The organism is Agrobacterium cavarae (assembly GCF_004310285.1).
GTDB lineage: Bacteria > Pseudomonadota > Alphaproteobacteria > Rhizobiales > Rhizobiaceae > Agrobacterium > Agrobacterium cavarae.
The window spans coordinates 1-57,144 of record NZ_SISF01000033.1 but is presented as its reverse complement, the minus strand read 5'-3'; the positions used below and the strand labels follow the sequence as shown (position 1 = coordinate 57,144).

General features: G+C 59.2%; 53 protein-coding genes, 1 other RNA gene and 1 pseudogene (1 of these 55 only partly in view). 31 read left to right on the top strand and 24 right to left on the bottom strand.

The features are described 5' to 3' along the window. A protein-coding gene (locus EYC79_RS18685; RefSeq protein WP_062426468.1) for a DMT family transporter crosses the window boundary here: on the bottom strand, positions 1-45 show its 5' portion. 894 nt of this gene lie to the left of the window's left edge; the window shows 45 of its 939 coding nt (coding positions 1-45); its start codon is at positions 43-45; its stop codon lies beyond the left edge, outside the window. A gap of 203 nt (positions 46-248) precedes the next feature. Between EYC79_RS18685 and glmU the strand changes: the two genes are divergently transcribed. The 5 genes from glmU to EYC79_RS18660 all read left to right on the top strand — a co-directional run bounded on the left by glmU (position 249) and on the right by EYC79_RS18660 (position 5,268). Further along, complete coding sequence (gene glmU, locus EYC79_RS18680; RefSeq protein WP_130979035.1) at positions 249-1,610, top strand: bifunctional UDP-N-acetylglucosamine diphosphorylase/glucosamine-1-phosphate N-acetyltransferase GlmU; 1,362 nt, start codon at positions 249-251, stop codon at positions 1,608-1,610. 163 nt (positions 1,611-1,773) lie between these two features. Continuing rightward, positions 1,774-3,600 (top strand): glutamine--fructose-6-phosphate transaminase (isomerizing), encoded by a 1,827-nt coding sequence (gene glmS, locus EYC79_RS18675; protein WP_130979034.1) that lies wholly within the window; start codon positions 1,774-1,776, stop codon positions 3,598-3,600. Then, positions 3,597-4,100, top strand: a complete 504-nt coding sequence (locus EYC79_RS18670; protein WP_130979032.1) for a GNAT family N-acetyltransferase — start codon at positions 3,597-3,599, stop codon at positions 4,098-4,100. The genes glmS and EYC79_RS18670 overlap by 4 nt, the downstream gene beginning before the upstream one ends. Before the next feature lie 115 nt (positions 4,101-4,215). Further along, positions 4,216-4,884, top strand: a complete 669-nt coding sequence (locus EYC79_RS18665; protein WP_062426471.1) for a DUF502 domain-containing protein — start codon at positions 4,216-4,218, stop codon at positions 4,882-4,884. Between the two features lie 72 nt (positions 4,885-4,956). Further along, the gene (locus EYC79_RS18660) at positions 4,957-5,268 is read left to right on the top strand and encodes a hypothetical protein (RefSeq protein ID WP_130979030.1); all 312 of its coding nucleotides are present in this window, start codon (positions 4,957-4,959) and stop codon (positions 5,266-5,268) included. 46 nt (positions 5,269-5,314) lie between these two features. Here the strand turns inward: EYC79_RS18660 and EYC79_RS18655 are convergent, their stop codons facing one another. From EYC79_RS18655 to EYC79_RS18620, 8 genes are all read right to left on the bottom strand, one after another. Next, positions 5,315-6,649, bottom strand: a complete 1,335-nt coding sequence (locus EYC79_RS18655; protein WP_062440447.1) for an MFS transporter — start codon at positions 6,647-6,649, stop codon at positions 5,315-5,317. Between the two features lie 198 nt (positions 6,650-6,847). Beyond that, positions 6,848-7,708, bottom strand: a complete 861-nt coding sequence (locus EYC79_RS18650) for a PP2C family serine/threonine-protein phosphatase (RefSeq protein WP_130979028.1) — start codon at positions 7,706-7,708, stop codon at positions 6,848-6,850. Between the two features lie 5 nt (positions 7,709-7,713). Then, a complete protein-coding gene (locus EYC79_RS18645; RefSeq protein ID WP_130979026.1) occupies positions 7,714-8,757 on the bottom strand; it encodes a zinc-dependent alcohol dehydrogenase family protein in 1,044 nt (347 codons plus the stop codon). Positions 8,758-8,813: 56 nt separating this feature from the next. Continuing rightward, positions 8,814-9,872 carry an ABC transporter ATP-binding protein gene (locus tag EYC79_RS18640; protein ID WP_111846888.1) on the bottom strand — a complete coding sequence of 353 codons (1,059 nt, stop codon included), beginning with the start codon at positions 9,870-9,872 and terminating at the stop codon, positions 8,814-8,816. A 9-nt stretch (positions 9,873-9,881) separates the two neighbouring features. Next, complete coding sequence (locus EYC79_RS18635; RefSeq protein ID WP_062426477.1) at positions 9,882-10,664, bottom strand: ABC transporter permease; 783 nt, start codon at positions 10,662-10,664, stop codon at positions 9,882-9,884. Further along, the gene (locus EYC79_RS18630; RefSeq protein WP_112360248.1) at positions 10,661-11,551 is read right to left on the bottom strand and encodes an ABC transporter permease; all 891 of its coding nucleotides are present in this window, start codon (positions 11,549-11,551) and stop codon (positions 10,661-10,663) included. Before EYC79_RS18630 ends, EYC79_RS18635 begins: the two co-directional genes overlap by 4 nt. A 96-nt stretch (positions 11,552-11,647) precedes the next feature. After that, entirely contained in the window at positions 11,648-12,754 is a 1,107-nt protein-coding gene (locus EYC79_RS18625) for an ABC transporter substrate-binding protein (protein WP_062440462.1), read from the bottom strand. A gap of 227 nt (positions 12,755-12,981) precedes the next feature. After that, complete coding sequence (locus EYC79_RS18620) at positions 12,982-13,863, bottom strand: MurR/RpiR family transcriptional regulator (RefSeq protein ID WP_062426480.1); 882 nt, start codon at positions 13,861-13,863, stop codon at positions 12,982-12,984. Positions 13,864-14,040: 177 nt separating this feature from the next. On the opposite strand from EYC79_RS18620, the gene EYC79_RS18615 reads away from it, so the two are divergent. From EYC79_RS18615 to EYC79_RS18585, 7 genes are all read left to right on the top strand, one after another. Further along, entirely contained in the window at positions 14,041-14,814 is a 774-nt protein-coding gene (locus tag EYC79_RS18615; RefSeq protein ID WP_130979025.1) for an N-formylglutamate amidohydrolase, read from the top strand. 195 nt (positions 14,815-15,009) lie between these two features. Further along, positions 15,010-16,524, top strand: coding sequence for an amino acid permease (locus EYC79_RS18610; protein WP_130979023.1), 1,515 nt, complete (start codon positions 15,010-15,012; stop codon positions 16,522-16,524). A gap of 72 nt (positions 16,525-16,596) precedes the next feature. After that, complete coding sequence (locus tag EYC79_RS18605; protein ID WP_062426482.1) at positions 16,597-17,964, top strand: glutamine synthetase family protein; 1,368 nt, start codon at positions 16,597-16,599, stop codon at positions 17,962-17,964. A gap of 17 nt (positions 17,965-17,981) precedes the next feature. Continuing rightward, the gene (locus EYC79_RS18600) at positions 17,982-19,370 is read left to right on the top strand and encodes an aldehyde dehydrogenase family protein (protein WP_130979022.1); all 1,389 of its coding nucleotides are present in this window, start codon (positions 17,982-17,984) and stop codon (positions 19,368-19,370) included. Beyond that, positions 19,367-20,512, top strand: coding sequence for an iron-containing alcohol dehydrogenase (locus EYC79_RS18595; protein ID WP_130979021.1), 1,146 nt, complete (start codon positions 19,367-19,369; stop codon positions 20,510-20,512). The genes EYC79_RS18600 and EYC79_RS18595 overlap by 4 nt, the downstream gene beginning before the upstream one ends. A gap of 132 nt (positions 20,513-20,644) precedes the next feature. Beyond that, on the top strand, positions 20,645-21,121 hold the full coding sequence (locus EYC79_RS18590; RefSeq protein ID WP_130979019.1) for a VOC family protein: 477 nt from the start codon (positions 20,645-20,647) through the stop codon (positions 21,119-21,121). A gap of 152 nt (positions 21,122-21,273) precedes the next feature. After that, positions 21,274-21,984 carry a ParA family protein gene (locus EYC79_RS18585; RefSeq protein WP_130979017.1) on the top strand — a complete coding sequence of 237 codons (711 nt, stop codon included), beginning with the start codon at positions 21,274-21,276 and terminating at the stop codon, positions 21,982-21,984. Between the two features lie 90 nt (positions 21,985-22,074). Here the strand turns inward: EYC79_RS18585 and EYC79_RS18580 are convergent, their stop codons facing one another. Both EYC79_RS18580 and EYC79_RS18575 read right to left on the bottom strand, forming a co-directional pair. Next, positions 22,075-22,470 (bottom strand): helix-turn-helix domain-containing protein, encoded by a 396-nt coding sequence (locus EYC79_RS18580; protein WP_130979015.1) that lies wholly within the window; start codon positions 22,468-22,470, stop codon positions 22,075-22,077. Beyond that, entirely contained in the window at positions 22,470-22,766 is a 297-nt protein-coding gene (locus EYC79_RS18575) for a type II toxin-antitoxin system HigB family toxin (protein ID WP_130979014.1), read from the bottom strand. Before EYC79_RS18575 ends, EYC79_RS18580 begins: the two co-directional genes overlap by 1 nt. Positions 22,767-22,932: 166 nt before the next feature. Here EYC79_RS18575 and EYC79_RS18570 point away from each other — a divergent pair, with 166 nt between their 5' ends. Together EYC79_RS18570 and EYC79_RS18565 are read left to right on the top strand one after the other, a co-directional pair. Further along, positions 22,933-23,553: a TetR/AcrR family transcriptional regulator gene (locus EYC79_RS18570; RefSeq protein ID WP_130979013.1), complete on the top strand. Its 621-nt coding sequence runs from the start codon at positions 22,933-22,935 to the stop codon at positions 23,551-23,553. A 48-nt stretch (positions 23,554-23,601) separates the two neighbouring features. After that, positions 23,602-24,831, top strand: a complete 1,230-nt coding sequence (locus tag EYC79_RS18565; protein ID WP_130979011.1) for an MFS transporter — start codon at positions 23,602-23,604, stop codon at positions 24,829-24,831. A 103-nt stretch (positions 24,832-24,934) separates the two neighbouring features. Here the strand turns inward: EYC79_RS18565 and EYC79_RS18560 are convergent, their stop codons facing one another. After that, positions 24,935-26,392, bottom strand: a complete 1,458-nt coding sequence (locus EYC79_RS18560) for a L,D-transpeptidase family protein (protein WP_112360240.1) — start codon at positions 26,390-26,392, stop codon at positions 24,935-24,937. Positions 26,393-26,604: 212 nt separating this feature from the next. Here EYC79_RS18560 and EYC79_RS18555 point away from each other — a divergent pair, with 212 nt between their 5' ends. The 3 genes from EYC79_RS18555 to EYC79_RS18545 all read left to right on the top strand — a co-directional run bounded on the left by EYC79_RS18555 (position 26,605) and on the right by EYC79_RS18545 (position 28,289). Further along, positions 26,605-27,441 (top strand): DUF4432 family protein, encoded by an 837-nt coding sequence (locus EYC79_RS18555; RefSeq protein ID WP_130979010.1) that lies wholly within the window; start codon positions 26,605-26,607, stop codon positions 27,439-27,441. A gap of 124 nt (positions 27,442-27,565) precedes the next feature. Beyond that, a complete protein-coding gene (locus EYC79_RS18550) occupies positions 27,566-27,904 on the top strand; it encodes a protein tyrosine phosphatase family protein (protein ID WP_062426491.1) in 339 nt (112 codons plus the stop codon). A 43-nt stretch (positions 27,905-27,947) separates the two neighbouring features. After that, entirely contained in the window at positions 27,948-28,289 is a 342-nt protein-coding gene (locus EYC79_RS18545; RefSeq protein ID WP_062440491.1) for a RidA family protein, read from the top strand. Positions 28,290-28,394: 105 nt separating this feature from the next. Here EYC79_RS18545 and EYC79_RS18540 read toward each other — a convergent pair whose 3' ends face one another. From EYC79_RS18540 to EYC79_RS18525, 4 genes are all read right to left on the bottom strand, one after another. Continuing rightward, a complete protein-coding gene (locus EYC79_RS18540) occupies positions 28,395-29,159 on the bottom strand; it encodes a HugZ family pyridoxamine 5'-phosphate oxidase (protein ID WP_130979008.1) in 765 nt (254 codons plus the stop codon). Between the two features lie 149 nt (positions 29,160-29,308). After that, entirely contained in the window at positions 29,309-30,973 is a 1,665-nt protein-coding gene (locus EYC79_RS18535) for a thiamine pyrophosphate-binding protein (RefSeq protein ID WP_130979006.1), read from the bottom strand. After that, positions 30,970-32,175 (bottom strand): succinate--glutarate CoA-transferase, encoded by a 1,206-nt coding sequence (caiB, locus tag EYC79_RS18530; RefSeq protein ID WP_130979004.1) that lies wholly within the window; start codon positions 32,173-32,175, stop codon positions 30,970-30,972. The genes EYC79_RS18535 and caiB overlap by 4 nt, the downstream gene beginning before the upstream one ends. A 72-nt stretch (positions 32,176-32,247) precedes the next feature. Next, a complete protein-coding gene (locus EYC79_RS18525; RefSeq protein ID WP_130979376.1) occupies positions 32,248-33,213 on the bottom strand; it encodes an alpha/beta hydrolase in 966 nt (321 codons plus the stop codon). A gap of 116 nt (positions 33,214-33,329) precedes the next feature. Here EYC79_RS18525 and ettA point away from each other — a divergent pair, with 116 nt between their 5' ends. Then, positions 33,330-34,979 carry an energy-dependent translational throttle protein EttA gene (ettA, locus tag EYC79_RS18520; protein ID WP_130979002.1) on the top strand — a complete coding sequence of 550 codons (1,650 nt, stop codon included), beginning with the start codon at positions 33,330-33,332 and terminating at the stop codon, positions 34,977-34,979. Between the two features lie 214 nt (positions 34,980-35,193). Beyond that, positions 35,194-37,536 (top strand): methyl-accepting chemotaxis protein, encoded by a 2,343-nt coding sequence (locus tag EYC79_RS18515; protein ID WP_130979000.1) that lies wholly within the window; start codon positions 35,194-35,196, stop codon positions 37,534-37,536. 77 nt (positions 37,537-37,613) lie between these two features. Here EYC79_RS18515 and EYC79_RS18510 read toward each other — a convergent pair whose 3' ends face one another. Beyond that, a complete protein-coding gene (locus EYC79_RS18510) occupies positions 37,614-38,084 on the bottom strand; it encodes a VOC family protein (protein ID WP_130978998.1) in 471 nt (156 codons plus the stop codon). Between the two features lie 298 nt (positions 38,085-38,382). On the opposite strand from EYC79_RS18510, the gene EYC79_RS18505 reads away from it, so the two are divergent. Both EYC79_RS18505 and metF read left to right on the top strand, forming a co-directional pair. Beyond that, complete coding sequence (locus EYC79_RS18505; RefSeq protein WP_062599016.1) at positions 38,383-39,396, top strand: ArsR/SmtB family transcription factor; 1,014 nt, start codon at positions 38,383-38,385, stop codon at positions 39,394-39,396. 1 nt (position 39,397) lies between these two features. Beyond that, positions 39,398-40,294 (top strand): methylenetetrahydrofolate reductase [NAD(P)H], encoded by an 897-nt coding sequence (gene metF / locus EYC79_RS18500; protein ID WP_130978996.1) that lies wholly within the window; start codon positions 39,398-39,400, stop codon positions 40,292-40,294. A 422-nt stretch (positions 40,295-40,716) separates the two neighbouring features. Here metF and EYC79_RS18495 read toward each other — a convergent pair whose 3' ends face one another. The 7 genes from EYC79_RS18495 to EYC79_RS18465 all read right to left on the bottom strand — a co-directional run bounded on the left by EYC79_RS18495 (position 40,717) and on the right by EYC79_RS18465 (position 48,576). Then, complete coding sequence (locus EYC79_RS18495) at positions 40,717-41,943, bottom strand: lytic murein transglycosylase (protein WP_113262189.1); 1,227 nt, start codon at positions 41,941-41,943, stop codon at positions 40,717-40,719. Between the two features lie 237 nt (positions 41,944-42,180). Further along, positions 42,181-42,972: a glycoside hydrolase family 25 protein gene (locus EYC79_RS18490; RefSeq protein ID WP_130978995.1), complete on the bottom strand. Its 792-nt coding sequence runs from the start codon at positions 42,970-42,972 to the stop codon at positions 42,181-42,183. Between the two features lie 155 nt (positions 42,973-43,127). Beyond that, complete coding sequence (locus tag EYC79_RS18485; RefSeq protein ID WP_062598597.1) at positions 43,128-43,805, bottom strand: class I SAM-dependent methyltransferase; 678 nt, start codon at positions 43,803-43,805, stop codon at positions 43,128-43,130. Further along, a complete protein-coding gene (locus tag EYC79_RS18480) occupies positions 43,802-45,052 on the bottom strand; it encodes a BtaA family protein (RefSeq protein WP_112956651.1) in 1,251 nt (416 codons plus the stop codon). Before EYC79_RS18480 ends, EYC79_RS18485 begins: the two co-directional genes overlap by 4 nt. Before the next feature lie 199 nt (positions 45,053-45,251). Continuing rightward, complete coding sequence (locus EYC79_RS18475; protein WP_130978993.1) at positions 45,252-46,367, bottom strand: lytic transglycosylase domain-containing protein; 1,116 nt, start codon at positions 46,365-46,367, stop codon at positions 45,252-45,254. Between the two features lie 121 nt (positions 46,368-46,488). Beyond that, the gene (locus EYC79_RS18470) at positions 46,489-47,124 is read right to left on the bottom strand and encodes a LysE family translocator (protein WP_113178033.1); all 636 of its coding nucleotides are present in this window, start codon (positions 47,122-47,124) and stop codon (positions 46,489-46,491) included. 240 nt (positions 47,125-47,364) lie between these two features. Continuing rightward, a complete protein-coding gene (locus EYC79_RS18465; RefSeq protein ID WP_062440528.1) occupies positions 47,365-48,576 on the bottom strand; it encodes a pyrophosphate--fructose-6-phosphate 1-phosphotransferase in 1,212 nt (403 codons plus the stop codon). Between the two features lie 309 nt (positions 48,577-48,885). On the opposite strand from EYC79_RS18465, the gene EYC79_RS18460 reads away from it, so the two are divergent. From EYC79_RS18460 to EYC79_RS18415, 10 genes and pseudogenes are all read left to right on the top strand, one after another. Then, positions 48,886-49,626, top strand: a complete 741-nt coding sequence (locus EYC79_RS18460; protein WP_062426508.1) for a J domain-containing protein — start codon at positions 48,886-48,888, stop codon at positions 49,624-49,626. After that, positions 49,623-50,390, top strand: coding sequence for an N-acetylmuramoyl-L-alanine amidase (locus EYC79_RS18455; protein WP_130978991.1), 768 nt, complete (start codon positions 49,623-49,625; stop codon positions 50,388-50,390). Before EYC79_RS18460 ends, EYC79_RS18455 begins: the two co-directional genes overlap by 4 nt. A gap of 247 nt (positions 50,391-50,637) precedes the next feature. After that, positions 50,638-51,174: a lytic transglycosylase domain-containing protein gene (locus tag EYC79_RS18450; protein WP_130978990.1), complete on the top strand. Its 537-nt coding sequence runs from the start codon at positions 50,638-50,640 to the stop codon at positions 51,172-51,174. A gap of 177 nt (positions 51,175-51,351) precedes the next feature. Continuing rightward, positions 51,352-52,539 (top strand): FAD-dependent oxidoreductase, encoded by a 1,188-nt coding sequence (locus EYC79_RS18445; RefSeq protein ID WP_130978988.1) that lies wholly within the window; start codon positions 51,352-51,354, stop codon positions 52,537-52,539. A gap of 112 nt (positions 52,540-52,651) precedes the next feature. Beyond that, complete coding sequence (locus EYC79_RS18440) at positions 52,652-53,842, top strand: NAD(P)/FAD-dependent oxidoreductase (RefSeq protein WP_130978986.1); 1,191 nt, start codon at positions 52,652-52,654, stop codon at positions 53,840-53,842. 87 nt (positions 53,843-53,929) lie between these two features. Beyond that, an RNA gene (gene rnpB / locus EYC79_RS18435) (RNase P RNA component class A) lies at positions 53,930-54,333 on the top strand. Between the two features lie 389 nt (positions 54,334-54,722). Beyond that, positions 54,723-55,163 (top strand): division/cell wall cluster transcriptional repressor MraZ, encoded by a 441-nt coding sequence (mraZ, locus tag EYC79_RS18430; RefSeq protein ID WP_130978985.1) that lies wholly within the window; start codon positions 54,723-54,725, stop codon positions 55,161-55,163. Between the two features lie 14 nt (positions 55,164-55,177). Continuing rightward, positions 55,178-56,203 (top strand): 16S rRNA (cytosine(1402)-N(4))-methyltransferase RsmH, encoded by a 1,026-nt coding sequence (gene rsmH, locus EYC79_RS18425; RefSeq protein ID WP_130978983.1) that lies wholly within the window; start codon positions 55,178-55,180, stop codon positions 56,201-56,203. Between the two features lies 1 nt (position 56,204). Next, positions 56,205-56,768, top strand: coding sequence for a cell division protein FtsL (gene ftsL / locus EYC79_RS18420; RefSeq protein ID WP_062426515.1), 564 nt, complete (start codon positions 56,205-56,207; stop codon positions 56,766-56,768). Continuing rightward, a pseudogene (locus tag EYC79_RS18415) lies at positions 56,768-57,144 on the top strand (penicillin-binding protein 2); the annotation flags it as partial. The gene ftsL and the pseudogene EYC79_RS18415, both read left to right, overlap by 1 nt.

The following is a 57,144-nucleotide window of genomic DNA, read 5'->3' as shown; positions in this document are numbered from 1 at the left end:
GAGCATGCCGCGGACCGGCTGGCTGACGCTGTGCGAAGAGGACATGGGAGATTTCCGCATTTCGGGATGAGGTGGTCGCGGCAGATTAGAGGATTCTTTGGCGGTTGAAAGCGCGTTCTCGCCTTTCACTTGCCTAACCCCGCCGCCATCACGTCGCTTTTCAAGCCGTCACGCAATTTCCATGGTGTCTTTATCGTCGAGCGGTTATAGCGGGCAAAAGACATCCGATGCTTGGAATGGAGATATCAGTGGAACGCACCTGTCTTGCCGTCATTCTCGCCGCCGGTGAAAGCACACGCATGAAATCCTCCATGTCGAAGGTTTTGCATCCGGTTGCTGGCCGTCCGATGATTGCGCATGTGATGCAGGCGGTTTCCGGTGCTGGGGTTTCCGCTGCCGCGCTCGTTGTCGGGCGCGATGCGGACAAGGTGGCGGATGCCGCGCGGGTGGCGGGTGTTTCCGTCGAGCCGTATTTGCAGAAGGAACGGCTTGGCACGGGCAACGCCGTGCTTGCGGCGCGCGACGCCATCGAGAAGGGCTTCGACGATGTTTTGATCGCCTATGGCGACGTACCGTTGCTGACGGCGGAGACGCTGAACCGGGCGCGCCAGGCGCTGACCGACAATGTCGATGTCGTCGTCATCGGGTTTCACACTGACAAACCAACGGGTTACGGGCGTCTTCTGGTGCAGGATGGGGAGCTGGTCGCCATCCGCGAGGAGAAGGATGCAAGCGACGAAGAGCGCAAGGTCACATGGTGCAATAGCGGCCTGATGGCGATCAATGGTCGCCGGGCGCTGGATCTGCTCGACCGCATTGGCAACAACAATGTCAAGGGCGAGTATTATCTGACCGACATCGTCGAGATTGCCCGTGCAGAGGGCGGCAGGGCTGTGGCTGTCGATGCGCCCGAAACGGAAATGACCGGCTGCAACAACCGCGCCGAACTTGCCATCATCGAAAGGCTCTGGCAGGAGCGGGCGCGTCATCAGTTGATGATCGACGGCGTCTCGATGATTGCGCCGGAAACCGTTTTTCTGTCCTGGGATACCAAGATCGGTCAGGACGCGCTGATCGAGCCGAATGTGGTGATTGGTCCTGGCGTCACCATCGAATCGGGTGCCGTCATTCATGCCTTCTCGCATCTGGAAGGCGCGCATGTCAGCGCCGGGGCAACCGTTGGTCCCTATGCGCGGCTTCGTCCGGGCGCCAATCTGGCGGCGAAATCCAAGGTTGGGAATTTCTGCGAAATCAAGAAGGCTGAGATCGGCGAGGGTGCCAAGGTCAATCACCTGACCTATATCGGCGATGCGTTCGTCGGCGCGGGCAGCAATATCGGTGCGGGTACGATCACCTGCAATTATGACGGCATCAACAAGCACGAGACGCGAATCGGCAAAAATGCCTTTATCGGCTCCAACTCAGCACTCGTGGCACCCGTGACCATTGGCGATGATGCTTACGTTGCGTCCGGTAGTGTGATTACCGAGGATGTTCCCGGCGATGCGCTGGCCTTCGGTCGGGCACGCCAGGAGGTCAAGGAAGGCCGCGCCAGTGTGCTTCGCGCCCGCGCCCAGGCGATCAAGGATGCCAAGAAGAAACCGGCGTAACCGTCTGACAAAGGTAACGAATAGACATTGAAAGTGACCGCTGTTGCGATTGCGGTTTTTGCGGAAATCGCTACGACTTCCGCCCATTGAAAAAGCATCCGTCAGGAGACCTGACTCGGTTTTCGGATCATCGGATGCTCACCAAAAAATCTTGGAGACCTGTATGTGCGGCATCGTAGGAATTGTTGGAACGCAACCGGTTGCGGAGCGCCTTGTGGATGCGCTGAAGCGGCTGGAATATCGGGGCTATGACTCCGCAGGCGTCGCAACGATCCATGATGGCGCAATGGACCGCCGCCGCGCCGAGGGCAAGCTCTTCAATCTGGAGAAGAAGCTCTTCGAAGAGCCGCTTCCCGGCATCACCGGCATCGCGCACACCCGCTGGGCAACGCACGGGGTTCCGAACGAAACCAATGCCCATCCGCATTTCGTCGATGGCGTCGCCGTCGTTCACAACGGCATCATCGAGAATTTCTCCGAGCTGCGTGAGGAGTTGAAGGCTGAGGGCGCGACCTTCACCACCCAGACCGATACGGAAGTGGTGGCGCAACTGCTTGCCAAATTCACCCGTGAGGGACTGTCGCACCGCGATGCGATGCTGACGATGCTGAACCGCGTGACCGGCGCCTTTGCGTTGGTGGTGATGTTCCAGGACGAGCCGGGCACGCTGCTTTCCGCCCGTTCCGGTCCGCCGCTTGCCGTCGGCCATGGACGCGGTGAGATGTTCCTTGGGTCGGATGCGATCGCGCTTTCGCCCTTCACCAACGAGATCACCTATCTGGTGGATGGCGATTGCGCCATCATCACCGCAGCCGGTGCCGAGATCATCGATTTCGCCGGCAAGCCGGTGCAGCGCCAGCGGCAGATTTCCCAGGCGACGGCCTATGTGGTGGACAAGGGCAACCACCGCCACTTCATGGAAAAGGAAATCTACGAGCAGCCGGAAGTCATTTCCCATGCGCTCAGCCACTATGTGGATTTTGCCGACAAGCGGGTCAAGGATGTCGATCCGGCGATCGATTTTTCCAAGCTGACCGGCCTTGCGATTTCCGCCTGTGGAACGGCCTATCTGTCCGGCCTGATCGGCAAATACTGGTTCGAGCGTTATGCGCGTCTTCCGGTCGAGATCGATGTGGCATCCGAATTCCGCTACCGCGAGATGCCGTTATTGCCGACGCAGGCCGCCCTCTTCATCTCCCAGTCCGGTGAAACGGCGGATACGCTCGCCTCGCTGCGCTACTGCAAGGAGAACGATCTGAAGATCGGCGCGGTCGTCAATGTGCGCGAATCGACCATTGCGCGTGAATCCGATGCGATCTTCCCCATTCTGGCTGGCCCCGAAATCGGCGTTGCCTCCACCAAGGCCTTCACCTGCCAGCTTGCCGTTCTGGCTTCGCTGGCGATCGCAGCCGGTAAGGCGCGTGGCACGCTGACGGCGGCGCAGGAAACCGAGCTTGTCCGTCATCTGATCGAGATGCCGCGGGTGATGAGCGAAGTGCTGAACGCCATCCAGCCGCAGATCGAAACACTCTCTCGCGATCTCTCGCGCTTCAAGGACGTGCTTTATCTCGGCCGCGGCACATCCTTCCCGCTGGCGCTGGAAGGCGCGCTAAAGCTCAAGGAAATTTCATACATCCACGCGGAAGGCTATGCCGCTGGCGAGTTGAAGCATGGGCCGATCGCGCTGATCGACGAGAACATGCCGGTCATCGTCATTGCGCCGCATGACCGCTTCTTCGAGAAGACCGTCTCCAACATGCAGGAGGTGGCAGCCCGCGGTGGGCGCATCATCTTCATCACCGATGCGAAGGGTGCGGCGGCCTCGTCGCTGGAAACCATGGCGACCATCGTGCTGCCGACCGTCGATGAACTCATTGCGCCGATGGTCTTTTCGCTGCCGATCCAGCTGCTTGCCTATCACACGGCCGTCTTCATGGGCACGGATGTGGACCAGCCGCGCAACCTGGCAAAGTCGGTTACGGTGGAATGATTGTCCGGCCGGAACAGCTCGGCGATCTCGACGCGATCGGCGTCGTGACGCAGGCGGCGTTCCAGGATGTTCCCTATAGTGACCATAACGAGCACCTCGTCATCGAACGCTTACGGCGGGCCGGTGCACTCGCTGTTTCGCTTGTTGCGGAGGAGGACGGGGCGATCACAGGCCATATCGGCTTTTCGCCTGTCGGACTTTCTGGAAGCAGTGACATCTGGTTCGGCCTTGGTCCGCTTTCCGTGTTGCCGGAATGGCAGGGGCGGGGTGTCGGTTCGGCGCTCGTTCATCGCGGCCTCGACGCGTTGCGCCAGCTGAATGCCAGCGGATGCGTCGTCATGGGCGATCCGGCCTACTATCGTCGCTTCGGTTTTCACCACGATGAGCGACTGAAGGCCGAGGGGATTGATGACGAATATTTCATGATCCTGCCCTTGCAGGGCGGAACGCCGTCCGGCATTGTCCGTTATCATCAGGCATTCTTCGGTGACATCGCCTAGAGCATTCCGGTGATAACGGGACCACCTTCAATGCTCTCGGTCCCTGTTCTGCCGCATTGTCCGACGCCAAAGCGATCATGCTTCGGCTGGAGATGCTCCAACATTCAGTGAGTTGATGACGGATCACCCAATCAGAATTTCCTTCGCGACACGCCTGCGTAACAGCTTTCTGACCGGCGTTCTCATTCTGGCGCCCGTCACGATCACGATGTGGCTGGTATGGACCTTTCTGCAATGGGCCGATAGCTGGGTGAAGCCGTATATCCCGACGCGGTACGACCCGGAAGAATATTTCAACGTCGCCATTCCCGGTTTCGGCCTGCTGATTGCCGTCATCGGCATCACGGTCATCGGTTTTCTCGGCAACAATCTGATCGGCAAATGGATCGTCGGTGTCGGCGAATCCATCCTCAACCGCATGCCGCTGGTGCGGCCGATCTACAAGAGCATCAAGCAGCTGTTTGAATCGGTGCTGAAGGAGCATTCCAATTCCTTCAAGCGCGTCGGCATGATCGAGTTTCCGTCGCCCGGCACCTGGGCCATGGTCTTCGTCGCATCCGAGGCCAAGGGCGAGCTTGCCTTCCGCTTCAATGAGTTAGGTCAGGAAATGGTGGCGGTGTTCCTGCCGCCAACGCCGGTTCCGACGGCGGGCTTTCTGCTTTTTGTGCCGAAGGACAAGATCATCATGCTCGACATGTCGCCGGAGGATGCCGCAAAGCTGTTGATTTCCGGCGGTCTGGTCGCCCCCGACTTCGAGCCGCCCAAGGCGCTTGCGCCCGTCTGACCTGCCTGCACCCGTGGCTGGATCGAATCACGAATTTACCTCAATGTTGCCTCGAACATTTGGGGGAAAGATATGCGCTTTATTCGAAACGGGGTTATTCCGGTCTTCTCGACGATCGTCTTCGCCTTCTTCGGTCTCCTGCTGACCGGATTGCCGGGATACAATATCGTGACGACGCTTGACGGACAGCCTATCGCCGGTGCCCCGACACCTGCGCAGGTCGATGCCATGATTTCGCAAGGAGAGAGGATGGACAGCCATGTCGATTTCTATGGCATCGTGCTGCCCGGCGAGCCCTTGTTCTGGATGATAGGGATCATTCTGGTGGCAGCCTTCATCGGCTACAAGCTCGGCTCGGCTTTCAAGATTCCGGCTGCCGCATGATTGGTGGGGAAGGGCGCCAAGCGCGCCGCTTCCCTTTTTTGTGTAGTTAGCGTGCCTTAAGCGTCGCCAGTTCTTCCACCCCTACATGGCTTTCCACGGCGCTGCCGCGAAGGTGAAGATAAAGCCCGATGAAGAAGGCAAGCACTGCGATGAAGACCAGGTACCAGGCATGCGCCATGGGGTTGATCGCAAGCGCTGAGCTGACCGCAATTGGCGTCAAGCCGCCGAAGACGGCGTAGGAGACGTTATAGGCGAAGGAGAGGCCTGAGAAGCGGACCGATGCCGGGAAGGCGCGGACCATTACATAGGGAACCGCACCCGCCATGCCGACGGAGAGACCCATCACCGCATAAAGCGCAAACATGGTGGTGAGCGACGTTCCGGCATAGCTGTAAAAGGTGAAGGTGGCGACGCCGAAGAAGATGCTGGCACCCATGAAGAAGATGCCACTGCCGATACGGTCGATCAGCGCGCCGGCGATGATCACACCGAAGATCAGGAACAGTGTGCCGAAGCTCGTGCCTGCCAGTGCTTGCGTCGGCGTGTAGCCGTAAAGCTTCTGCAGGAATGTTGCCGTCATCAGCGTCGTGACGACGATGGCCGCGGACAGCACCCAGGTGAGCAGCGCCGAGACCACGACACCGCGCATATGGTTCTTCAGGACGAGGCTGAGCGGCAGCTTGTCCGAGAGCGATTTGGAGTTCTTCATCTGCGTGAAGATCGGCGTTTCTTCCAGCCAGCGGCGCAGATAGACGGCGATCAGGCCGAAGATACCGCCAATGAGGAAGGGGATACGCCAGGCATAGCCAGACACGTCTTCCGGCGTGAAAATGGTGTTGATGGCAAAGGCGATGAGCGAGCCGAGCATGATGCCAAAGGAGAGGCCGGAGGTCAGCAGACCACAGGCAAGGCCGACATAGCGGAAGGGAACGTGTTCAGACACGAAGGTCCAGGCGCCGGGAACCTCGCCGCCGATGGCCGCACCCTGGAGCATGCGCAGCACGATGAGCAGGATCGGGGCTGCAACGCCGATCGTCGCATAGGTCGGCATCAGCGCCATGCCGAGCGTGGAAAGCGCCATCAGCAGGATCGAGAAGGCGAAGACGCGCTTGCGGCCATAACGGTCGCCATAATGCGCCAGAATGATGCCGCCGATGGGACGGACAAGATAGCCAGCAGCGAAGATGCCGAAGGTCTGGATCATCACCAGCCAGTCTGGCATGTCCGGCGGAAAGAAGAGGTGGCCGATCACGGTCGCGAAGAAGACGAAGATGATGAAGTCGTAGAATTCCAGCGCGCCGCCGAGGGCGGAGAGGCCAAGCGTTCTGTAATCCTGCGCATTCAGCGCGCGGGCGGGAACCGGGGTCGTGGTGGGAGACATGAGCGGTTTCTTCTTTCAGAGATCGTTCCCTGTGCCATGCGGTATAGCCGCCGCTAATTCAAGTCTTTTGTCGGCAGATGTCACAGGCTCTTTTAACGCGCGTCGTAATCGTCCAGATTCGCTCCTTGCGCTTGAGTTGGTCCTTTCACCGCATGTCGTTATCGCAAAACCGCTGCACACCTTTGCGCGGACGATGCTTCAGTTGATCCTGCACAGGATGGCGGTGGTATCGTCCGATTGTTTAAGGCGCGGATATTTCAGCCCTTCTGGATCGATCTCCCGCTCCAATTGGCGAAGCTCCTTGATCAAGCTCGGCAAACCTGCGGTGACGGCGCGGCGGATGAGGGAGCCCGGCGTGTATTGCCCGTAAAGGCTGACAAGATCGGCCAGACCATCGGAGCAGATAATGGCCGTAGCGCCGCCGGCGATGTCGATCGTCGCGGTGGCAATGTGGTCAGCCGTTTCGGGAACGAGGCTCAAGGACCAGACGGTGCCGTCTGCCGTGTTCTGTCTTTCGCGGTTTCGCCGAAGGTCGGCGAGCGTCTTTGGATCGCTGGTTGCCATGCCCGCAGCACCAATGCCACCCAGACGCGCGACATGGGCGCGGGCGGCGGCCTGCTCTCGCTCGAAGGCGTCGTGTAGCGCCATCAGACTTTCCTCGCGGCCATCATCGTGAAGAATATAGGCGACGCTATCGCCGAGGCCTGCGAATTGCAGTCCGTTTGGTGTGACGCGCAAGCCTGCGAGTGCCGCGACCGGCCAGGCGTAGCGCGGCTGATCGCCGGCCAAGGCCTCGAAGCTGATCCTGGCATCTTGCGAGATGCGGCGAATGATGTCTGCGAAATCAGCCTCAGGCGTAACCTCGCTCATCAGGCGCTTGGCCGCGAACTCGGCAATCCATGCGGCATCGGAGCCGAAACCCGTCATGAACTGCTGGTCGCCGAGGCCGGTTGCGCCATCGACGACGAATGCGCTGGAGGCATTCCACGCCAGACGATCTTCGTTGGCGCGCTCTGGCTTGCCGGGATCGCTGATGCTGTCGATGACGTCAATCTGCATGGGTATCACTCGAAGCGGTTGATGATGCTGATGCCGCTATCCTTGAAGCTGTCCATGGCGGGGAGCGCCGTGACGGCATCGGTCAGCGAAATATGTTTGCCGATAAGCTTTTGCGGCGAAAGCTTGCCGGTGCGGATCATCGCCAGCATATCGTCATAGCGCCAGGCCTGCATGCCGTGACTGCCATAGATTTCGAGCTCGTGGGCAATGACGCGTGCCATCGGGATCTGCGGCATGGAATGATCGGCGAGCATCAGGCCCACCTGGACGTGGCGACCACGGCGTCGCAGGTTGCTGATGGAGTTGCAGCAGGTTTGCGGGTGTCCGAGCGCATCGACGGAGACATGCGCGCCGCCGCCGGTCGCATCGCGCACCGCTTCGGTCACATCGGCAACATTGCGGCTGTTGATGGTGACGGTGGCGCCGAGTTCCTTGGCCAACGCCAGCTTGTCGTCGGCAATATCGATCGCGACGATCTGCGCGCCGAGACCGGCGCCAATCATGATGGCGGAAAGGCCAACACCGCCGCAGCCGTGAACCGCGAGCCACTCGCCACCCTTCAGGCGACCCTGATCGACAACGGCGCGGAAGGAGGTGGCAAAACGGCAGCCGAGGCTTGCCGCGGTATCAAAGCTCATCTCATCCGGCATATGGACGAGATTCTGATCGGCATAGTCGATTGTGACATATTCGGCGAAGGAGCCCCAATGGGTAAAGCCCGGCTGAAACTGCGTTTCGCAGACCTGCTGGTTGCCAGAGCGGCACTCCTGGCAGTGACCGCAGCCGGAGACGAAGGGAACGGTGACGCGGTCACCGACCTTGAAGCGCATCACATTCTTGCCAACGGCGGAAATCACGCCTGCGAATTCGTGACCCGGCACATGGGGCAGGTTGATGTCGCTGTCATGCCCCATCCAGCCGTGCCAGTCGCTGCGGCACAGACCGGTTGCCTTGACTGAAATCACCACGCCGCCCGGCGTGGGTTCAGGGTCCGGCAGGCTCGCAATTTTCGGAGCTTCGCCAAACCGTTCGTAGAATAATGCGCGCATAGGTGCCTCCTGATCTGGCCCGGAGTTACCCGGTTTTTCGGCCCCGAAACAGTGCGCTACTCTGCTACAATCATCAAATCTTCTGATGCAAAGTGCAGCGTGATCCGCTCGCCAATGGCAGGTGGCGCCGTGCCGGGATCGTTGAACATGTCGAAGGAAAGCACGCTGCCGCCGACATCGATACGGGTTCGGATGACCGAGCCGAGGAAGTGGCTTGAGGTAACGACGCCGGAAATGGCGACATCGCCCTTGGCGCTTTCTGCAAGCGATCCTGCTTCCGGACGAAGCGCAACGGTGACCTTTTCGCCATTGGCTTTTGCAAGCGGTTTTTGCAGCGATACTTTCTGATCGCCGATCAGAATCGTGCTCGTCGTTGCATCGACAACGGTGGCATCGATCAGGTTCAGCGTGCCGACGAAGGAGGCGACGAAGCGGGTGGCGGGGTTGTTGTAGATCTCGAAGGGCGAGCCGATCTGGTCGGCGCGTCCGGCATTCATCACCACGATGCGGTCGGAAATCGACAGGGCTTCTTCCTGGTCATGGGTGACGAAGATGGTGGTGATGCCGAGTTTGCGCTGGATCTGACGGATTTCCTCGCGAAGCGACACGCGGATCTTGGCGTCGAGGGCGGAAAGCGGTTCATCGAGAAGCAGGACTTCCGGCTTTGGCGCCAGCGCGCGGGCCAGCGCAACGCGCTGCTGCTGGCCGCCGGACATCTGGAAGGGATAACGGTCTGCCAGATGTTCAAGATGGATGAGCGCCAGCATTTCCTTGACGCGCGCATCGATTTCCGACCTTGGCTTGCCCGCGACCTTGAGGCCGAAGGCGACGTTTTCGCGGACATTCATGTTGGGAAACAGCGCATATGCCTGGAACACCATACCGATATTGCGCTGATTGGGTCGAAGTGTCGTCTGGTCCTTGCCATTGATGACGATGGCGCCATCGCTTGGCGTCTCGAAGCCCGCGATCATGCGCAGGACCGTCGTCTTGCCGCAACCGGATGGGCCGAGGAAGGAAACGAATTCGCCCTTCTCGATGGCCATGTTGAAGTCATGTACGACCTGCACCGGACCAAAGGACTTCTTAATGTGCGTGAGTGTCAAAAAGCTCATGTAAAATCCTCAGGCCTTGGGAGGCGCGCCCTTCTGGTAGCGGGAGACGAGTTGGATGAGACCGAGGCAACCCCAGGTGATGCCGAAGGAGATGACGGCAAGGGCAGCGGGCTCGTAGGCTCTGTTTGCGCCGAGAAGCTGCATATAGGGGCCGAAGGCCGGTCGGTTCAAAAGCGCTGCCATGGTGAACTCGCCGATGACGATGGCAAAGGTCAGGAAGGCGCCAGAAAGAACAGCCACCAGCACGTTCGGCAAAATGATCCGCGCAAGAATGGTGGTCCAGCCAGCGCCGAGGCTCTGGGCTGCTTCGGTCAGCGTGCCGATATCGATGGTACGCAGACCCGTATCGACGGCGCGGTACATATAAGGCAGCGCAAGCGTCGTGTAACCGAACATCAACAGCAGGTTGGTACCGGAGGTCGTACCCGTCAGAGGCAGCCAGCTCGAGGTGTTGTAAAGGCGGATATAGCCGAAGACGATGACGATGGCGGGGATGACGAGTGGCAACAGCGTGATGAATTCGATCACGGGGCGCAGCGTCGGCAGTTTCAGCCGTACCCAATAGGCGGTTGGCACCACCAGCAGCACACCGAAGACGATGGTGACGAGCGCCATGATGACCGAGTAGGTGAAGGTCTCCTGAAAGCGCGGATCGCTTAAGACCACGGCATAGGCATCGAAGGAGTAGACACCGCGCCGCATCTTCAGCGAGAAGTTGGTCATGCCGATCAGCGGCAGGGCGAAATACAGGATGCCGAAAAGGAGGGCGCCCCAGGCAAAAATCCGCTTCATTTCAACCACCTCTCACTGCGCGTGCGCATCCAGATGTACAGCGTGTTGGCGATACAGGTGACGACGATCATGCCGAAGGCCAGCGCATAGCCAAGATTGGGGTTGCCGAGAACGTCACCGCGGATCTGGGCGAAGAGCAGGATCGGAACGATGTTGAGCGAGGAGCCGGTGAGCGCAATCGCGGTTGCGACGGCGCCGAAGGCGTTGGCGAAGAGAAGCGAGAAGGTGCCGAGGATCGATGGCAGCAGGATGGGAAACGCCACCATGCGCCAATATTGCCAGCCGCTGGCGCCGAGAATTTCGGCCGCCTCACGCCACTCGCGCTTGAGACCGTCGAGCGCCGGCGTGATGATGAGGATCATCAGCGGGATCTGAAAGAACAGATAGGTAATCGTCAGGCCCCAGAAGGACAGAATATTGAAGCCCATCACGCGCAGGTCTATGCCGAGCTGTGTCTTGAGAAACAGCGTGACCAGGCCGACCGGGCCGAGTGTGGCGATGAAAGCGAAGGCGAGCGGCACGCCTGCAAATTGCGAGGCAACACCGGAAAAGGTCAAAAGCGGCGCGCGGATTTTCTGCGGCAAGCCGCCCAGCACGACGGCGGAGGCCACGGCAAAACCAATCAGACAGCCAAGCGCTGCGGAGGCAACGCTGATCTTGATCGATATCCAGTAGGCCGCGAGAATGGAGGGCGTGAAGAGCCCGATGATGTTGTCAAAGGTGAAGCTGCCGTCCGGGCTCTGAAACGCGCCGATGACGATCTTCATCGTCGGCATGATCAGGAAAAGCAGGACAAAAATGGCGAAAGGCAAAATGCCGAGCCATTCGAGCTTCGGCCGATAGCGCCGTTTCACCGGCAGTGCTGTGCCAGTATCTGCTGATGACATGCTGTCCCCAATGCCGCGATCATCGCGGTCTCGTTCTTTATGTGCAGCAGGCCGCCCCGGAGTTTTCATGCCGGGGCGGCCATTGGTCTTTACGTCTTACTTGACGTTCGCGCCGACAACCTTGTCCCAGCCGCCGGTAACCGCTGCCTTGTTGGCATCGACATCTTCCAGCGTCGGGAAGGTGGCCTTTTCATAGGCTGCCGGAGGAGGCAGGGCGTCGAGAAGGTCCTTCGGGATCTTGTTGGCCTTGGCAAGCGCGTTGAAGCGGATCGGATGGCAGAAGCCCTTCAGCCAGCCGAGCTGACCGTCGTCGGAATAGAGGTGCTCCATCCACAGCTTCGCAGCATTCGGATGCGGTGCATAGGCGGAGATGCCCTGCACGTAAACGCCAGCCAGAACACCCTTTTCAGGAACGACGACTTCGGTCGGCGGGTTGCCGTTCAGCGTCTTTGCCCAACCGAGAGCGTTGTAGTCCCAGGCGATCACGATTGGTGTCGCACCCTGTGCCAGCGTACCGGCCTTGCCGATGACGGGAACGAAGTTGCCAGCCTTGTTGAGGTCGGCGAAGTACTTCAGACCGGCTTCGCCAGCTTCCTTGCCGTCCTTGGCGCCCGTGGAGAGGCCAGCGGCGAGAACGCCGAGGATCGCCTGGTTGGAGGCGCGTGGGTCGCCAGCAAGCGCGACCTGGCCGGCATATTCCGGCTTCAGAAGATCAGACCAGTCCTTCGGCGAATTGCTGACGAGGTCCTTGTTCACGAAGAAGGACATGACGCCGTAATAGTCGCCGTACCAGTAGCCTTCGGCATCCTTGACGTTGTCTGGAATTTCGTCCCAGGTGGAGACCTTGTAAGGCTGCAGAAGGCCTTCCTTCTTTGCCTGCGGACCGAAGGCCAGACCAACGTCGATCACGTCAGGCGCCTGCGGGCCCTTGTTGTCCTTGTTGGCCTTGATGGCTTCGATTTCGTCGGCCGAGCCCGCGTCTGGGTTCAGCTCGTTCACCTGAATTTCCGGGTACTTAGCCTTGAAAGACGCGATGACGTCGCCGTATCCACACCAGTCGTGCGGCAGGGCGATGGTCGTCAGCATGCCTTCTTTCTTGGCAGCTGCGATGAGTTCTTCGCTTGGTGCTGCCGTGGCGATTGCCGTGGTGGCAAGCACGATTGCGGTGGTAAGCGAAAGCAGTCGGCGGCTGTGCGAGATCACTTTAGTTCTCCTCTTCGTGTCTCATGCGTCGGCGGACGCTGTACGTGGCTTGCATGAACGTTATGTGACGGTTGTAAGGGTGCTCATCGCGGTCACGCTAGCCCCGTTTGGGCCTCCCTGCCATCATTACGTCACTTTTTTGTCATGTTGCGGTGTGTGCGACATTTGTCGTTCTGCTTGCGTCTTCTCCCTTTTGTCCTTCTAGTCGGTTTCGATCGTCCGGCTTGTCACCCTCGATCGGGTTTTCTGAACAGGCGTGTCTGCTCGAAAAGGCCTTCAAGCGCGTTCATGCGCTGGCGGGTTTCGTCCCATCCATTGCTCTGCACCGCCTCGATCAACGCTTCGACGACGAAGAGGGTGACGACCGAGCTGTCCCATGCGGACGGCGCTTCGATCTTCACCCGGAAGGTGTGTTTGGCAAAGCGGGAGACAGGCGATGTCCACTGGTCGGTGAACAGAAGAATGCTGACATCGTTGTCATGCGCCACCTGGGCCAGCGTCACCATGTCCTGCTCGTAGCGACGGATGTCGAAGATCACCAACACGTCGCCGGCGCTCATGTTCAGCATATATTGCGGCCATGAGCTGGAGTTGGATGACATCAACGCCGTCTTCGGGCGAATGACCTGCATATGGGTGAAGAAATATTCCGCAATCGCACCGGTGATGCGCCCGCCGACGAAATAGATGCCGCGCTTTCTGTCCGAGAGAAGTGCAGCAGCATTGTCGAAATCGGCCGTATCCAGATCGCTTAGCGTGTCGCGCAGATTGTTGGTGATGGCAGCTGCGAAGCGGTTGAGGATATGCAAGCCAGGCGCGTTGCTCGCCCATCTGTCATGCTTGGCAATCGGGTTGGAAATGGTGGCTTCCAGCTCCTGATGAAGGCTTGCCTGAAATTCAGGGTAACCCTTGTAGCCGAGTTTCTGCACCATGCGAGCAACCGTCGGGGTGGAGACGCCAGCATTTTCCGCGACAGTTGTGATGCTGCCGAGGCCGGACACGGGGTAATTCGCGAGCAGACTCTCCGCGAGCTGCCTTTCGGCGCGCGTCAAACCCTCATAGTGGGTCTGGATGACCTCCGACACCGTCGCAGACGACGTGTTGCTCAAATTCTTCCCCTTTTCCGGTTTTGTCACCGGGTTTTGCGCAGGATTAAGATACGCAGTTACGCCGGAGTCAATCGGAAAAATGAAGAGAAAATTTCAAAAATCCATTTGACACTTTGGCATATGTGAAGAATTCTCTTCGCGTCGTTGGGGAACGGCAAAACCAGATGGGGTACGACCATGACGGTTCGTTCGCAATTTTTCCACGCCGACGAAGGTGACGCAGTCGCGGTGGAAAACGAAACGGGGAAAAGCCGGGTGCTGCTCGTCTGCGAGCACGCCTCGAAAACGCTTCCCGCCCGTTATGGCGATCTCGGTCTTGCCGAGGATGTCTTGTCGAGCCACATTGCCTGGGACCCTGGCGCGCTCGCGGTGGCGCGTCTTCTTTCCGAGAAGCTCGATGCAGCGCTCGTTTTCCAGCGGTTTTCGCGACTGATCTATGACTGCAATCGTCCGCCGGAATCGGCCTCCGCCATGCCGGTCGCAAGCGAGATCTATAACATTCCGGGCAATGCCGATCTGGATGAGGCCGAACGGTTTCTCCGGACTGCCGCCCTCTACGTTCCGTTTCATGAAGCCGTGTCCAGCCTCGTCGAAAAGCGGAAGATCCTCGGCATTGAGAGTGTCATCGTGACCATTCACAGTTTTACGCCGGTCTATCACGGGCGGGTGCGCGAGGTGGAAATCGGGATCCTGCACGACAGGGACTCGCGTCTGGCCGATGCGATGCTCGCCGACCGGGAAGCGGCCTCTTTCAAGGTTGAGCGCAATGAGCCCTACGGGCCGGAGGACGGCGTAACCCACACGCTTCGTCTGCACGCGCTGCCGGAAGGTCTGTTGAATGTGATGATCGAAGTTCGCAACGATCTCATCGCAGACGAGGCGGGACAGCGTGCCGCTGCCGACTATTTGGGTGAAAGCCTCGAAAGAGCGCTTGCCAGCATAGGAGACTAGACTTGCATGTCGGCAGGTTACCCTGCCGAAGGATAATGTGCCGTGTGGTCCAGAACGCCAAAAATGGCGCGCGCCAGACGGGATAGGGAACAGCAGATGCATGCGGCCGGTGGGAAGGTCCCGCCAGCCGAACTGGGGCAAAATCGGCCAATCCGGCTGACTGCCTGCTTTTTTCTTGATCAGGAGAGACAAGGCATGGACAGTTCATCATCCGGCGTCAGCTATAAAAAGGCAGACGCATCCTATTTCGAAAAGCGTGGACTATCGCGTTATGCGGGCGTCTGGTCGCTGTGGGCGCTCGGCGTCGGCGCTGTCATTTCCGGACATTTTTCCGGCTGGAATTTCGGCTTTGCCATCGGCGGCTGGGGCGGCATGCTCGTGGCGGGTATCATCATCGCCATCATGTATCTGGGCCTGACCTTTTCCATTGCGGAAATGAGCCCGGCGTTGCCGCACACCGGTGCGGCTTACTCTTTTGCGCGGACTGCGATGGGGCCTTGGGGCGGCTTCATTACCGGGCTTTGCGAAAATGTCGAATATGTTCTGACCCCGGCCGTCATCGTCACCTTCATCACGGCCTATGTGAATTCCATTCTCGGGCTCGATCCGGCCTATTCGCCGCTTCTGTGGGTGTTGTTCTACATCATCTTCCTGGCGCTCAACGTCTTCGGGCTTGAGCTGTCCTTCAAGGTGACATTGGTTATCACGCTGATTTCGCTCGGCGTTCTGGTGTTCTTCTGGATCAGCGCCATTCCCAACATCGATTTCTCCCGCTGGGCGCTGAATATCGGTGTCGGGCCGGATGGCAAGGCGGTCGAACTGCCGGAGGGCAATGGCTCCTTCTTCCCGTTCGGCATTTCCGGCGTTCTGGCGACACTTCCATTTGCCGTCTGGCTGTTCCTTGCGATCGAACAGTTGCCGCTCGCAGCCGAAGAGTCGGTCGATCCCAAGCGCGACATGCCGAAGGGCATCATTCTCGGCATCATCACGTTGATGGTGTCCGCCTTCATGATCGTGCTGCTCAATCCATCGCTTCCCGGCGTCGGCGCATTCCACCTCAGTTCGGCACTGGAGCCGCTCCTGGATGGCTTCAAGGCGGTCTATGGCGATAGCGGCGTGGTGTTGCTGGGTCTCGTGGCTTTGACCGGCCTCATCGCCAGCTTCCACACCATCCTTTATGCACAGGGGCGGCAGATCTATTCGCTCTCTCGCGCTGGCTATTTCCCCACGGCGTTGTCCATCACTCACTCCAAGTTCAAGACACCGCATGTCGCCATGCTGACGGGTGCGATCGTCGGCTTGGGCGTCATGATGATCATCTGGTTCGCACTCGGTGCGGAGCAGGGCGGCAGCATCATCGGCAGCGTGTTGCTGAACATGGCCGTGTTCGGCGCGATGTTCTCCTACATCATGCAGGCGATCTCCTTCATTCTGCTGCGCAAAAACCTGCCGCATATCGAACGGCCATTCCGTTCGCCGCTTGGCGTGCCAGGTGCAGTGCTGACCATCATCATCGCCGTCGTGACACTGCTTTATCAGGTGCAGGACCCGAACTTCACCAAGGGCGTGTTGTGGGTGGCGATCTGGTTTGCCGTGGCGATCGCCTATTTCGCCATCATCGGTCGCCATCGCCTTATCCTCTCGCCGGAGGAGGAGTTTGCGATGGAGCACAAGCAAGCCGCACTCAAAGCGTCTGCCGCGAAAGCCTGACGATCAAAAAGAGAAGGGCGGCGCTGTTAGGGCCGCCCTTTGACAAAAACCAACATAGGGAACAACGAGATCATGACGACCTACACATTCGACGAGTTGAAGAAGGATGTCGCCGAAGGGCGCATCGACACGGTTCTGGCGTGCCTCGTGGATATGCAGGGTCGCCTGATGGGTAAGCGGTTCCAGGGGCAGTTCTTTGTCGAGAGTGCGTATGATGAAACGCATTGCTGCAACTATCTGCTCGCCACCGACATGGAGATGGAGACGGTTCCTGGCTATAGAGCCACGAGCTGGGAGAAGGGCTACGGTGACTACACGCTGAAGCCGGACATGGCGACGCTGCGTCGGGTGCCTTGGCTGGAAGGAACAGCGCTCGTTATCTGCGATGCCTATGATCATCACACCCACGCCGAAGTGCCGCATTCGCCGCGTGCGATGCTGAAAAGCCAGGTGGCCCGGCTCGAGGCCATGGGGCTCAAAGCCTATATGGCAAGCGAGCTTGAGTTCTTTCTCTTCGACCAGAGCTTCGAGTCGGTACGCGCCAGCGGCTATCGCAACCTCAATCCGGCGAGCGCCTATAATGAGGATTACCACATCTTCCAGACCACCAAGGAAGAGGAGGTGATGCGCGCCATCCGCAACGGCCTGCAAGGGGCCGGCATTCCGGTGGAAAACACCAAGGGCGAAGCGTCCGCCGGGCAGGAAGAAATCAACGTGCGTTATGCCGACGCACTGACCATGGCCGACCGCCATGCCATCATCAAAAATGCCACCAAGGAGATCGCCTGGTCCAAGGGCAAGTCCGTGACTTTCCTTGCCAAGTGGAACTATAGCGCCGCTGGCAGCTCCTCGCACATTCACCAGTCTCTCTGGAGCCTGGATGGCAAGACATCGAAGTTCTTCGATAAGGATGCTGATCACGGCATGTCTGAGATGATGAAGCATTATGTGGCGGGGCTTCTGGCGCATGCCAGCGAGATCACCTATTTCCTTGCGCCGTATATCAACTCCTACAAGCGTTACATGGCCGGCACATTCGCGCCGACCAAGGCAGTCTGGAGCATGGACAACCGTACGGCCGGCTATCGTCTGTGTGGCGATGGCACCAAGGGCATCCGCATCGAGTGCCGTGTGGGTGGCTCCGATCTCAATCCGCATCTTGCCATGGCAGCACTGCTTGCGGCCGGCATTGACGGCATCGAGAAGAAGATGGAACTTGAGCCGCAATTCGTCGGCGACGCCTATGGCGGCAAGGAAGTTCGGGAGATCCCGAAAACGCTTCGCGACGCCACGGATCACCTGAACGGTTCCGCCATGCTGCGCGGGGCCTTCGGGGACGACGTGATCGACCACTATGTGCGTGCCGCAAAGTGGGAACAGGAAGAATATGATCGCCGCGTGACCGACTGGGAAGTCGCGCGCGGTTTCGAAAGAGCATAACAGGCTAGGAACATATCATGGTCATGATCCAGAATATCTCGCCGATCGACGGCTCGGTCTATGCCGAACGGGAGGCGATGTCGCTGGATGCGGCGCGCGGCGCCGTGTTGAAGGCGCGGGCTGCGCAAAAAGCGTGGGCACGCCGCCCTTTGGAAGAACGCGTTCAACTGGTTTTGAAGGGCGTGGCGCGCCTCAACGAAATGGTGGATGAGGTGGTACCGGAACTGGCTCACATGATGGGCCGCCCGGTTCGCTATGGTGGGGAGTTCAAGGGCTTCAACGAACGCTCGAATTACGTCGCCTCGATTGCCGCAGACGCACTGGCGCCGCTCGTGATCGAGGAGAGCGGCAATTTCGAACGCCGCATCGAGCGCGAAGCGCATGGCGTGGTCTTCGTCATCGCGCCTTGGAACTACCCCTATATGACCGCGATCAACACGGTTGCACCCGCGCTGATGGCCGGCAACACCGTCGTCATCAAACATGCGGCGCAGACGCTTCTCGTCGGCGAGCGCATGGTGCGCGCCTTTGTCGAGGCGGGTGTTCCCGATGATGTGTTCGTCAATGTCTTCCTCGATCACCAGACGACGTCTGCACTGATCTCAGAAGGGCTGTTCAACTTCGTCAATTTCACCGGATCGGTGGAAGGCGGACGCGCCATCGAGCGTGCAGCGGCTGGCACTTTCACCGGTCTTGGACTTGAGCTTGGCGGCAAGGACCCAGGCTATGTGATGGAAGATGCCGATCTCGATGTTGCCGTTGATACGCTGATGGATGGTGCGACCTATAATTCCGGTCAGTGCTGCTGCGGCATCGAGCGTATCTATGTCAACGAAGCGCTCTACGATGCCTTTGTCGAAAAGTCGGTTGCCTGGGTGTCCAACTACAAGCTTGGCAACCCGCTGGAACAGGAAACGACACTTGGGCCGATGGCCAACAAGCGTTTCGCCAAGGTGGTGCGCCAGCAAGTGGCCGACGCGATTGCGAAGGGCGCCAAGGCGCTGGTCGATCCGAAGCTCTTCGCCGCTGATGACGGCGAGAGCGCCTATGTCGCGCCGCAGGTTCTGATCGATGTCGATCACTCCATTGAGTTCATGACGGAAGAGACCTTTGGCCCAGCGGTCGGCATCATGAAGGTGAAGAGTGACGAGGAAGCCATCCGGCTGATGAATGACAGCAAATACGGCCTGACCGCCTCGCTCTGGACCCAGGATGCCGAACGGGCAGGGCGCATCGGTCGCGAGATCGAAACGGGCACCGTCTTCATGAACCGTGCGGATTATCTCGATCCCGCACTCTGCTGGACAGGCGTCAAGGAAACCGGACGCGGCGGTTCGCTCTCCGTCATCGGCTTCCAGAACCTGACACGTCCAAAATCATACCATCTGAAGAAAGTCACGAAATGAACATCGTCGCAAACTGGAGCTATCCGACCCCCATCAAGCTCGGGCGTGGCCGCATCAAGGAACTGGCGGATGCCTGCAAGACGCTCGGTATCAAGAAGCCGCTTCTGGTCACGGATCGCGGTCTTGCTGGGATGGCGATCACCGGCCATGCGCTGGATATTCTTGACGAGGCCGGACTTGGCCGCGCGATCTTCTCAGACGTCGATCCGAATCCGAACGAGATCAACCTCGAGGCGGGTGTGAAGGCCTTCAAGGATGGCGGTCATGATGGTGTCGTGGCCTTCGGCGGCGGGTCGGGCCTTGATCTCGGCAAGGCTGTCGCCTTCATGGCGGGGCAGACGCGACCGGTTTGGGACTTTGAGGATGTTGGCGACTGGTGGACGCGCGCCAATTCCGATGGGATCGCACCGATTGTAGCGGTGCCGACGACGGCTGGAACGGGTTCTGAAGTGGGACGCGCCAGCGTCATTACCAACTCCAAGACCCATGTGAAGAAGATCATCTTCCATCCAAAATTCCTGCCGGGCGTCGTCATCTGCGACCCGGAACTGACCGTCGGCATGCCGAAGGTCATAACCGCAGGCACCGGCATGGATGCGTTCGCCCATTGCCTGGAAGCCTATTCCTCGCCCTTCTATCACCCGATGAGCCAGGGTATTGCCCTGGAAGGCATGCGGCTGATCAAGGAGTTCCTGCCTCGGGCTTACAAGGACGGCACGGATATCGAAGCGCGCACCAACATGATGGCGGCAGCCGCCATGGGTGCGGTCTCCTTCCAGAAGGGTCTCGGCGCGATCCATTCGCTGTCGCATCCGATCGGTGCCGTCTACAATACCCATCACGGCATGACGAATGCTGTGGTGATGCCTGCCGTGCTGCGCTTCAATCGCCCGGCGATCGAAGACAAGATCGCGCGTGCGGCGGCCTATCTCGGCATTGAGGGCGGGTTCGACGGCTTCTACGATTACGTGCTGGAGCTTCGCAAGGAACTTGGCGTGCCTGAGAGCCTCACGGCCATGGGCATCAAGCCGGATCGTATCGACGAGCTGACAGCTGAGGCGATCAAGGATCCGAGCTGCGGTGGCAACCCGGTTGAGATGACGCTGGAAAATACCAAGGCCTTGTTCGAGGCTTGTTTCTGATCGATGCAGGCGGGACGTCACGCGTCCCGCCTTGTCCATTTCCTGCCGGTACCAAAGTGCAGGCTCCGCCCTTCAATATCGCCACGTTCTGATAAACGCGCTATGATCCTGTCTTCCACGGGAGGAAGGATCATGAGCAAGAATACGATCTGCATGTGGTACGACAAAGACGCCGAGGCTGCGGCACGGTTCTATGCCGAGACCTTTCCGGACAGTTCGGTTGGCGCGGTTACGCGTGCGCCCGGCGATTATCCAAGTGGCAGCCAGGGTGACATTCTGGTGGTGGCATTCACCGTCGCAGGCATCCCCTGCATCGGACTGAATGGCGGCCCGACCTTCAAGCACAGCGAAGCGTTTTCCTTCCAGATCGCAACCGACGATCAGGAAGAGACCGACCGCTACTGGAACGCCATCGTCGGCAATGGCGGGCAGGAAAGCGAGTGCGGCTGGTGCAAGGATCGGTGGGGCATTTCCTGGCAGATCACGCCGCGCACGCTGCTCGAAGCGTTGGCTGCAGGCGGAGGGGAGGCCAAGCGTGCCTTCGCGGCGATGATGACGATGAAGAAAATCGATGTGGCGACGATCGAGGCTGCCCGGCGCGGCGACTGACCCTTGTCACTGGTATCGACCCGGGATGACGTCGTGCTGCTTCAGAGGTGTTTTCAATTTGTTAACCATATTGGTTAACACTCTATCAAGCACCATGCTTCGGTGCATTCCAGAGCATCGCATTACAAAGGCTCTGACATCTCGGGGTCACCATGACAGTCATCACATTCGCCAACACAAAGGGTGGGGCCGGCAAGACCACTGCGGTTCTTTTGCTTGCAACCGAACTGGCCCGCACAGGCCACCGCGTCACGGTTCTCGATGCGGACCCGCAGCTTTGGATTTCGCACTGGTTTGAAATCTCTGGCTCGATCAACAATCTCAGTGTCATATCAAACGTGACGATGGCCTCGCTGGAAGGCCATATCCGTGAGAACCGGTCCAATACCGATTGTTTCATCATCGATCTGCCTGGCACCAAAAGCCCGCTCTTGACGATGGCGCTCGGCATTTCCGACCACGTCTTGATCCCTGTGCAGGGTTCGGCCATGGACGCCCGTGGGGCAGCGGAAGTGCTTGACCATCTGGCATTTCTCGACTTGAAGATGGGCCGCAAGATCGATCATTCTGTCGTGCTGACGCGCGTCAACGCCATGGTCAGCACGCGTGCGCTGCTTCAGGTGAAGACGCTGCTCGAAAGCCGCAACGTGCGTGTGCTCAATACACCCATCGCAGAGCGTGCCGCCTTCCGCGATATCTTCGACCACGGCGGCACGATTGCCGCGCTCGACTGTCAAAAGGTCAGCAATGTCGACAAGGCGCTGGAGAATGTGCGGCTCTTCGCGGCCGAGCTGCTGGCTCTTCTCCCGGCACGTGTCGTTCGTTCTGGCCGGGATTTCAGGTTCGGCCGCAGGGCTGCATGATCGGCAACTGCGATGCAAGCCAGGGCGCTCACCGTCCTGGTTTGCCGTGCCCCTGTTATGATCGCTTCCACGACAACGGGGTGCTCTGACTTACGCAACGTCCCTTTGCTGGGTCGCGAGATGATAGGGCTTCACCAAACAATCTGCGGGAATGCCCCATTCCTTATGAAGCTTATAGATCATGTCTACGGTCAAGGCGCGCTTCTTGTTCAGCACTTCAGATGCGCGAGAGCGGGAGCCGAAAAGCGCGCCGAGATCCGACTGTGTTCGGCCGGTCATCTCCATATGCGACCTTATTAACTCCACCGGTTCAGGCGCATCGATCGGGTAGTGCTTATCTTCATAGGCTTCTATGAGAGCCGCTAGAATATCGAAGCGTTCCCCTTCAGGCGTTCCCCGTTCCGGCGGATTATCGAAGTAGGGTGAGACCTCGGCAATGGCCCATGCGAGGTCATCATTGTTCCTGATGGCGCGAATGTTATCCATTACACTGTCTCCGGGTTGATCTTGTCATATTGGTTGTGGGTGCCGATGAATTTTATCAGCACCCGTTTATACGCATAAGCAACATGCACGATCAGTCGATATTTGTTTCCCGCGATGTCGAATATGATCCTGTTGTCCGAAACAAAATCAACCGTAGCGCCAAATGTGGCCTTTACGTCCGAGGGGCCCGTCCAATCCGCTTTGCTGACAATTGCATGCCACGTCCTCAGCGAAGTCTCAGCTTGAGAGTGGTGCTCCCAGAAAGCCTTTAACGTTGATTTGGCGATGATCTGCATACATCACCACGTAACACAAAGGGCATGCTCAGGCAAGAAAATTCCCAAATCGGGAACATTCTGTGGCCTTTTTGACGAGGGGAATTCTCTGTGAGGAGGCCATTCCATGACAAAGGCTGAAAACTTTTGCTTGATTTGGAAACGATCATTTCCTATATCTCGATCCATGACAGAGATTGCCTCCTCGCCATTGCCCAATCGCCAGCGCGGCCGACCGCGCGAGTTCGATGTTGATGCCGCTATCGACAGGGCGATTGGTGTGTTTTCCGAGCGTGGCTTCCATGCCACCTCGGTGGGCGATCTGACGGAGGCGATGGAACTGACGCAGGGCAGTCTCTACAAGGCGTTCAAGGACAAGAAGGATATCTATATCGCTGCGGTCGAGCGCTACAAGCTGGTGCAGACGAAGCGGTTCGAGGCCAAGGTGCAAGCCGGTGAAAATGGCCGCGAGAGGCTGAGGGCGGCGATGGAGTTTTATGCCGGCAACTCGGCGGGCCCGTCCGGTGAGCAGGGTTGCCTGATCGTCGGGGCCGCCGCCGATCTGGCGTCGCTCGATGCCGATGTGGCGCGCGTGGTGCGCAGCGCCATCGAGGCGCGCGAGAAGATACTGGCCCGCCTTGTGCGGGAAGGGCAGGCGGATGGCTCTGTTACGGGTCGGGGCGATGCGGACGTTCTGGCCAAGACGGCGCTCTGCCTGCTGTATGGAATGCGGGTTGTCGGCAAGACCGGCCCCTCACGGGAGGATATGTCTTCGGTCGTGGATGCCGCCATGCGCATTTTCGATTGATCTTTTGTTTAATTTGGAAATGATTGTTTCCTAATTTGGAGTGACGTTATGGCTTTGAAAGCTGTCGACACGAATGAAGCGGTGGCAGAGACGATGTCGTCCGCCATGATTTTCTTGCTGGCGAGCGCCTGTGGGCTCGTGGCAGCGAACATCTATTATGCGCAGCCCTTGGCAGGCGTGATCGGCCATGAACTCGGCCTATCACCCGCAGCGACTGGATTGATCGTGACTCTGACCCAGATCGGCTATGGTCTTGGCCTTCTGTTCGTCGTGCCGCTCGGCGATCTGGTGGAAAATCGCAAGCTGATCGTCGGTACGGTTGCGACAGCGGTTCTGGCTCTGATTGCCGCGGCGCTCGCGCCGCATGCCGGCCCCTTTCTGTTTGCAATGTTCCTCGTCGGCGTCAGTTCGGTTGCGGTACAGATGATCGTGCCCTTCGCCGCGCATATGACGCCGGCTGCGATCCGCGGACGGGTGGTCGGCAATGTCATGAGCGGCTTGATGGTCGGCATCATGCTGGCGCGCCCGGTCTCCAGTATTCTCTCGGAGTTTGTCTCCTGGCGTGGCGTCTTCCTCGTCTCTGCTGTGGCGATGGGTATTCTGGCAATGGTGCTCCATCGTCAGTTGCCACGGCGCATGCCGGATGCGAAGCTGCCCTATCGTGCGCTTCTGGCATCCATGGCGGAGCTTGCGCGCACGACACCGATCCTGCAGCGGCGGTCTGCCTATCAGGCAGCGATGTTTGGCGCCTTCAGCCTGTTTTGGACGACCACGCCGCTTTATCTGAGCGGCCCGGCTTTCCAACTGACGCAGGGACAAATCGCGCTCTTTGCCTTGGCGGGTGCGGCCGGTGCGATTGCGGCTCCCATCGCCGGACGCGTCGCGGATCGCGGCTGGACATGGGGGGCAACGCTCTTTGCGCTCATCACAGCTGCGACGTCTTTCCTCGTCACCCATATCGCGCCGGAAGGATCCCATCTGTCTCTGGCACTGCTGGTTGTCGCCGCCATCATCCTGGACTTTGCCGTCACCACCAATCTGGTGCTGAGCCAGCGTGCCATCTTTGCGCTCGGCGCAGAGTTTCGCAGCCGCCTCAACGGCGTCTTCATGGCAACCTTCTTCATGGGCGGTGCGGTCGGATCGGCGCTTGGCGGCTGGGCCTATTCCCACGGACAGTGGACAGCGGCATCCTGGCTAGGCTTCGCCTTGCCGGTCATGGCTCTCGGCTTCTTCCTCACAGAGCGGAGAAGTGAGCAGCGGGCAGTGAGAGTGGGCTGAGGCTTCGGATGGTCTCGATCATCTGCTGAGTCAAACAAACCGCTCAAACGAAAAATCCCCGGCCATGACCTGGCCGGGGATTTTTGTTCAAAGGGACCGGATACTATTCGGCAAATTCTACCACGACACCGGGGCGGACCATCTTGGCAAGCTCCGTGGCGTCCCAGTTGGTCAGGCGGATACAGCCATGGCTGTTGGTCTTGCCGATCTTGGAAGGTTCCGGCGTCCCATGGATGCCGTATGTCGGCTTGGAAAGCGCGATCCATACCGTCCCGACGGGGCCGTTCGGCCCTGGCGGGATCTGCAGGATCTGGGTGTTCTGCCCCTGCTGGAAGTTGATCTTCGGGTTGTACGTATAGCCCGGATTGAGCGCGATACGCTCCACCGTGTGGGTGCCGCTTGGGGACGGTGTGTCCGAAGAACCGATGGTCGCAGGGTAGGCGGCGATCAGCGTGCCGCCCTCGTCGTAAGCAAAGACCTGCTTGATGCCCTTGTGCGCCACGATGCGCGCGACCTGGCCCTTCTTTGGTTCACCCGGATTGGCAACCTTGATGATCGTGCCGGGAACGGTGAAATCAACGCCGGGGTTGAGTTCCTTCAGATAGGTCTCGTCCATGTGGAATCGCTCGGCCAGCGCTTCCGTGGTGGACGTGTAGGACATGGCGGGAAGCTCAGCCTTGGCGGCATAGTCATCCGGGATGGAAGCGACATAGGGGCCTGCCGCATCTGCTGCGGTGATCGTGTAGTCGACGATCGCCATGCCGCCGCTGTTACGAAGACGCTCGAGAATGTCGTCGGTGTTGTTCGGGTCCAGCCGCTCGCCGGTCATCTCCTGCCAGGCGGAAATGGCCTTGTTGACGTTGTCGCCCATCTTGCCGTCGATGACGCCGGGCGAAATGCCCTCGCGGTCGAGAAAGACTTGAAGAGCGACGATTTCCTGGCGCGAGCGATTGACCGGTGCGGTGACCGGCTGATTACGCTCGATCAGATGGTCCGGCTGTGGCACGGCGGCTGTCGTGCTTTCACCCGGCATCGGCTGGCTCAACGGGCCGCTCTCGACATCGCCGCGCTGGGGCTCGACCGAGCCCGTATAGACATCGTCGCCGATGCCATCATTGCGGAACTCACGGTAGTCGCGGTACTGGCCGTTACCCTGTTGAGAGCGCTGATTCTCCTGATAGCCATAGCTGCGGCGCGGCTGTTCAGGCTCGCGGTATCGGCCGGGCGGCGGGGGATAATAGGTGTCGGGTTCGCTGTAGTAGGGATCTCGCTGCGCCTGGTACGGGTCGCGCGGCGCCTGCCGCTGCTGCTGAGCGCCGCCCGGCATCTGCGTGCCGACGAGGTTGCCATAGCGGTCGTAATAGACGGTGCGGCCCATGCGATCACGGCTGATGACCACATCATTCGGGTTCGGCAGATAGTCGAGAACGGTGCCGTCGGGCGCGACCAGGACGCCCTGTTCCTGAGTGACATAGCGCTGCTGTGCGGAGGCGTGCGACGGTGCAAGCACCGGCGATGCTGCGACTGCCAGACAGAACACGGCGTTAAGAAAAAGTTTCACGTTCTTGCGATCCCTTGGGTTAGTCCCAATAAACACACGGTAATCTTGACCCTATTGTGAAAAAGGTGAATTCGCGGTTAATGCAATCTTAATTTCTGGCCCTTGCGATCGCTTTTGCGTGAACTTGCGTCAATAGCATCACAGATATTACGCATTCGCGCGGGACAAGCCTCATTCGAAGGCGTCATAGACATGCGTGGGAGAAGCCACTGATGAAAGAGTTCAAAGCCGGAAAGTCGCCGTCCATTTTCCTTGACGAGACCTCTGTGCTCGATATCGGCCCCTGCATCGTCGAAGGTGTGAACATTGCGCCCGAGCGCGCCATTCCGGACGATGGCGACCCCCGTATCGATCATTCGCTCGAGGGGTTTTTGTTCACCTGCGGTCCAGACCATATCCGTCATCCGCAGCCCATTCCGGGTGATGCGAGCGGGAGAAAGTTTCCCTTGCATGGCTCTTTCTCCTCTCATCCGGCCGAGATCACGCGCTGGTCCGTATCGGATGGTAATGCCGAAGCAGCAGCACAGGTTCCTGTCTCGCTCGCTGACGGCGGGACAGCGCTCCTGGAGCGGGTCTGGCGAATCGATGGAGCGAGCGGTGAGGTGAGCCTTGAGGACCGGGTGACCAACACCAGCGATCATGCTCGTCCGACATTCCTCATGTATCACATGAACGTTGCCGCGAAGCTGTTTGACGGTGCGGTGCGGCTTCAGGGCGCGTCCTTTGACGGCGGTGGTTTCGGATGGCGCTTCGGAGACGAGCCGGGCAGCGTCTTTTGTGTGCCGGCGCAAGGAGAAAATGGCTGGGCATCGCTGACGCTTGGGCCGATGGCATCCATTGGTGGGCGGCGCCTGAAAGTCTCGTTTCGCACTAACACATTGCCCTATCTGCAGATGTGGCGAAACCAGAAGGCGCCGGCCAATGTGCTTGGCATAGAGCCGGTCTCGCATCGCTGGGTGGACCGTGCCGAGTTGGTAAGAGCAGGCGAGTTCAATATGTTGCAGCCGGGTGAGAGCCGCAGCTATGGTTTGCGCTTTTCTATTCTCTAAACGGCTGTTTAATTGAAAAAGCCTGTCATTGACGCGTCCGGCTCAACCCCTTACATCGGATACGGATTTTGCGAAATGGCGGGGCTTTGGGTTCCGCAATGCCGTCGCCCTCGGAGGACAGAAGATGGATATCAGACGCATCGATGACGATTACTCCGTAACCGGCCAGATCAGCGTGGCCGATCTCGATGAGGTGAAGGCGCTCGGGTTCAAATCCATCGTTTGCCATCGACCCGATGACGAGGAGGAAGGCCAGCCGCGTTTTGCCGATATCGCCGAACGGGCTGAAGAGCTCGGCCTGACGATCATGCATGTGCCGGTTGGTCGCTTCGGCGTCGATCCGGATGCGGTTAGCGGCATGGTGGATGCGCTGGACGAATTGCAGCGCCCGATGCTCGGCTATTGCCGTTCCGGTGCGCGCTCCACCGCTATTTACGAAAAGACTCATCATCTGCGCGGTTGATCCCGCGCCGTTTATCTAAAGCCTACCAAACAGGAGTATTTCCATGAGCATCAAGCGTATCGAACCGGGCAAGCGCATGAGCGGCGCCGTCGTTCACGGCAACACCGTCTACCTCGCAGGCCAGGTCGGCGAAGGCACCTCCGTGACCGAACAGAGCAAGTCCGCGCTGGCTGAAGTCGATCGCCTGCTGGCTCTGGCCGGCTCCGACAAGTCGAAGATCCTGCAGACGATCATCTACCTTTCCGACATGTCCACCTTCGGTGAGATGAACGCCGTCTGGGAAGGCTGGATCGACCCGGCCAACCCACCGGCGCGCGCCACCAGCGAAGCTGCGCTGGCAACGCCGGACTACAAGGTCGAGTTCATCGTCACTGCCGCGATCTGATCATCAGGCGACAGATGTTTTGAAAGCCGGTCCATTGGGCCGGCTTTTTTGTTGCGGAGAATATGTGAAGCCGAAAAATCGTTTAAACCGAATCTCTTACCGCGATCACTTCGCAGATTGAGTCAGTGCCTTGGTAAGTTGATTCAAGTCGGTGACCCGCTCGGCAAACCACAGTCTTGCCAGATCCTGTGACGAGGCCAGATTGATGCCGTCCGGATCGATCGAGGTGACCTTCCATGCGCCGGGCTTTTTACCGGCCATGACGGCGAGCCGTGAGGCTTCGCCTTTGACCGCGTTGATGCGGACAATCTCGTCATCGACCGCAGCGATCAAACTTTCTGCGCCGGTCAAATCCGTGCGCAGGTCGTCGGCGGTGATGTTGCTGGCGTTGCGCGCAGGGCCGCCATTGATTTGCACGCCGTCAATCCTCATCCGGTAAAGCTGGGTGTCCGGCAAACCGAGGTAGAGCTTGGCCTTTGGGTAGCGCGCGATATAGCGCGCCTTGGCAAGTGGTGTTTCCGCGTCGCTCATCAGTTCCGCCCGGCCGACCAATGTCAGACGGGGCAAGGTAAGGGCGTCGCCCTTGTTAAAGGGAGCCAGCACCAGCGAGATGCGCGGATCAGCCTCGATGTTGCGCGCATGAAGCGCCAGGCGCGCGGCGAAAAAGAACGGCGTTCCATCCGGCTCGACGGCGATGTTGGTGGCGGTATTGTAGGGGTAGCCGCTTGCGGGATCGAGAGTTGCCAGACCGCAGGTTCGTGATGTCAGCAGTACATCGCGTGCCACTCGGATAGCTTCGAAGGGAGCACCGGCCGAAGCTTCGATCTTGGCATTGCGGGGTGTTATGACCGGGATTTTGCTGTTGTGCATGGCAGTCTGTCGTTCCTCATTCCTGCTCGTCAAAGAGATCAAGCCAGCCCGGTATACCGGACTGTCGTGTCTACTTTATCGCGCTCACGCGCTTCAGCTGATTTCTGTCACGGAGACAGGACCGAGGGAAGAGAGGAATGGCTGCGACTTCAGCTCTTGTTCCTGATCTGCGTCAGCGTGCGGGCAGGGGTAATGGCTTCTGCGTCGAGCTTGATTTCGATGATGGCCGCCTTGCCGCTGGCGCGTGCGCGCTCGAAGGCAGGACCAAAGTCTTCGGTCTTTTCCACCAACTCCCCATGTCCGCCGAAGGCCTTGGCATAGGCGACGAAATCCGGGTTGACGAGATCGGTGGCGCTGACGCGGCCGGGATATTCCCGCTCCTGGTGCATGCGGATCGTGCCATAGGTGCCGTTGTTGACGAGCACCGTGATGATCGGCAGGCCGTAGCGCACGGCGGTGATGAATTCCTGTCCGTGCATCATGAAGCAGCCATCACCCGCAAAGCAGATGACTTCTCGTGCCGGGAAGAGGTGTTTTGCCGCAACGGCTGCGGGCAGGCCATAACCCATGGAGCCGGAGGTGGGCGCGGCTTGTGTGTTGAAGCGGCGGAAACGGTGGAAGCGGTGGACCCATGTGGCGTAGTTGCCGGCCCCGTTGGTGAAGATCGCATCTTCTGGCACATTTGCCTCGATCCAGTCCATGATCGGCCCCATCTGCACGTTGCCGGGACCGGTCTTGGGTGGTGTGGACCATTTCAGATAGGCCTCGTGCATGGCAGAGGTGCGTTCTGCCCAAGCTGGGTTTGCATCCATTTTGAGCTCTGCCAGAGCTCCGACGAAGTCCTCTGGCGCGGCGCAGATGGCGAGATCCGGGCGATATATGCGGCCAAGCTCCTCGGCCTCTGGGAAGACATGCACCAGCGTCTGAGATGGGTAGGGGATGTCCAGCATGGTGTAGCCGGAGGACGGCATTTCCGACATGCGGGCGCCGACAAGCACGATGAGATCGGACTCCTTGATCTCCTTCGATAGCGCCGGATTGATGCCGATGCCGACATCGCCTGCATAAGAGGAACTCGTGTGATCGAAGAGCATCTGGCGGCGGAAGGAGCAGCCGACCGGCACCTTCAGGCTTTCAGCAAAATTCTTGAAGGAGGCAACTGCTGCTTCCGACCAGCGCGTGCCGCCGAGGATGAACATCGGACGCTTGGCGTTTGCGAGTAGGTCTGTGAACTTCTCCATCTGCTTGCGGCCGGGATGGTTTTCGACCGGCGTATAAGCTTTGGCTTCGGGGGCTTCGACCTCTTCCACCAGCATGTCTTCGGGCAGTGTCAGCACGACGGGGCCGGGGCGGCCGGATGTTGCCACCGCAAAGGCGCGTGTGACAAATTCAGGGATTCGGCGGGCATCGTCGATCTCGCCAACCCATTTGGCAAATTCGGTGAAGGCGCGGCGATATTCGACTTCCTGGAAGGCTTCGCGTTCGCGTGCGTCGCGCTGCACCTGGCCGATGAAGAGGATCATCGGGATCGAATCCTGTCTTGCGACATGCAGGCCGGCGGACGCATTGGTGGCGCCTGGACCGCGTGTGACCATGCAGATGCCGGGTTCGCCGGTCAGGCGGCCCCAGGTGTCGGCCATCATTGCGGCGCCACCTTCCTGGCGGCAGACGACGGTCTCGATGCCGCTTTCATAGAGCGCGTCCAGAACCGCCAGATAGCTTTCGCCCGGCACGCAGGAGACGCGCGATACGCCATTGGCTTTCAGCGCCTCGACAATCAGCTGCCCGCCGGTTCTCTTTCCCAAAGTCGTCATTGCGCGATGTTCCTTTCGATATCGTCCAGTTCGGCCAGAACTTCGGCCTGATGTTCTCCAAGGCGCGGGCTTGGACGGGTGTAGCGCAGCGGCGTTTCCGAGAGCACGATCGGCGTGCGGACGCCGGGGATGACCGTGCCATCGGCGGCTTCCAGATCGATGCGAAGACCGCGTGCCTGAACCTGCGGATCGGCAAACATTTCCTCAATGGAGTTGATCGGGCCTGCCGGAACCGCATTGCTTTCGCAGGCGGTCAAAAGATCCCGCTTCATCCATTTCAGCGTCTCGGTGGAAACGATCTGCCGGACGTCCAGCTTGTGCGCCACGCGCGCCTTGTTGGTGGCATAGCGCTCGTCATCGGCAATCGCATCGATGCCGAGGATCTTGCAGAGGCGCTTGAACTGACCGTCATTGCCGACGGCAAGAATCAGGAAGCCATCGGCTGTCGGCACCACCTCATATGGGGAGATGTTCGGATGTGCGTTGCCGAGCCTGACGGGCGGCTTGCCCGAGATCAGGTAGTTCATGTTCTGATTGGCCAGCACGGCGGACTGTACGTCCAGCAGCGCCATATCAATGTGCTGACCCTGGCCCGTTCTGAGGGTGTGGATCAGGGCTGCCTGAATGGCGGTGACGGAATAGATGCCGGTGAAGATATCGGCGACGGCTACGCCCGCCTTCATCGGCTGGCCGTCCGGCTCACCAGTGATCGACATGAAGCCGGACATGCCCTGGACGATGTAATCGTAACCGGCAAAATCCGCATATGGCCCCGTCTGGCCGAAACCGGTGATGGAGCAGTAGATCAGTTTCGGGTTCAGTGCGCGAAGGCTCTGGTAATCCAGGCCGTATTTCTCCAACCCGCCGCGCTTGAAGTTCTCTATCACCACGTCGGCGGTCTTGACCAGGCGCCGCACGATCTGTCGGCCTTCCTCGGTCTTGAGGTCTACAGTGATGGAGCGCTTGCCGCGATTGGTTGAATGATAATATGCGGCCGAGAGGTTGTCGCCATCCTGGCCTTCGACGAAGGGCGGTCCCCAGGCACGGGTATCGTCGCCACCATCCGGGCTTTCGACCTTGATGACATCGGCACCCATATCGGCAAGCATCTGGCCCGCCCATGGCCCTGCCAGAACGCGAGCAAGTTCGATGACACGAATGCCCTTCAGGGGCGGCTCTTTCGACGATGAGGGTTCGACCATGAGTTACCTTGCGCTTTCCCGAGCCTTATAAACGGGCGGGTTGAGGCGCGCATGTGAATTTATCTCATGGCCTTATTCCGTTTGGGAAACGACGCTTTTCTTTCCGGCTGTCACTCTTGCAGCCCATGCCGCGAAATCCGCAGCAGGCTTTTCCCAGCCGATCTCGTTCAGCGTCTCGTGGCGCATGCCTTTGTAGATCGTGTCTTCCACATCCGAGAAGCCGGCATTGCGGAATTTCTCCGCCAGCCAGCGAATTTCCCGGCCGTCATTGGTCGCGGCATCCTGGTCACCGCTGACGAGCAGGATGGGAAGCTGCTTGGACAAGCGCTGGATCAGTTTCGGGCCGCGGTAGGACATTTCGAAGACATCCTGCCACAGCGAAACACTTGCCTCGAACTGGCAAAGCGGATCGCCCACATAGGCATCGACGGCCGCCTTGTCGTGGCTCAGCCAGTCGGCTGTGGTGCGCTTTTCCGGCATGCGCGCATTCCAGATGCGGAAGGTGGCTTTTGGCAGAACGGCGGACGGCACGTCGGAGCCCTTCAGCATTTTTTCGATGCGCAGAACGCTTTGCGCGATGCGGCCCATCACGCCGGTGTTGAAGTTGGAGTTCCAGATGGAGAGTGCGTCGAAACGATCCGGGTGGCTGACGGCGGTGTTGAGTGCGATCAGTCCGCCCATGGAGTGACCGAAGAGAATGACGGGGAGGCCTGGATGGCGTTGCTCGACCAGATCGCGCATGGCGATGACGTCCTCGACGACCTTGTAGAGCCCTTCCTTGGCGGCGAAGCGGCCGATTGGCGCGTCCGCCGAGCGTGTGCGGCCATGGCCGCGATGGTCATGCGCATAGACCTCGAAGCCGTGATCGGCCATGAAATCGGCGAAGTGGCGATAGCGCCCGGCATGATCGACAAGCCCGTGGCAGATCATCAGAACACCTTGCGGTTCGCCTCTGGCAGCTTCATGGCGATAGGCGAGCGTAGCGCCGGATGCGCTTTCCAGCCGCTCGATTTTGCCGAACATCAGATCGTCGCCCATACGCTCTTCCACTTGCTTATTATTGGCCAAGAGGTTGCTCCTCAGCCCCGTTTACCTTACATAGCGGCAAATTTCCCAATCCGAATTTTCACATCCGACGCGGAGCATTCGCTACAATGGCACGCCAATTCATCTATCACATGTCCGGGCTGAACAAGTCCTATGGCGCGAAGAAGATTCTCGAGAACGTGAACCTCTCCTTCTACCCGGATGCCAAGATCGGTATTCTCGGGCCCAACGGTGCCGGTAAGTCGACGGTTCTGCGCATCATTGCCGGTCAGGACAAGGAATACACGGGCGAAGCGTGGCTGGCCGAAGGCGCGACTGTCGGCTATCTGGAACAGGAGCCGAAGCTCGATCCCAACAAGAACGCCTTCGAAAACGTCATGGAAGGCGTTGCCGACAAGCAGGCCGTGCTCGACCGCTACAACGAATTGATGATGAACTATTCCGACGAGACCGCCGATGAAGGCGCCAAGCTCCAGGATATCATCGACAGCCAGAACCTGTGGGACCTTGAACAGCAGGTCGAAATGGCGATGGAAGCGCTGCGCTGCCCGCCTAAGGATTCCGACGTGACCGTTCTTTCGGGTGGTGAGCGTCGTCGTATCGCCCTTTGCCGTCTGCTGCTGTCGCAGCCGGACCTGCTGCTGCTCGACGAACCGACCAACCATCTGGACGCTGAAACGATCGCCTGGCTCGAAAAGCATCTGCGCGACTATCCCGGCGCCGTCATGATGATCACCCACGATCGCTACTTCCTCGACAATGTCACGGGCTGGATCCTCGAGCTCGACCGTGGCCGCGGCATTCCTTACGAAGGCAACTACTCCGCATATCTGATGGCCAAGGCCAAGCGCATGCAGCAGGAAGCGCGTGAAGAAGCCGGTCGCCAGAAGTCGCTGTCGCGCGAACAGGAGTGGATTGCATCCAGCCCGAAGGCCCGTCAGGCGAAGTCCAAGGCGCGTATCAAGGCCTACGAACAGCTGGTCGATGCGGCCGAGAACATTCGTCCCGGCGATGCCCAGATCATCATTCCGGTTTCCGAACGTCTCGGTCAGGTCGTTGTCGAGCTGGAAGGCGTCAAGAAGGGCTTCGAAGGCCGCACGCTGATCAACGATCTGTCGATCAAGCTGCCGCCAGGCGGCATCGTCGGCATCATCGGCCCGAACGGTGCAGGTAAGTCGACGCTGTTCAAGATGATCACCGGCCAGGAAAAGCCGGATGCCGGTTCGATCCGCATCGGTGAAACGGTTCATCTCGGCTATGTCGACCAGAGCCGCGATGCTCTCGATGCCGACAAGACCGTCTGGGAAGAAATTTCTGGCGGCGCGGAAATCATCAAGCTCGGCAAGTTCGACATGAACAGCAGAGCCTATTGCGGTGCCTTCAACTTCAAGGGCGGCGATCAGCAACAGAAGGTCGGCAATCTCTCCGGTGGTCAGCGCAACCGCGTTCACCTTGCAAAGATGCTGAAGGCCGGCGGCAACGTTCTTCTCCTCGACGAACCGACCAACGACCTCGATACCGAAACGCTGGGTGCGCTGGAAAGCGCGCTGGAAGCCTTCGCCGGCTGCGCCATCATCATCAGCCACGATCGCATGTTCCTCGACCGTCTGGCCACGCACATCCTCGCCTTCGAAGGCGACGGTCATGTGGAATGGTTCGAAGGCAACTTCGAGGATTACGAGCAGGACAAGATCCGTCGTCTTGGCCCAGATGCGCTGAACCCCGGCAGCCAGGCTTACAAGCGCCTGACGCGTTAAGCTCGATTGATGCTCAGCAATGAGGACGAGGCATCGGCGAAAGCCGGTGCCTTTTTTCTATTGATTTGCAACTCTTTGTTGCCGTCATCACGAAACTCGACCCGGGTTTACCAAATTTTATGCCGCACTCGCTTAGGTTGGGAAAGCATAGCATCAACCTTTCCCGCGCGGTCAAGATTTTCCAAATCGTGCGGCTCCGCTTTTTGAGGGACCCATGTTTTCTATTAGGAATATTCTTGTCGGTGCCTTTTTGCTTGTGAGCATCATGCTCTGCGGCATCGTCGGTTCTTTGACCTATTCGGCATACTCGCAATATAAGGTCAGCCAGTCGGTCAACGAGTTGGCAGACCTCGATCGCGCTCTATTCAATGTTCTCTTGAACTTTCGCAGCGAGCGCGGCGATAGTGCGACTGCGTTGACGATGTCGCGCGCCGCGGGCGCCACATCCTACGAAGCCGTTCAAAAGGCGCGGGCTAAGGTCGATGCCGCGATCTCTCAAGCATTGGCTGGTAGCGAAACCGTGGTGACGCCAGAAATTGGTAGCGCCATGGCGACCACTCGCTCCATGTATGATCGGCTCGTTGCTCATCGAAAGAAGATCGACCAGGCCATCACGCTTGAACTGGAGCAACGGGAAAAGGGCCTCGACAAGGTAACGCTCGATCTGGGTACGGAATTCCTCAATTCGCTTGAGGCCTCCTCGCTGGCAATCGAAGGTGAGATGCGCAATCTCGATCCAAGCTCGGTCGCGTTGATCCAGATCCGTGCCCAGGCGTGGGCCGCACGTGCGCTGGGTGGTACCGGTACGGTCGTGATGAACGGCGCGATCGCTGCGAACCGCGGTTTGAACCCGGCCGAGGTGATCAGCGTCACATCGGCGGATGCAGGTGTCGATTTCGCCTGGAAGTCCGTTCGCGTCCTCATCAATCACCCCGATGTCGCTCAGACCTTGAAGGATGAGTTGGTCAAGGCCGACAATGGATATTTCAAGGGTGATTTTGCTGGCTGGCGTTCCGCAATCGTCAGCAAGCTGAAGGCCGGTGAGCCTGGCGGCGTCTCCATCGACGAATGGCGCCCTAAGGTCACGGCTGCGCTGGGCACGATTGCTTCGGTCGCTTCGCTTGCCATGGACGAACTGAACCGCGTCGCGATGGCGCATGAAGCGGCCTATCTGCAGTCCCTTATCTTCTACTCGGTACTTCTCGTTGCTGCTGTGGCGATCGGCGTCGCCGGTATGGTCATCGTCGTCAACCGTGTGACGAAGCCAGTCTCTGCCCTGACCCGCAGCATGCGCCAGCTTGCTGATGGCGATCTTTCCGTTACGATCGATGGTGCGAGCCGCAACGACGAGATCGGCGGCATGGCGAGCTCCGTGGCGGTCTTCCGCGAAGCTGCGATCCGTAACAAGCAGCTGGAAGCAGAGGCCGAAGCCAATCGTGTTCGTTCGGAGAACGAGCGCGTGGCAATGCAGCGACAGGCGGAAGAAGAGGCCGAAGCACGACTGGTGCAGGCCACCGGCACCTTTGCCTCGGCCATGAAACGCCTTGCGGCGGGAGACATGCTTTGCGAAGTCAATGAGCCTCTCGCTGCACAGTTCGAGGGACTGCGCCACGATTTCAACACCTCGGTCCGCCAGTTGCGCGAAGCCCTGGTAAGCGTCGGGGGCTCTGTCGATACAGTCACCGGCGGCTCCAGGGAGATATCGGACGCGTCCGACGATCTTTCCAAGCGTACGGAACAACAGGCTGCTTCTCTAGAGGAGACGGCTGCTGCGCTCGAAGAGATCACGGCGAATGTGACGGCGACATCCAGACGCACGAATGAAGCCCGCGACGTGGTGCTCGAGGCCCGCAAGAAGGCCGATCATTCCGGTGAGGTCGTCGGCAACGCCGTTGCTGCGATGGAGCGGATCGAAGGGTCCTCGAAGCAGATCGGCCAGATTATCAGCGTCATTGACGAGATCGCGTTCCAGACGAACCTTCTGGCGTTGAACGCCGGTGTTGAAGCGGCACGCGCTGGCGACGCGGGTAAGGGCTTTGCGGTCGTCGCGCAGGAAGTGCGCGAATTGGCGCAACGCTCCGCCAGTGCGGCAAAGGAGATCAAGCAGCTGATCAGCAACTCCGCCGTCGCGGTCAGCGAAGGTGTTCGCCTCGTCAGCGACACCGGTTCAGGTCTTTCGCAAATTGCCGAGCTCGTACAGTCGGTCAATATCCACATGGACGCCATCGCCACTGCCGCGCAAGAGCAGTCTGTGGGGCTGTCCGAAGTCAATCACGCCGTCAACCACATGGATCAGGCTACCCAGCAGAACGCCGCGATGGTGGAGGAGATGAGTGCGTCTGGCGCCGCACTTGCGCAGGAAAGCATCAAGCTTAAGGAGCTTCTCTCGCAGTTCGAGCTTGGCCACGCCGCAAGCCAATTGCGCGGCATGGGCGAAACGATGCGTCACGCAGCATCTTCACGACCGGCGCCGCAGCCACAAGCCGCTCGCATGCGCTCGGCTCCGATGACGCATGGCAACGCAGCCGTCGCTGCAAATGAGTGGACCGAGTTCTGAAAGCGGTCCACGCCCTAGATTAATGAGAGAGGCGGGAGATCATTCCGCCTCTCTTTTTTTATGGAGCAGTGTCTGCTTTAAGATTGACCAGCGGCAATTTGCTTCCACTTGGAGAAGGTTAGCGTCCCGGGTATGTCTCTGCGAGGCTGATCTGGCAGGAGCGCGATATACTCCAGTGAGTGGCCATCGGGATCATCAAAGTAGACACTGGCAGCCGGCATCCAGGGGAAGATGATGGGCTCTTCGATCTCCGATCCCGCACCGTCGCGTGGAGTGATGCCCTTGGAGCGCAGATAGTCGGAAGACTTCAGCAATTGCTCAAGGCTTGTTTGGAAAGCGATGTGAAGCCGGTTTCGCAGTGGAGAGCTGTGTATGGACCACAGGCCCAGCATGGAGGTCCCGCGACCTGCAACCCAGAAGAACGCAACGTTTCTTTCGGGTATGACATGTGCCAGCTCCAACCCGACGACATCGCGGTAGAAATCGATGGATCGATCAAGGTTTGAAACGGTCAAATGGGTTTCGTAGAGACCTTTGAGGGAAATCATGAGCGTACTCCTGGTTATGCGCCTGCTTCGGGGCTGGCTTGTGAGTTGCTCGTGTTGGTACGACCTCAACCTTAGTTGAGGTCAAGGCATTCTTTGCAGAAATTTCCAGTGGCGGAAAGCCGCTGATCTTGGTGGAAGCGACCCTTGGTGGCCGGCCGAGAGGTGTTCGGTCGCGGGAAGGACATTTTGCGCGGGCGCTCCTCCACTGGTTTTCGCCTTCAGATGCAAGTCCAGTCTTGCATCTGTTCGCTAATCGTATAAAGATATCTTTATATGTTGATTGGATGAGGTTGCGGCTTTGGCGCTCGGGTTGGATAATCTGGTGGATCTGTTGAAGGCAGCGGGGGAGCCGACGCGCTTTCGCTTGCTGGCGCTGCTGTCTGCCGGTGACTTGACGGTGACCGACCTCACCGAAATTCTCGGTCAGTCGCAGCCGCGCATCTCGCGTCATCTCAAGCTTCTGGCCGAAGAAGATCTGATCGACCGGTATCAGGAAGGTGCCTGGGCTTACTTCCGCCTGAAGCAGGATGGCAAGTCTGCCGAACTCGTCAAGCAGTTGCTGTCGCTTGCTTCTTCTGCCGACGCCGTTCTATCGCGGGACAGTGAACGACTTGCGGCCGTCAAGCGTGTGCGCGCGACACGCGCGCAGGAATATTTCAGCCGTAACGCCTCTGCCTGGGACGAGCTTCGCCGCCTGCATGTCAGTGATGAGGCCGTCGATGCGGCGCTTCTTAAGCTCATCGGTACGACACCGGTTGATTCGATGCTCGATCTCGGAACGGGTACCGGCCGTATCTTGCAGCTTCTTAGCGGCATTTATCGCCGTGCCATCGGCATCGATGCCAGTCGCGACATGCTGGCTGTTGCGCGCTCCAATCTGGACAAGGTGGGTGTGGCGCATGCCTCCGTGCGTCACGGCGATATTCTCAACCTGCCGCTCGAAGGCCAGGATTTCGATCTGGTCGTCGTGCACCAGGTTCTGCATTTTCTCGATCATCCGGAAATGGCGATTGCCGAGGCGGCGCGCATGCTGCGCCCCAATGGCCGTCTGGTGATCATCGATCTGGCGCCCCATTCGCTGGAATATCTGCGAGAAGAGCATGCGCATGTCCGCCTGGGATTCTCGAACCAGACCATGGAAGAGTGGCTGAAGAAGGCCGGTCTCTCGCCGGAAAAGTCGATGGACTTGCATTCCGGCAAGGCATCCGCCCAGTCGCTGGACGTCACCATCTGGGTTGCACGCGACCCGCGCCTGCTGATTGCCGGGGATCAATCCGCAGAGCCTCAATTCGTTTCCGCCGGGAGGGCATGACATGACCAAGACAGAGATCGACCGCAACCCTTCCAGCGACTTCAAGCTCTCCTTCGAGTTCTTCCCGCCGAAGAGCCCCGATATGGATGTGCAGCTTTGGGAAACGGTGGAAGACCTCTCGCGCTGGAACCCGGACTTCGTGTCCGTGACCTATGGGGCAGGGGGCACCACCAAGGCGCCGACACTGGAAGCAGTGCGCCGGATGATCTCGGTGGCAGGCTTGTCGACGGCATCGCACCTGACCTGCGTGGATGCCAGCAAGCGCGAGACACACGAGGTTGTGGAAGAGCTGCGCAATGTGGGCGTCAAGCATTTCGTCGCGCTTCGCGGCGATCCTGCAACGGGGATTGGTACGGCCTACAAACCGCACCCGGAAGGGTACGAGAACGCCGCTGCCCTTGTGCGCGGCTTGAAGGAACTGGGCGACTTCGAGATTTCGGTGTCCTCCTATCCGGAAAAGCATCCGGAGAGCGAAAGCAACGCCGTCGATATCGAGATGCTGAAGCTCAAGGCGGATAGCGGCGCAACGCGGGCGCTGACACAATTCTTCTTCGACAATGATATCTTCGAGCGTTACATGGAGCGCGTCACCAAAGCCGGTATCAAAATACCGGTCGTGCCGGGTATCATGCCAATCCAGAACCTCACGCAGTTGAAGCGTTTTGCCGGTCGCTGCGGCACCAGCATTCCAGCTTTTCTCGACGAGCGCTTTGCCGGTTATGATGATGATCCGGTCGGTCGTGCCAAGGTTGCCGCCGATGTGGCTGCCGAGCAGATCTTCGACCTGCAGCGTCGCGGCGTTAACGAATTCCATCTGTACACGATGAACCGCGCACCACTGGTCAATGCCGTTCTAGAGAATGTCGGCTTCCGGCCGGCGCGCAAATCTGCCGCCTGATCGCGCCGCTGTAAACGGAAATAAAAAAAGCGCAGGTAGAAAAACCTGCGCTTTTTTAATGGCTTATGAGGATCAACTTGCGGCCGGGCGTCCTAAACCCCAACGCTTCGTCAGATGAAAAGCATCAATCCGACAAACGCAAACGCCACGCCGACTGCCAAGGCATTAAGAGAATTTGTAAGTCCCATGCTCTGCCTCCTGTTCGTTGACAGTAAGTATTATGACCCTTTTGTGTCTTTTGAAAAGCGCTTTTTATGATGCGCTGCACACCAAACAGGCCGGTTCTGGGTGAAATTGCGGCAGCAATCTATTGAAAAACAACTTATATTACACGGTGAAGATTTCGTTATTCCGGTCGTAAAAAAAGTAAATGACCGAGGTTTCCCCCGGCCATTTTCATAGAATCCGATCGTCTCAGATTATTAAAGCTTGTCGAGGAGCTCGCGGGTCGGCCAGCCATCGGCGGGGAGGCCCAGGCGCTGCTGTTCGCGCTGAACGGCGATGCGCGTCCCGGAGCCCAGAATGCCATCGATCTTGCCGACATCATGTGTCTTGGCATCCAGCTTCGTCTGCAGTTCCTTCATCTCGGCATCGTTGAGGCCGGGATCCGGGTTGCCCTTGTTGTAGACCGGAGCGCCCATCAGACGTGTGGCGAAATAGGCCGCCGAGGTCGTGTAGATGAAGGACTGGTTCCACTCGAGATAGATGTTGAAGTTCGGGTAGGTGAGGAAGGTCGGTCCCTTGCGGCCCTGCGGCATGATGAGCGCTGCCTGGAGATTGGCGAACTTCTTGTCGCCATCGCGCGGCGTGACGCCAAGGTTGAACCAGTCACCAGCGGTCATGGTGCCGCCAAGGCCGGATTTTTCCCACGGCAGGTTTTCCGGTACTGAGACCTCTTGGATCCAGGGCTCACCCTTCTTGAAGCCGAGGTGCTGGATGAACTTCGCAGCCGTTAGAATCGCGTCCGGCGAGCTACCCTTGACGTTGACGTGGCCATCGCCGTCACCATCGACGCCGAATGCGATAATGTCCTTCGGCAGCATCTGCACCTGGCCGATTTCGCCAGCCCATGCACCCGTGTTGGTCGCAGGGTCGAGATCGCCATGCTGGACCATTTCGGTGAGTGCGATCAGCTGCGGACGGAAGAGCTCTGGACGGCGGCAATCATGCGACAGCGTGACCAAGGCATTGCGGGTGTTGAAATCGCCCTGTACGGCGCCGAAATCGGTTTCCATCGCCCAGAAGGCGGCGATGACGCCAGCGGGAACACCGAACTCGTCTTCAGCGCGCTTGAAGGTGGAGGAATATTCCTGAAGCTTCTTGCGGCCCATGTCCAGGCGGCCCTGGCTGACGGTGCGCTGTGAGAATTCAAGGAAGGTCTGGCGGAAGACGCCCTGGGCGCGGTCTCGCGAAAGAACCTTCTGGTCGATCTGGGCGCCGGCGAGCGCCTTGTCGACAGCCTCTGCCGAAACGCCCTTAGCGACGGCTTCGTCCTTCACGCCCTTGAGGAAGGTCGACAGATCGCCACCGCAGGGAACCTGCTTTGGATCATCGGGGGAGACGGTTGGGGTCACGGCGAGCGCAGAACCGCAGGACAAGGCAAAAAGAGTGGCAGCAAGAACCAGGCTGCGTTGCGAGAAGCTGAACATCAGAATTCCTCAAATGTGCGATTGGCCCACTGGTTTCCTTCCCTTTGTGGCGGAAGCATGGGCAAGATCGTGAAAGACAATCGCCGAGGTTTTGTTTCGTCGCCCCTGCGATTATTTCGTCGCACATCTGCCTGTATTGGCTCAAAAAGCAAGTCCAAAGCAGGTCGCGCAGAAGTGGTATACGCTTTTGTGGCAACTGAACTCGCTACCCACGGCGATCTGGCGTTTCGTTCGTCGTCAGCTGCGGGCGTTGGAGGCAGACGCGACCCATGTGCGCCAGTTCTTCTCGCTTCCGGAGAAGACGTTGATGTCGGTGGGGGTGCTGATGCCCGGAATGACGCCCGTGCCGGTATATTGCCAGAAAGCCCATTGGCGCTGCGGATAGATTTCCGATGGATGGGCTGCGACCGAACGAACCCAGAAATGATAGTTCTTGAACTGGCCGACCAGGTTGTCCCGGTGGAAATCGACGCTGGTATAGATGATCGGGCGCTTGCCGTAGTAGTTTTCGATGCGGGTGAGGAAGCGCTGGATTTCGGAGCGAACCACATCGGGTGACGGGCGCGTCTTGCAGGTCGGGGAGGCGGGGTTCCACTCCACATCGAGCACCGGCGGCAGCTTCATTGATTCCTTCGGAACGTTGCGGATGAACCAGTCAGCCTGCGCATCGGCGGGCGCGCAGAAGTAATAGAAGTGATAAGGCGCGTGCGGCACACCGGCTGCGGACGCGCCGCGCCAATATTCTTCGAATCGGGAATCGAGGCGATCGGTGCCTTCGGTCGCCTTGATGAAGGCGAAGGATACACCGGACTTGCGCACGGTAGCCCACTCGATCTCGCCATTCCACTTGGAAACGTCGATGCCATGGACCTCGTGCCTGTGTGGCGAATCGCGCCCGAAATCGTGCGGATCGTTATCTTTGAACTTCGGTCGTGCGACGGAGGCAGTCTCGAGGAAATCGTAACTGGTCGAGGTGCAGCCACTAAGGACCAGCAAGGTGCCAAGAAGAGCCGGAATGAGCCGCCGCATGATGTTCCCAGTTGAATGAGTTCCCGCCGATTGCGCGCGCTGGCTCATTGGCCGACGCGGCATATCGTTAATCCGCATTTACCATAACAGGGTAAACAAGCGGTTATGACAAGAGGATGGATGAGAATTCATTGCTGCGCGGTAAGGCGGCTTTCTCAAATTTTCGGCATTGTCAGCACCGCACGCCACGCATAGCCGCGGGCGAGCGGCTCGAACTCCAGGGATGCATTATGGCTTCCGGCAAGCGTCTCCAGCACGTAGCGCAGGTTTGCACGCGGCGTGACGTGGAACTTCGTCAGCCACGCCTGCAGCAGGCTGCGGAACCAGACGGGCAGGTGTTCCTGCTGGCCGAAATCGACGATGTGCAGTGATCCGCCCGGTGCCAGCGACAGGAGGGCACGCTCCACGGCCTTTTCCCATTCGGGAATCATCGAGATCGCATAGGAGATCATGATGCGATCGAACCCTTCGCTGCGGCCAAACTCGCCGAGCCTGAAGGTGGTGGCGTCGGAAACGCGCAGTGTCGGACGCGCCACCTTGCCCGAGAAGTTCTCTGCCGCCGTACTCAGCATCTCGGCGGAGATATCGAGACCGTAGAGCTTGGCGAGCGGAAAATGACGGGCGGCGAGCAGGAGATTGCGGCCTGTGCCGCAGCCGACCTCGAGAAGGCTGCCGCCATGGGGAACATCCAGACGTTCAATCGTGCGGTCACGTCCGAGGAGATAGTATTTGCGGGTGATGTCGTAGATGTGCCGCTGATGGCGGTACATTCTGTCCATCAAGGTCGCATGCTGGGCGTTTGCGAGGCCGACGCTGTCTCCGATGCTCTTCATGCCGATGCCCTCTGATAGATGTGGAAGCCGCCATAGATGGCCGACCGGTCTTTGGCGTTAAGTTCGAGCGAGCGGTCTTCGAGATAGGACCATTGGGCACGAATATCGGCGGAGAGGCGGCCCTCGATGACACTCTTTTCTGCCGCCGTGCGGAAGATCACACGTGCGTCGGGTGTCGCCGTGCGGCTGATCTGGGCCCATAGCTCGTTGATCTGCACGTCGCTCATCCAGTCCTGCGCATCAAGCAGCACATAGCGATCCACCGACGAGGCGGGTTTGGACGCCAGAAGCTCGGTGAAGGTGGCGTGGTGGACCGTGACACGATCGGCATTCTTGCGAATGGCGTCGTAATATTCGGGTTTCAGATAATCCGGTAGCGTCCCTTCACTGGCATCGGGGTAGCGGCGGGCGAAGGCTTGCCAGGCAAAGTAATTGTCTTTCAGGGAGAAGTCGCAGGCGAGCTTTTCCAAGCGTCTGCGCAAGACGGGTGCGATGGTGTTGCCGTCCGAGAGGCTGGCAAGCTCGTCATATTGGCGCGGTGGAATGCCAAGGCCGAAGAGAGAGCTCTTGCGCTTGGTCAGCCAGCGGATCATCGGCTTGTCGAAGAGAGGTGCCACCTTCTCGTCGAAGAACTGGCGCTGCTCTTCCATCGAGCGGGTCTTTGCAATGTCCTGGAGCTTGACGCCGTGCAGGCGCGCCAGGAGGTGTCCGGCGCCGATGAAGCGGCCGAGCAGTCCGGTACGGTAGATGTTGCGATCGAAAACGGAGATGCGACGGCGTCCTGCAATCGTGCGCTTCGACCAATAAGCGCGCGTCTGCGCATCGAGGTTCGGGGCGATGAAGCGGTCGTAGCCTTCGCTGTTGGAGCCGATATTGGCCTTGCCGAATTGGCGCACGACATCGCCATGGCTCGGCAGGTGGCGGAAGGCAGCGAGCTTCAGCCGATTGAGAGCGATGTGGTGGGGGTTGAGATCGACGACGTCGATGCTTTTCGGGCTCTGCGACAGGTAGGCCAGCGCATTGCAGCCGCCCGAACCGATAGTCACGATGCTATGACCTTCGCAAAGCTCCATGGCCTGCATGTCGACATCCGGGTCTTCCCAGATTTGCGGATAGACGAGGCCGGAAAACAGCATGCCGAACAGCCGCTCCGACAGGCCGCTGGTCGAAAGCGCCTTGTGCTGCAGAAGGGCGGCCTTGAGCTTGGTATTCTTGCTGAAGCCGGTTTTGGGGGCAGCACTCGTCATATGATTCCACCTATCGTTCGGGTGACAGGCGTGTAGCGTCAGGACGCAACAGTTTAATGACGGGAGGAGCGGGAGGCAGTCGCAACGTTAGCACGCGTTGATACAAACGGTGCCCGGAGCAATGCCGCAGAAGGCGTTCAACTGCCCTTTGTTCAAGGGCAGGTCAGACCATAGACAATTGAGGGAATAGAGCTTTCTGCTACTGACGCAGGACGTGGAGCATGTTCTTGCGCTTGGCGTCGTAATAATAGCCGCGGGCATAAAGACGCACAGCGCCGTCACGATCGTTCTCCGACACCTTCCACGCACCGCTCAGATATTTGACGGCATAGCGCAGATTTGTCTCTGCATCGAAAAGGCCGGAGGCGGGGCCACTGAAACCCATGGAACGGGCAGTGGCATGCTTGATCTGCATCAGGCCAAAGTGGCCACGATTATAGGCGCCGGGATTGTAGCGGCTTTCGCGCATGACGACGCGGTGCACCAGATCTTCAGGGACGCTGTACATGGTGGCGTATTTGGAGATCAGACCGCTGAGCTTCTCGCGACCGACGGGCTGCGGCCCGGTGCTGAGACCCTCGCGTGTGCTGATCGCAGCCAGCGCTGCGTTCTGCGGGGCGGAAGCGTAGGCGAGAACGGTGCTGTCAGGCTTGGGCAGCGGCACGATCGTTTGCGCGCGCACCATGTCTTCCGTCAACTGCACAGGGGCCGCCGATGGCGTACCGGGTGGTGGCGGGGCCGGTGGGAAGGAGCCCTTGACGGCTACGACCTGCGGAAGGGATGCGGTGGCGGAAGTGTTTGCTGCGGCCTGAAGGCCGGCTGCGTGATTGGTCGTCATCGCCGTCGCGGCAACAGGCGTTGCGCCAAGCGATGCTGCCGTTGTCGCCGATGCCATTTGTGGCGTGCCGGTCGGCGATTGCATCTGTGCGGAGATTGCGGCTGCGGCTGCAATTTCTGCTGCCGGGGGAAGGGCGACACGACCGCCCTTGAGGGCCGGCGTGGAGGGCATAGGGGTTGTCGCGGAACTGGATGCGACCTGAACCGGGGAGGCCGCATCGGCTGCTGTCGGCGCGTTGGTCGCTGCCGCTGCTACGGTGCCGGGCTGATGGCCCTCGGTCGTCGTTTGCGTGCCAGGGGCCACGGGACCTGCCGCGGTTGCCGGCGCTGCGACGGGTGCGGCCGCAATCTTCGGGGAATGAACGTTGGAATTTGCTGAATATTCGACGCTGGTGCATCCTGCCAATGCCAGCGTCAAGCCCATGGTGGACGACAAAAGTGACGCCGATCCACGGCGCAAATTGCCAGAAAATATCATGCTGCCGCCTCTACTTTGCCTGCCCGTTGATGCCCCCGTATCAAACGAAGCACGCAGTCTCCTGGGCGGATCATTAACCTATCGTAAGGATTCCGGCAAGACGGGAGGCGTCATATGTGTTTCAGGCGGCGATGCGACGATAGCCGGCGGAGACGGCGCGGCCGGTAATGAAGCGCGTTCCGCGGTTGTTTCGGACCTTTTTCGTCACCGATGCACGACGCACCATGGCGATCGTCGAGCGGGCAAAAGTGGCCTGCAGAGTGAGGCAGAGGAGGGACAGGACCAGGGTCGCGGCCTGCATCTGCGTCAATGTTTCCACCACGTCGCGGGAGCGATTGATGAACTGCGACAGAAAGGCGATGAAGAAGGCGAAGTAGCGCAGGCGCAGCGCCGCCAAGACGAAGCAGTCGATAAAGATGGCGCCGAGTGTTCTGGCGCGCAGATTGTCATTCTCCGCCTGTGATTCGCGCGCGGCAGGCGTTGCGATCGTCCACAGGCCGAACAGCATCAGCCAGCCGATTCCAGCCCATTGGATCACATCAAGAAAGGACGAGGGTACATAGGACGCGCCAGCCACCACGATGGCAGCCGCGGTAAATGTCGTCATGACGCCAAGCGTCGCGCCGCTGACCGAAGCGATCATGGTGCGCTTGCCGCGCACCGCTGCATAATTTGCAACTTTGAAAGCAATTGGCGATGGCAGCGCAAAAAGAATGGCACAGGCTGTGCAGAACACCAGCCAGACTTGTGCGGACATGACGACCTCCTTGCCCTTCACATCTTTTTACCAAGCGATGAGGCGATAATAAAGCCTTCGTCACATGGAGTTTGGAACAATGCGGGCTTTCCCGCGCTGCGTTGTGCGAAAGCCACGCATTCCTCCAGGAGAAGACCATGGGGGAATAAAGCATCGGCCCGGAAACCAAAACGGATTTCCGGGCCGATGGATGCATCACGTCAATCACGTCTTCCTAATTATTTAGGGAGACAGGAACTGTTACGCCGCCTTGAAGGGCTGGCCGATATGGTCCATCACCTCGGAGAACCAAGGCGTCGAAATATCGAAATGCTTGCCGCCCTTGATGCGCGGGAACTCGATGGTGCGCAGCTTGCCGCCCTGGTCCTCATCATGACCGGTGACGCCGGAGACCTTGTTCAGTGCGCTTTCGACCGCCAGATCCACCATGCTGTGGATCAAGCGCAGGTCTTCGCCATTGGCCGGGGCCGAGCGGGCGTAGTAGCCGGACTTCTGTACCATGGTGCGCTCGGCGCCGATAAGGCTTGCAAACTGCTTCTGGAACCAGCCGCCGACATTGATCGTGTCGATCTTCACATGGCCGAAGGCATCGCGCTTGACCGCTTCGCCGGCCGCTTCACGCTCCGCCACGATCGAATCAAGGCCTGCACCTTCGGAGACGAAGAGGGTGACGAAGCCGTTCTTTTCCATGATTTTCTTCAGGCGGGCCGCTTCTGCCTGAATGTCGAAGGCCATTTCCGGCAGGTAAAGACCGTCGATGCGCTTCAACTCTTCTCCCATCAGCAGGCCCTCGACATAGTCGTTGCCCTTGACCTTCTGGATATAGGCGCGTGCGGTGGCAGCCGTGAGCCAGCCGCAGTGACGGCCCATAACTTCGTGGATGACGAAGGTCTTGGGCGCTGCACTCTGTTCATTGCTGACATTATCGAAGAAATTTGCGCCGACTTCGGCTGCCGTCCAGGCGCCAAGCGACTGCTTGATCGGGACCACGTCATTATCAACCGTCTTGGGAAGACCGACGACGGTGAGGTTGTAGCCATTGGCGCCGAGATAGGCGGCAAGGTCTGCCGCGGTGGTGTTGGTGTCGTCACCGCCGATGGTGTGAAGAATAGTGACGCCATCCTTGGCGAGGCGATCGGCGGCAACCTGCAGCGGGTTTTCGCCTTCCTTCACCAGTCCGCGCTTGGCGCAGTCGGCCGCATTGGTCAGCTTCACGCGGCTGTTGCCGATCGGAGAGCCGCCATAGCGATGCAGCAGGGGAGCCTTCTCGCGCATCTCTTTGGTGATGGCGACGCTGTCGCCGAGAAGCACGCCCTGATAGCCGGAGCGGTAGGCCACGATGTCGATTTCGGGAGCGATGTCGGTGTAACGCTCGATCAATCCGCCCACGGCAGACGAGAGGCAGGGCGCCAGTCCGCCTGCGGTCAACATTGCGACTTTCTGTTTGGCCATTGGGGCTCTCCTTTGTCGGTTCTCAATGCGTGTTGGGGCAAATGGATGCGACAGCCTGTTTTGCATGTAAAGTGAATTTCTCAAGAAAAACGGGTATTTCTCGGTATTTTCGAATATCGGTGAACTGCTTGGCGAATATAATCGTTTCAATGCCAAGAAGTGTCGACGACCTCGGAACCGGCTTGTGGAAAAGCTGTTACGACGGTGTCAGACGATCAGCATAAGGCGAAGCTAAGATGACGAAAACTTAATGATCTGCGACCTTTATGCGTCTTGCATTCACACCATGGAGCCGTCATGCTGAGAGACATGATGTTCGATTTCGCCTGTTTGCACATTTCATCCCTTTGGGAGCGGCTGCTCGGCGCGATCGGCGAAGCGGCAGGAAACGTGCTGGGTCGCGTCATCGAAGCGGTTCGCACCGTTTTCGAAGGCGATCCGGAAACCCGCCGCAAGGTCTCCTTCTCCGTCGCAATCATTGCTCTTTCTGCCAAGATGGCGAAGGCTGACGGTGTCGTGAACGATGCCGAGGTGCGCGCCTTTCGCCAGATATTCGATTTTCCCGAAGAGGAAGCCAAGAACGTCGCAAGGCTCTATAACCTCGCGCGTCAGGATGTTGCCGGTTATGAGGCCTATGCCGAGCGGCTTGCGGGTCTCTGCGGTACGGGCCGGGAAAATTGCGAGATGCTGGAAAGCGTCGTCGATGGCCTGTTCCACATTGCCAAGGCCGATGGCCTGATTCACGAGCGTGAAATGGCCTTTCTCGGACGGATCGCGGAAATCTTCCGGATCACCGAGGATCATTTCGAAACGATCATGGCGCGCCATGTCCACATGGACGGTCGCGATCCCTACCGCGTCCTCGGCGTTTCGCCATCCGACGACTTCTCCGATATTCGCAAGCGATACCGTCTGCTGGTGGCCGAGCATCACCCCGACAAGCTCATTGCCCGTGGCGTTCCGATGGAATTGCATGCGGCTGCGAATGAGCGTATGGCGGCACTCAATGCCGCCTATGCGGCCATCGAGAGAGAACGCCGCGTCGCATGAGTGACTTTCTGCCGGATTATGCCGGTGCCAGCGTCCAGCGCTCGCCAAACCACGGCGAGCGGGTGGGGGTGAGCGCACCCGATTCCATCATTCTTCACTATACGGGCATGGAAAGCGCCGAGCGCGCGCTGTCCTGGCTTTGCGACCCGGAAAGCCAGGTTTCCAGCCACTACCTCGTTTTTGAAGACGGACATGTCATTCAGATGGTGCCGGAGAGCCGCCGCGCCTGGCATGCGGGCAAGAGCTTCTGGGCGGGCGAAATCGATCTGAACTCCCGCTCGATCGGCATCGAGATCGCAAATGGCGGCCACCCTGCGGGACTGCCGGATTTTCCTAAAGCCCAGATCGACGCCGTTGCCGAATTATGTCGCGACTGTGGCGCGCGGTGGTCGATTGCGCCGGAGCGGGTGCTCGCGCACTCCGATATTGCCCCTGTTCGCAAAGTGGATCCGGGCGAGAAGTTCCCATGGGACATCCTGTCGCAGAAGGGCGTCGGCCACTGGGTCCAGCCCGCGCCAATCGGCGGCGGACGCTTCTTCCAGCGCGGCGATAGCGGACAACCGGTTGAGGCCTTGCAGTCCATGCTGTCGCTGTATGGCTACGGCGTTGAAATTTCGGGCAGTTATTGTGAAAAGACGGAAGGCGCAGTCGCCGCTTTCCAGCGGCATTTCCGGCCTGCGCTGGTGGATGGCATCGCCGATTTTTCCACCATCGACACGCTGCACCGGTTGATTTCGCAACTGCCGAAGTTCAAGCGCGCGTAGGCGTCGTTGTCGATAAAAGCGGCGTGATCGACGCTGGTCCAGATTGCGGTCTCAGGCCCTTGCCACAGTAAATCCTTATTGGCCGACTTTAAACGCCGCATCGAAATGCGGCTGGCTGGGTGTTGTCCTAGACGCCGTCAATATCAATGACGAAGATTTTCCGGAGGATCGTCCCCGTGACTTTCCCGATGCGTGCCCTTGCGCGTCCATTACTGGATGTCTTTGTGACTGGAGACTATTTCTACTGATGAGAAGAGTGATTGTTGCTGTCTCGGTCTGCACCTCGATGCTGGCCGCGCAGACCGGAATTGTTGTTGCCAAGGATGACGTGAAAACCAAGACCGTGACGCTGCAGACCTATTTCCGTAAACCCGGTTACCCCATCCCTGAGCGAACCCTTCCTGCCACGCTGAAGAACGATTACTCCGATCTTATCGTCAAATATGCCAAGCGTTACGGCGTGCCGACCAACCTGGCGCATGCGGTCGTTTCGGTGGAAAGCCGGTTCAATCCGAAGGCCCGCGGAAGTGCCGGCGAAGTCGGGCTCATGCAGATCAAGCCCGCCACCGCACGGATGATGGGCTATCGCGGCACGGTGAACGCGCTCTACGATCCGGAAACCAATATCCGCTGGGGTATGCAATATCTCGCCACGGCGCATCAACTGGGTGGCGGCGAAGTCTGCAGCACCATTTTGCGCTACAATGCAGGGCATGGGGCAACCCGCATGAACCCGGTGTCGAAGGCCTATTGCGGCAAGGTGCAGGCGCTGCTCCAGGGATGATCGTGTCGGTGCGGTTTGGGCTTCTTTCTGCCGGCAGATTTTGTTAGTCGAGAACGGCGACAGCATCGGCCCGAAAATCGGATGCGATTTTCGGAAAGCACGATGCGTCGATTCAAAAAGGTAAAGCGTCCTTTGTGCGTCCAATAGTACGCACGGCGCTGTACGAGGGAGCGCAGGATGACCGACTTCAGATACATCGTGATCGGAGCTGGAATGATGGGAGCCGCTGCGGCACGTCATCTTTCCTCGCAGACGGACGGCGTGGCGCTGATCGGTCCTGCCGAACCGACAGACCGCAAGAACCATTACGGCGTGTTCTCCAGCCATTATGACGAGGCGCGGATCACGCGCGGTTTTGACGGCGACCCGGTATGGGCGGAACTCGCGAAGCGCTCGATCGAACGATATGCCGAGATCGAGAAAAAGAGCGGCGTCCGGTTTTATCACGAGGTAGGCTGCCTCTTCACCGGCGATGGCAATAGGCTGGCCGGTGATTATGTCTCGGGCGCTATGAGCAGGAAAGACGCTCTGGGTCTGACAGTCGAGACCTACGAGCCGGACGCGCTTTCCTCTCGTTTTCCAATGTTCTCTCTGCCGGACGATCACCATGGCTGGTTCGAGCCGCACAATGCCGGTTACGTCAATCCACGCGCCTTGGTGAAGGCTCAAATCACGATTGCCCGGCAACAGGGCGCTTCTATCCTTCGTCAGACGGTGGTGAAGGTCTTCGATGGCGGTTCAGGCGTCGAAATAGAGACCTCGGAGGGGCATCGATACACGGCGGAGAAGGTGATCGTCGCAGCGGGCGGCTTCACCAATATGGCCGACATTCTGCCTCTTAAAGTGGACATGGCGGCAACAGGCCGCACCATCGCCTTCTTCGAACTGAACGAGGAGAAGCAGGAAGCCTTTGCTGGCATGCCCTCCACCATTGTGCTGGCGGCGAGCGAAGACGACATCGTCTACATCTTGCCACCTGTTCGCTATCCGGATGGCAAGGTCTATTTGAAGATTGGCGGGGAGAGTGAGAAGGGCAGGCTGGAAACGCTCGATCAGGCGGTCCAGTGGTTCCATTCCGATGGAACTGCAAGTGAGGTGGATTTCCTTGTTCGTCGCGCCATCGAGTTGATGCCTGCTCTTGCAGGATGCCCCGTCACCTCCGGCTCCTGTGTTGCCTCCATTACCCGCACCGGTTACCCCTATATCGGCTACACATCGTCTTCCAATATTGCGGTGCTGACCGGTGGCAATTTCGTTTCGGCCAAATCTTCCGATGAGATTGGCCGGCTTGGGGCGGTGCTTCTTCTTGAGGGGCAGTTGAGCGAGGACAATTTTGCAGCGCAGATGGCGCCGGTGTTCGTCTGACGGCCATGTGTCCGGACGCAGTCCTTCATCAAAGCCTCAAATCCCTCTGTCAGTGAATCAGGAAGCCGCTACAAGTCTTTGACGCAGAATCTGAAATCGGTTGAGAGCAGTTATGGCAGCGCAGTTCAAATATATCGTCGTCGGTGCGGGCATGATGGGGGCCGCTGCTGCCCGGCATCTGTCTCTCGAATCGGATGGTGTGGCGCTGATCGGGCCGCATGAGCCCGCCGACATCCGAAATCATCAGGGCGTGTTTGCCAGCCATTACGATGCGGCGCGGATCACGCGGACCATCGATGACGATGCGGATTGGGCGCGGCTCGCCAATCGTTCGATTGGGCGCTACCGGGAGATCGAGCGCGAGAGCGGGATAGGCTTCTACCACGAGTTCGGCTGCCTGATTGTCGGCAAGGCGCGTGGCACGGGTGTGCCCTATATCGAGAATGTCTGCGCTGCGGCCGAGACGCTTGGGGTGGATACCGACGTTTTTGGGGATGCCGAGTTGATCGAGCGCTTCCCGTATTTTTCCTTCGAAAGCGGTTGCGAAGGTGTCTTCGAAAGGCGCAATGCCGGTCACATCAATCCACGCGAACTGGTGCGGGCGCAAATCCTGGCAGCGGAAAAGCGCGGCGTGACGCGCTATGACGATATTGTCGTTTCGGTCCGGGACGAGGGTGGAGTGGCGACCGTCACCACTGCCTCCGGCAAAAGCTACACGGCGGAAAAGGTGCTCGTGGCTGCGGGCGGATTTTCGATTGCGGAAGGGCTATTGCCGCAGCCACTTTCGATGAAGGTGTATGCTCGCACCGTTGCATTCTTCGAGGTCGATGATGCAGATCTTCGAGGCTTTTCAGAAATGCCGTCGCTGATCTATGAGCCGAGTGACCCGACCAAGCATATCTATCTTCTGCCGCCAGTCGTCTATCCCGATGGCAAGGCCTATCTGAAGATTGGCGGCGATCCGGAAAATATTCTGCTCGGTACGGATGCGGAGATCCGCGCCTGGTTCCGGACTGGCGGAAAGCCTGAGGTGCGGGATAATTTCGCAGCAATCATAGAGATGCTTGTTCCCAGCATCGATGTGACACGACTGTCGATGGCGGGCTGCGTCACATCCTACACGCCAAGCGGCTATCCGGCGATCGGTTATTGCGGGTCTGGGCGGATTGCGGTTCTGACCGGCGGCTGTGGCGCAGCCGCAAAGAGTTCAGATGAGATCGGGCGGCTCGGCGCGGTGCTGTTGGTCCAAGGCCATATCGAGGACGAAGGATACGAGACGGATTTCGCACCGGCCTTCGCTTAGTAAGTCTGGCGGCTCCCTTTAACCGCAGCCCAACTTGCGGCGATTTTCCGTTGGCTTTTCATCTTGAACCCGTCTAAGGAGCGCGTGCCAGTTGGCCGGGCAGCCGCGCTTTACCAATGTCGAAAGGCGGTAAGGTGAGGAAAGTCCGGGCTCCACGGAAACACGGTGCCGGATAACGTCCGGCGGGGGCGACCCTAGGGAAAGTGCCGCAGAGAGTAGACCGCCACCTTTCAGGTGGTAAGGGTGAAAGGGTGGGGTAAGAGCCCACCGCGCCGCTGGTAACAGGGGTGGCATGGTAAACCCCACCGGGAGCAAGACCGAATAGGGATGACGTGGGGTGCCGCGAAAGCAGTGCCTACAGCCTGTTTCTGGGCGAGTCATCCGGGTGGGTTGCGCGAGGCGGCATGCAAATGTCGTCCCAGATGAATGGCTGCCACGTTCCGGGTCAAACCGGGGCCATACAGAACCCGGCTTACAGGCCAACTGGCGATTTCTCTCTTTTTCATTCCTCATGCGAAGCCGATTCCGGCGATCGCAATAGGTCATTGTTATCGTTGAATTATTTTTCATTAAAACTTCCGTAACGGAAGGCAGAGATGCCGCGTGAAATGGTTGCCGGTAAACCATTCGTTAAACTTAACGGGATATGAATATTCGAATCCGAAGTCGGTTCGCGCCGCCTTCTCCCATTGACGCCCATAGTGTCCCATGGTATCCCAAATGCACACCACAAGGGGTCGTGTTTTTGACCCGCAATCGCTGAAACGGAGACAAGGCCTTTCCAAGGCTGCAGGACTTTTTGTTCTGCCGGTCAGCGATTTGTCGTGCGTATCGGTGTCGCCTGAGCATGCGGCTTCAGGCGTTTCTGGCGAGTTGTCATATGGGGCGCTTTTTATCGAACGTGACGAACAGGATCGACGCCAAGGGGCGCGTTTCGGTTCCATCCGCGTTTCGTTCGGTGCTGGCGCAACGCGACATTCAGGAGCTTTATTGTCTTCAGGATTTCGCTTTTCCGGCCATCAGCATTGGCGGGCCGGACCTGTTGGATCGCTACGAGCGGCAGATCGCGTCGATGGATGCGTTTTCGCCGGAAGCCAATGCAATGTCGCTGCTGGTTCACGGTGGCGGCGTGTTCATGAAGCTCGACGGGGAAGGGCGGTTGATGGTCACGGATTTCATCCGGGACTTCACCTCCATCACCACCGAAGTGACCTTTGTCGGTCGGGCGGATCATTTTCAGTTGTGGCAGCCGGAAGCGTTTCACGAGGCGCAGACGGCGGCAAGAACGGGGCGCAGTTTTTCTGCTGTTCGTCCCGTATAAGGCGGGGACACGGAATGGCGGCGAATTCTGGCGGACGATCTTCTGATGCCGGTGGCGGACCTGTTCGCCACATTCCGGTTCTCCTGCGCGAAGTTCTAAGCGCGCTCGATCCCGCGGAAGGCAAGGTCATTCTCGACGGTACATTCGGTGCTGGCGGCTATACCCAGGCGATCCTCGAGCGCGGTGCGAATGTCATTGCTCTCGACCGTGATCCGACTGCCATCGCTGGCGGCCAGCCGATGGTTGTCGCCAATGGCGGGCGGCTCTCTCTTATTCAATCGCAGTTTTCCGATCTGGCAGCGCATGCGCCTGCACAAGGCCTTGATGGCGTCGTCCTGGATATCGGTGTCTCCTCCATGCAGATCGATGAGGCGGAGCGCGGCTTCTCCTTTCAGAAAAACGGACCGCTCGACATGCGCATGTCGGCATCCGGCGTCTCTGCGGCCGATGTCGTCAACCGCTGCAAGGTCGGCGATTTGATCCGGATCTTCGGCTTTCTCGGTGAGGAAAAGCAGTCAGGACGCATTGCCCGTGCCATCGAGAAGAAGCGCGCGGAAGAGCCCTTCCGCACGACGCGCGACCTTGCCGGGCTGATCGAAATCGTCACGCCCCGCAAGGCGAAGGACAAGATCCATCCCGCAACCCGCGTTTTCCAGGCGCTGCGCGTCTTCGTCAATGACGAGTTGGGCGAGCTGGCGAAGGCCTTGTTTGCGGCCGAACAGGTGTTGAAGCCCGGCGGACGTCTCGTCGTCGTCACCTTCCACTCGCTGGAAGACCGTATCGTGAAGAAGTACTTCGCCGATCGTTCCGGCCGCGCGGCAGGGTCTCGCCACATGCCGATGGTGGAAGACAAGCCGGCGATCTTCGATTCGCTCGGCAAGCCTATGATTGCAGCGAGCGAGGAAGAGGCGGAGTTGAACCCGCGCGCCCGGTCCGCCAAGCTGCGCGCCGGCATTCGCACCACCGCTCCGGCACGTCCGGCAGACATTTCCATTTTCGAACTTCCCGATCTCGCCAGCCTTGAAAAGATGGGAGGCTGACATGCTGCGCACACTCGACCTCATTCTCGTCGGCGTGATGGTGTCAGCGGCCGTCGTCACCTATTCCATCAAGCATCAGGCCGATCTCAAGCTTGAATCCGTCAAGAAGCTTGAAGCCGAAATCAAACTCGAGCGCGATACGATCGATCTTCTGCGGGCCGACTGGGCGCTTCTGACGCAGCCGAACCGGTTGCATCGTCTGGTGAACGCGTATCAGGCCGATCTTCAATTGACGCCGACGCTACCGACGCAACTCGCACAGCCGCAGGAGCTGCCCATGTTGCGTTCCCAACTGCCCCAGCCGCCCGAGCCGGAGGGCATGAGCGTCGAGGATGTGATTGCTGCTGCTGTCAACGGCTCCAAGCCGGGCGCCACACTTGGTGGTGCCAAGCCGAAATCGGCACCTGCCGGCCAGATCGTCGCCACTGGCGGCAAGCCTGTTCCGGCACCGGCACCGCGCTCGCATGTCGCCCGTGTGCCCAAGCAGCCAATGCCTGCTGCGAAAGCGCCGATTGGCGACGAGTCCGGCGAAATGGATGAAACGATAACAGGATCGGTGGACTGATGTCTTTTCTCTCTCGCGTCATGGTTTTGAAGAGCAAGGCCCATTTTTCCGCCAGCACGATCGGCGGAGCGGACCATGCTGCCTTTGAGGGCGCACGCAAGAAGCGCGCTTCGCAGGCCAAGAGCCGCGTTGGCCTGCTGATTTTCGGCTTCGTCTGCTTCTATGGCGTCATCGGCGGTCGTCTGGTGCAATATGGCTTGGCCCAGCAGGAAACCGTTTCCAGTATTGCGCCCGCCGACAGGCTGATGGCCTCGCGTCCAGATCTTCTGGATCGCAATGGCGAAGTGTTGGCAACCGATATCCGCACCGTGTCGCTTTTTGCCGAACCGCATCGCATCGTTGACGTGGATGAGGCGATCGAGAAGCTGCGCACGGT

Coding starts and splice junctions, on each gene's coding strand:
- EYC79_RS18610 (WP_130979023.1), top strand. CDS start 15,010: ATGGACAGTTCATCATCCGGCGTCAGCTATAAAAAGGCAGACGCATCC.
- EYC79_RS18595 (WP_130979021.1), top strand. CDS start 19,367: ATGAACATCGTCGCAAACTGGAGCTATCCGACCCCCATCAAGCTCGGG.
- EYC79_RS18565 (WP_130979011.1), top strand. CDS start 23,602: ATGGCTTTGAAAGCTGTCGACACGAATGAAGCGGTGGCAGAGACGATG.
- EYC79_RS18660 (WP_130979030.1), top strand. CDS start 4,957: ATGCGCTTTATTCGAAACGGGGTTATTCCGGTCTTCTCGACGATCGTC.
- metF (WP_130978996.1), top strand. CDS start 39,398: ATGACCAAGACAGAGATCGACCGCAACCCTTCCAGCGACTTCAAGCTC.
- EYC79_RS18615 (WP_130979025.1), top strand. CDS start 14,041: ATGACGGTTCGTTCGCAATTTTTCCACGCCGACGAAGGTGACGCAGTC.
- EYC79_RS18600 (WP_130979022.1), top strand. CDS start 17,982: ATGGTCATGATCCAGAATATCTCGCCGATCGACGGCTCGGTCTATGCC.
- EYC79_RS18580 (WP_130979015.1), bottom strand. CDS start 22,470: ATGGATAACATTCGCGCCATCAGGAACAATGATGACCTCGCATGGGCC.
- EYC79_RS18460 (WP_062426508.1), top strand. CDS start 48,886: ATGATGTTCGATTTCGCCTGTTTGCACATTTCATCCCTTTGGGAGCGG.
- EYC79_RS18450 (WP_130978990.1), top strand. CDS start 50,638: ATGAGAAGAGTGATTGTTGCTGTCTCGGTCTGCACCTCGATGCTGGCC.
- EYC79_RS18475 (WP_130978993.1), bottom strand. CDS start 46,367: ATGATATTTTCTGGCAATTTGCGCCGTGGATCGGCGTCACTTTTGTCG.
- EYC79_RS18590 (WP_130979019.1), top strand. CDS start 20,645: ATGAGCAAGAATACGATCTGCATGTGGTACGACAAAGACGCCGAGGCT.
- EYC79_RS18440 (WP_130978986.1), top strand. CDS start 52,652: ATGGCAGCGCAGTTCAAATATATCGTCGTCGGTGCGGGCATGATGGGG.
- EYC79_RS18640 (WP_111846888.1), bottom strand. CDS start 9,872: ATGAGCTTTTTGACACTCACGCACATTAAGAAGTCCTTTGGTCCGGTG.
- EYC79_RS18455 (WP_130978991.1), top strand. CDS start 49,623: ATGAGTGACTTTCTGCCGGATTATGCCGGTGCCAGCGTCCAGCGCTCG.
- EYC79_RS18485 (WP_062598597.1), bottom strand. CDS start 43,805: ATGAAGAGCATCGGAGACAGCGTCGGCCTCGCAAACGCCCAGCATGCG.
- EYC79_RS18490 (WP_130978995.1), bottom strand. CDS start 42,972: ATGCGGCGGCTCATTCCGGCTCTTCTTGGCACCTTGCTGGTCCTTAGT.
- EYC79_RS18480 (WP_112956651.1), bottom strand. CDS start 45,052: ATGACGAGTGCTGCCCCCAAAACCGGCTTCAGCAAGAATACCAAGCTC.
- EYC79_RS18635 (WP_062426477.1), bottom strand. CDS start 10,664: ATGAAGCGGATTTTTGCCTGGGGCGCCCTCCTTTTCGGCATCCTGTAT.
- ftsL (WP_062426515.1), top strand. CDS start 56,205: ATGCTGCGCACACTCGACCTCATTCTCGTCGGCGTGATGGTGTCAGCG.
- EYC79_RS18510 (WP_130978998.1), bottom strand. CDS start 38,084: ATGATTTCCCTCAAAGGTCTCTACGAAACCCATTTGACCGTTTCAAAC.
- EYC79_RS18550 (WP_062426491.1), top strand. CDS start 27,566: ATGGATATCAGACGCATCGATGACGATTACTCCGTAACCGGCCAGATC.
- EYC79_RS18545 (WP_062440491.1), top strand. CDS start 27,948: ATGAGCATCAAGCGTATCGAACCGGGCAAGCGCATGAGCGGCGCCGTC.
- glmS (WP_130979034.1), top strand. CDS start 1,774: ATGTGCGGCATCGTAGGAATTGTTGGAACGCAACCGGTTGCGGAGCGC.
- EYC79_RS18525 (WP_130979376.1), bottom strand. CDS start 33,213: ATGGGCGACGATCTGATGTTCGGCAAAATCGAGCGGCTGGAAAGCGCA.
- EYC79_RS18645 (WP_130979026.1), bottom strand. CDS start 8,757: ATGCGCGCATTATTCTACGAACGGTTTGGCGAAGCTCCGAAAATTGCG.
- EYC79_RS18470 (WP_113178033.1), bottom strand. CDS start 47,124: ATGTCCGCACAAGTCTGGCTGGTGTTCTGCACAGCCTGTGCCATTCTT.
- EYC79_RS18650 (WP_130979028.1), bottom strand. CDS start 7,708: ATGCAGATTGACGTCATCGACAGCATCAGCGATCCCGGCAAGCCAGAG.
- mraZ (WP_130978985.1), top strand. CDS start 54,723: ATGGGGCGCTTTTTATCGAACGTGACGAACAGGATCGACGCCAAGGGG.
- EYC79_RS18655 (WP_062440447.1), bottom strand. CDS start 6,649: ATGTCTCCCACCACGACCCCGGTTCCCGCCCGCGCGCTGAATGCGCAG.
- caiB (WP_130979004.1), bottom strand. CDS start 32,175: ATGGTCGAACCCTCATCGTCGAAAGAGCCGCCCCTGAAGGGCATTCGT.
- EYC79_RS18630 (WP_112360248.1), bottom strand. CDS start 11,551: ATGTCATCAGCAGATACTGGCACAGCACTGCCGGTGAAACGGCGCTAT.
- EYC79_RS18540 (WP_130979008.1), bottom strand. CDS start 29,159: ATGCACAACAGCAAAATCCCGGTCATAACACCCCGCAATGCCAAGATC.
- EYC79_RS18575 (WP_130979014.1), bottom strand. CDS start 22,766: ATGCAGATCATCGCCAAATCAACGTTAAAGGCTTTCTGGGAGCACCAC.
- EYC79_RS18515 (WP_130979000.1), top strand. CDS start 35,194: ATGTTTTCTATTAGGAATATTCTTGTCGGTGCCTTTTTGCTTGTGAGC.
- EYC79_RS18445 (WP_130978988.1), top strand. CDS start 51,352: ATGACCGACTTCAGATACATCGTGATCGGAGCTGGAATGATGGGAGCC.
- EYC79_RS18495 (WP_113262189.1), bottom strand. CDS start 41,943: ATGTTCAGCTTCTCGCAACGCAGCCTGGTTCTTGCTGCCACTCTTTTT.
- EYC79_RS18665 (WP_062426471.1), top strand. CDS start 4,216: ATGACGGATCACCCAATCAGAATTTCCTTCGCGACACGCCTGCGTAAC.
- EYC79_RS18570 (WP_130979013.1), top strand. CDS start 22,933: ATGACAGAGATTGCCTCCTCGCCATTGCCCAATCGCCAGCGCGGCCGA.
- EYC79_RS18555 (WP_130979010.1), top strand. CDS start 26,605: ATGAAAGAGTTCAAAGCCGGAAAGTCGCCGTCCATTTTCCTTGACGAG.
- rsmH (WP_130978983.1), top strand. CDS start 55,178: ATGGCGGCGAATTCTGGCGGACGATCTTCTGATGCCGGTGGCGGACCT.
- EYC79_RS18465 (WP_062440528.1), bottom strand. CDS start 48,576: ATGGCCAAACAGAAAGTCGCAATGTTGACCGCAGGCGGACTGGCGCCC.
- EYC79_RS18670 (WP_130979032.1), top strand. CDS start 3,597: ATGATTGTCCGGCCGGAACAGCTCGGCGATCTCGACGCGATCGGCGTC.
- EYC79_RS18585 (WP_130979017.1), top strand. CDS start 21,274: ATGACAGTCATCACATTCGCCAACACAAAGGGTGGGGCCGGCAAGACC.
- EYC79_RS18605 (WP_062426482.1), top strand. CDS start 16,597: ATGACGACCTACACATTCGACGAGTTGAAGAAGGATGTCGCCGAAGGG.
- ettA (WP_130979002.1), top strand. CDS start 33,330: ATGGCACGCCAATTCATCTATCACATGTCCGGGCTGAACAAGTCCTAT.
- EYC79_RS18535 (WP_130979006.1), bottom strand. CDS start 30,973: ATGACGACTTTGGGAAAGAGAACCGGCGGGCAGCTGATTGTCGAGGCG.